This window comes from Hymenobacter perfusus (assembly GCF_003944765.1).
GTDB lineage: Bacteria > Bacteroidota > Bacteroidia > Cytophagales > Hymenobacteraceae > Hymenobacter > Hymenobacter perfusus.
This window is the reverse complement of record NZ_RWIU01000009.1, coordinates 114,741-169,713: the sequence shown is the minus strand read 5'-3', so window position 1 is coordinate 169,713 and position 54,973 is coordinate 114,741. Positions and strand designations below refer to the sequence as shown.

57 protein-coding genes and 1 tRNA gene (2 of these 58 only partly in view) are annotated in these 54,973 nt (G+C 61.0%); 22 read left to right on the top strand and 36 right to left on the bottom strand.

The features are described from left to right. Positions 1–525: the 5' portion of a tryptophan 2,3-dioxygenase family protein gene (locus EI293_RS20440; RefSeq protein ID WP_125440407.1), read on the bottom strand. 453 nt of this gene lie to the left of the window's left edge; 525 of the gene's 978 nt are visible here — the first part of the coding sequence; it begins with the start codon at positions 523–525; the stop codon falls past the left edge of the window. A 237-nt stretch (positions 526–762) separates the two neighbouring features. Between EI293_RS20440 and sdaAB the strand changes: the two genes are divergently transcribed. The 4 genes from sdaAB to EI293_RS20420 all read left to right on the top strand — a co-directional run bounded on the left by sdaAB (position 763) and on the right by EI293_RS20420 (position 5,703). Continuing rightward, positions 763–1,443, top strand: a complete 681-nt coding sequence (sdaAB, locus tag EI293_RS20435) for an L-serine ammonia-lyase, iron-sulfur-dependent subunit beta (RefSeq protein ID WP_125440406.1) — start codon at positions 763–765, stop codon at positions 1,441–1,443. Between the two features lie 143 nt (positions 1,444–1,586). Further along, positions 1,587–3,098, top strand: a complete 1,512-nt coding sequence (locus EI293_RS20430) for a TolC family protein (RefSeq protein ID WP_125440405.1) — start codon at positions 1,587–1,589, stop codon at positions 3,096–3,098. 65 nt (positions 3,099–3,163) lie between these two features. After that, positions 3,164–4,579 (top strand): efflux RND transporter periplasmic adaptor subunit, encoded by a 1,416-nt coding sequence (locus EI293_RS20425; RefSeq protein ID WP_125440404.1) that lies wholly within the window; start codon positions 3,164–3,166, stop codon positions 4,577–4,579. Between the two features lie 134 nt (positions 4,580–4,713). Further along, positions 4,714–5,703, top strand: coding sequence for an NAD(P)H-dependent glycerol-3-phosphate dehydrogenase (locus tag EI293_RS20420; RefSeq protein WP_125440403.1), 990 nt, complete (start codon positions 4,714–4,716; stop codon positions 5,701–5,703). Between the two features lie 21 nt (positions 5,704–5,724). Here the strand turns inward: EI293_RS20420 and EI293_RS20415 are convergent, their stop codons facing one another. Continuing rightward, the gene (locus tag EI293_RS20415; protein ID WP_125440402.1) at positions 5,725–6,090 is read right to left on the bottom strand and encodes a hypothetical protein; all 366 of its coding nucleotides are present in this window, start codon (positions 6,088–6,090) and stop codon (positions 5,725–5,727) included. Between the two features lie 113 nt (positions 6,091–6,203). Between EI293_RS20415 and EI293_RS20410 the strand changes: the two genes are divergently transcribed. Together EI293_RS20410 and EI293_RS20405 are read left to right on the top strand one after the other, a co-directional pair. Next, positions 6,204–6,599 carry a DUF4259 domain-containing protein gene (locus EI293_RS20410; RefSeq protein WP_125440401.1) on the top strand — a complete coding sequence of 132 codons (396 nt, stop codon included), beginning with the start codon at positions 6,204–6,206 and terminating at the stop codon, positions 6,597–6,599. A 3-nt stretch (positions 6,600–6,602) separates the two neighbouring features. After that, on the top strand, positions 6,603–7,031 hold the full coding sequence (locus EI293_RS20405; RefSeq protein WP_125440400.1) for an EamA family transporter: 429 nt from the start codon (positions 6,603–6,605) through the stop codon (positions 7,029–7,031). A 10-nt stretch (positions 7,032–7,041) separates the two neighbouring features. On the opposite strand, the gene EI293_RS20400 is transcribed toward EI293_RS20405, so the two are convergent. The 4 genes from EI293_RS20400 to EI293_RS20385 form a co-directional block, all read right to left on the bottom strand. Then, positions 7,042–7,455: an EamA family transporter gene (locus EI293_RS20400; protein WP_125440399.1), complete on the bottom strand. Its 414-nt coding sequence runs from the start codon at positions 7,453–7,455 to the stop codon at positions 7,042–7,044. A 36-nt stretch (positions 7,456–7,491) separates the two neighbouring features. After that, entirely contained in the window at positions 7,492–8,316 is an 825-nt protein-coding gene (locus EI293_RS20395) for a phosphatase PAP2 family protein (protein ID WP_170170464.1), read from the bottom strand. Positions 8,317–8,961: 645 nt separating this feature from the next. Then, on the bottom strand, positions 8,962–10,740 hold the full coding sequence (locus tag EI293_RS20390) for a sensor histidine kinase (RefSeq protein ID WP_125440397.1): 1,779 nt from the start codon (positions 10,738–10,740) through the stop codon (positions 8,962–8,964). A 247-nt stretch (positions 10,741–10,987) separates the two neighbouring features. After that, positions 10,988–12,346 (bottom strand): sigma-54-dependent transcriptional regulator, encoded by a 1,359-nt coding sequence (locus EI293_RS20385; protein ID WP_125440396.1) that lies wholly within the window; start codon positions 12,344–12,346, stop codon positions 10,988–10,990. 117 nt (positions 12,347–12,463) lie between these two features. Between EI293_RS20385 and EI293_RS20380 the strand changes: the two genes are divergently transcribed. After that, the gene (locus tag EI293_RS20380; RefSeq protein ID WP_125440395.1) at positions 12,464–13,246 is read left to right on the top strand and encodes a toll/interleukin-1 receptor domain-containing protein; all 783 of its coding nucleotides are present in this window, start codon (positions 12,464–12,466) and stop codon (positions 13,244–13,246) included. 144 nt (positions 13,247–13,390) lie between these two features. Further along, a complete protein-coding gene (locus EI293_RS20375; RefSeq protein ID WP_125440394.1) occupies positions 13,391–13,642 on the top strand; it encodes a hypothetical protein in 252 nt (83 codons plus the stop codon). A 10-nt stretch (positions 13,643–13,652) separates the two neighbouring features. On the opposite strand, the gene EI293_RS20370 is transcribed toward EI293_RS20375, so the two are convergent. The 5 genes from EI293_RS20370 to EI293_RS20350 form a co-directional block, all read right to left on the bottom strand. Continuing rightward, a complete protein-coding gene (locus EI293_RS20370) occupies positions 13,653–14,480 on the bottom strand; it encodes an ATP-binding cassette domain-containing protein (RefSeq protein ID WP_125440393.1) in 828 nt (275 codons plus the stop codon). Between the two features lie 199 nt (positions 14,481–14,679). Next, complete coding sequence (locus EI293_RS20365; RefSeq protein WP_125440392.1) at positions 14,680–15,456, bottom strand: ABC transporter permease; 777 nt, start codon at positions 15,454–15,456, stop codon at positions 14,680–14,682. A 164-nt stretch (positions 15,457–15,620) separates the two neighbouring features. After that, the gene (locus EI293_RS20360; RefSeq protein WP_125440391.1) at positions 15,621–17,399 is read right to left on the bottom strand and encodes an OmpA family protein; all 1,779 of its coding nucleotides are present in this window, start codon (positions 17,397–17,399) and stop codon (positions 15,621–15,623) included. A 282-nt stretch (positions 17,400–17,681) separates the two neighbouring features. Further along, positions 17,682–18,671, bottom strand: a complete 990-nt coding sequence (locus EI293_RS20355; protein ID WP_125440390.1) for a hypothetical protein — start codon at positions 18,669–18,671, stop codon at positions 17,682–17,684. 175 nt (positions 18,672–18,846) lie between these two features. Continuing rightward, entirely contained in the window at positions 18,847–19,533 is a 687-nt protein-coding gene (locus EI293_RS20350; protein ID WP_125440389.1) for a hypothetical protein, read from the bottom strand. A 238-nt stretch (positions 19,534–19,771) separates the two neighbouring features. Here EI293_RS20350 and EI293_RS20345 point away from each other — a divergent pair, with 238 nt between their 5' ends. Then, on the top strand, positions 19,772–20,185 hold the full coding sequence (locus tag EI293_RS20345) for an STAS/SEC14 domain-containing protein (RefSeq protein ID WP_125440388.1): 414 nt from the start codon (positions 19,772–19,774) through the stop codon (positions 20,183–20,185). A gap of 35 nt (positions 20,186–20,220) precedes the next feature. On the opposite strand, the gene EI293_RS20340 is transcribed toward EI293_RS20345, so the two are convergent. From EI293_RS20340 to EI293_RS20330, 3 genes are all read right to left on the bottom strand, one after another. Further along, on the bottom strand, positions 20,221–20,637 hold the full coding sequence (locus EI293_RS20340) for a response regulator (protein WP_125440387.1): 417 nt from the start codon (positions 20,635–20,637) through the stop codon (positions 20,221–20,223). A gap of 133 nt (positions 20,638–20,770) precedes the next feature. Further along, positions 20,771–24,025: a PAS domain-containing protein gene (locus EI293_RS20335; RefSeq protein ID WP_125440386.1), complete on the bottom strand. Its 3,255-nt coding sequence runs from the start codon at positions 24,023–24,025 to the stop codon at positions 20,771–20,773. Between the two features lie 300 nt (positions 24,026–24,325). Then, positions 24,326–26,383 carry an ATP-binding protein gene (locus EI293_RS20330; protein WP_125440385.1) on the bottom strand — a complete coding sequence of 686 codons (2,058 nt, stop codon included), beginning with the start codon at positions 26,381–26,383 and terminating at the stop codon, positions 24,326–24,328. 231 nt (positions 26,384–26,614) lie between these two features. Between EI293_RS20330 and EI293_RS20325 the strand changes: the two genes are divergently transcribed. Further along, positions 26,615–27,040: a hypothetical protein gene (locus EI293_RS20325; protein ID WP_125440384.1), complete on the top strand. Its 426-nt coding sequence runs from the start codon at positions 26,615–26,617 to the stop codon at positions 27,038–27,040. Positions 27,041–27,078: 38 nt separating this feature from the next. Next, on the top strand, positions 27,079–27,975 hold the full coding sequence (locus tag EI293_RS20320) for a DNA/RNA non-specific endonuclease (RefSeq protein ID WP_125440383.1): 897 nt from the start codon (positions 27,079–27,081) through the stop codon (positions 27,973–27,975). Positions 27,976–28,096: 121 nt separating this feature from the next. Here the strand turns inward: EI293_RS20320 and EI293_RS20315 are convergent, their stop codons facing one another. The 5 genes from EI293_RS20315 to EI293_RS20295 form a co-directional block, all read right to left on the bottom strand. Continuing rightward, the gene (locus EI293_RS20315; RefSeq protein ID WP_125440382.1) at positions 28,097–28,621 is read right to left on the bottom strand and encodes a hypothetical protein; all 525 of its coding nucleotides are present in this window, start codon (positions 28,619–28,621) and stop codon (positions 28,097–28,099) included. 121 nt (positions 28,622–28,742) lie between these two features. Continuing rightward, the gene (locus tag EI293_RS20310; protein WP_125440381.1) at positions 28,743–29,036 is read right to left on the bottom strand and encodes a hypothetical protein; all 294 of its coding nucleotides are present in this window, start codon (positions 29,034–29,036) and stop codon (positions 28,743–28,745) included. A 137-nt stretch (positions 29,037–29,173) separates the two neighbouring features. Continuing rightward, entirely contained in the window at positions 29,174–29,632 is a 459-nt protein-coding gene (locus tag EI293_RS20305) for a hypothetical protein (protein ID WP_125440380.1), read from the bottom strand. A 103-nt stretch (positions 29,633–29,735) separates the two neighbouring features. Beyond that, entirely contained in the window at positions 29,736–30,800 is a 1,065-nt protein-coding gene (locus EI293_RS20300) for a hypothetical protein (RefSeq protein ID WP_125440379.1), read from the bottom strand. Between the two features lie 5 nt (positions 30,801–30,805). Beyond that, positions 30,806–32,212, bottom strand: a complete 1,407-nt coding sequence (locus EI293_RS20295) for an MBOAT family O-acyltransferase (RefSeq protein ID WP_125440378.1) — start codon at positions 32,210–32,212, stop codon at positions 30,806–30,808. A 257-nt stretch (positions 32,213–32,469) separates the two neighbouring features. On the opposite strand from EI293_RS20295, the gene EI293_RS20290 reads away from it, so the two are divergent. From EI293_RS20290 to EI293_RS20280, 3 genes are all read left to right on the top strand, one after another. Continuing rightward, a complete protein-coding gene (locus EI293_RS20290; RefSeq protein WP_125440377.1) occupies positions 32,470–32,985 on the top strand; it encodes a hypothetical protein in 516 nt (171 codons plus the stop codon). Between the two features lie 228 nt (positions 32,986–33,213). Further along, positions 33,214–33,615 (top strand): hypothetical protein, encoded by a 402-nt coding sequence (locus EI293_RS22165; RefSeq protein ID WP_170170463.1) that lies wholly within the window; start codon positions 33,214–33,216, stop codon positions 33,613–33,615. A gap of 167 nt (positions 33,616–33,782) precedes the next feature. After that, positions 33,783–34,112, top strand: a complete 330-nt coding sequence (locus tag EI293_RS20280; protein WP_125440376.1) for a hypothetical protein — start codon at positions 33,783–33,785, stop codon at positions 34,110–34,112. 106 nt (positions 34,113–34,218) lie between these two features. Here EI293_RS20280 and EI293_RS20275 read toward each other — a convergent pair whose 3' ends face one another. From EI293_RS20275 to EI293_RS20265, 3 genes are read right to left on the bottom strand one after another with little or no spacing between them, the layout of a single operon-like run. Further along, positions 34,219–34,488 (bottom strand): hypothetical protein, encoded by a 270-nt coding sequence (locus EI293_RS20275; protein ID WP_125440375.1) that lies wholly within the window; start codon positions 34,486–34,488, stop codon positions 34,219–34,221. 54 nt (positions 34,489–34,542) lie between these two features. Then, the gene (locus EI293_RS20270; RefSeq protein ID WP_125440374.1) at positions 34,543–34,896 is read right to left on the bottom strand and encodes a hypothetical protein; all 354 of its coding nucleotides are present in this window, start codon (positions 34,894–34,896) and stop codon (positions 34,543–34,545) included. Between the two features lie 46 nt (positions 34,897–34,942). Next, on the bottom strand, positions 34,943–35,230 hold the full coding sequence (locus EI293_RS20265; protein ID WP_125440373.1) for a hypothetical protein: 288 nt from the start codon (positions 35,228–35,230) through the stop codon (positions 34,943–34,945). Positions 35,231–35,391: 161 nt separating this feature from the next. On the opposite strand from EI293_RS20265, the gene EI293_RS20260 reads away from it, so the two are divergent. Together EI293_RS20260 and EI293_RS20255 are read left to right on the top strand one after the other, a co-directional pair. Then, positions 35,392–36,021, top strand: coding sequence for a DUF6624 domain-containing protein (locus EI293_RS20260; protein WP_125440372.1), 630 nt, complete (start codon positions 35,392–35,394; stop codon positions 36,019–36,021). Between the two features lie 74 nt (positions 36,022–36,095). After that, positions 36,096–36,311, top strand: a complete 216-nt coding sequence (locus tag EI293_RS20255; protein WP_125440371.1) for a hypothetical protein — start codon at positions 36,096–36,098, stop codon at positions 36,309–36,311. A gap of 548 nt (positions 36,312–36,859) precedes the next feature. On the opposite strand, the gene EI293_RS20245 is transcribed toward EI293_RS20255, so the two are convergent. From EI293_RS20245 to EI293_RS20200, 10 genes are all read right to left on the bottom strand, one after another. Further along, positions 36,860–37,315, bottom strand: a complete 456-nt coding sequence (locus tag EI293_RS20245) for a cyclophilin-like fold protein (RefSeq protein ID WP_125440370.1) — start codon at positions 37,313–37,315, stop codon at positions 36,860–36,862. Positions 37,316–37,366: 51 nt separating this feature from the next. Continuing rightward, a complete protein-coding gene (locus EI293_RS20240; RefSeq protein ID WP_125440369.1) occupies positions 37,367–39,718 on the bottom strand; it encodes a xanthine dehydrogenase family protein molybdopterin-binding subunit in 2,352 nt (783 codons plus the stop codon). A gap of 135 nt (positions 39,719–39,853) precedes the next feature. Then, positions 39,854–40,837, bottom strand: coding sequence for an FAD binding domain-containing protein (locus EI293_RS20235; protein WP_125440368.1), 984 nt, complete (start codon positions 40,835–40,837; stop codon positions 39,854–39,856). 118 nt (positions 40,838–40,955) lie between these two features. After that, positions 40,956–41,606: a (2Fe-2S)-binding protein gene (locus EI293_RS20230; protein ID WP_125440367.1), complete on the bottom strand. Its 651-nt coding sequence runs from the start codon at positions 41,604–41,606 to the stop codon at positions 40,956–40,958. A 452-nt stretch (positions 41,607–42,058) separates the two neighbouring features. Next, positions 42,059–43,039 carry a helix-turn-helix domain-containing protein gene (locus tag EI293_RS20225; protein ID WP_125440366.1) on the bottom strand — a complete coding sequence of 327 codons (981 nt, stop codon included), beginning with the start codon at positions 43,037–43,039 and terminating at the stop codon, positions 42,059–42,061. 55 nt (positions 43,040–43,094) lie between these two features. Then, positions 43,095–43,574 carry a (R)-mandelonitrile lyase gene (locus EI293_RS20220; protein WP_125440365.1) on the bottom strand — a complete coding sequence of 160 codons (480 nt, stop codon included), beginning with the start codon at positions 43,572–43,574 and terminating at the stop codon, positions 43,095–43,097. 20 nt (positions 43,575–43,594) lie between these two features. Continuing rightward, positions 43,595–44,173, bottom strand: coding sequence for a sugar O-acetyltransferase (locus EI293_RS20215; protein WP_125440364.1), 579 nt, complete (start codon positions 44,171–44,173; stop codon positions 43,595–43,597). Positions 44,174–44,234: 61 nt separating this feature from the next. Next, the gene (locus EI293_RS20210; RefSeq protein ID WP_125440363.1) at positions 44,235–45,230 is read right to left on the bottom strand and encodes an aldo/keto reductase; all 996 of its coding nucleotides are present in this window, start codon (positions 45,228–45,230) and stop codon (positions 44,235–44,237) included. A 777-nt stretch (positions 45,231–46,007) separates the two neighbouring features. After that, a complete protein-coding gene (locus EI293_RS22525) occupies positions 46,008–46,376 on the bottom strand; it encodes a sensor histidine kinase (protein ID WP_125440362.1) in 369 nt (122 codons plus the stop codon). After that, positions 46,377–46,799: a sensor histidine kinase gene (locus EI293_RS20200; protein ID WP_125440361.1), complete on the bottom strand. Its 423-nt coding sequence runs from the start codon at positions 46,797–46,799 to the stop codon at positions 46,377–46,379. A 60-nt stretch (positions 46,800–46,859) separates the two neighbouring features. Between EI293_RS20200 and EI293_RS22680 the strand changes: the two genes are divergently transcribed. From EI293_RS22680 to EI293_RS20185, 3 genes are all read left to right on the top strand, one after another. Continuing rightward, the gene (locus EI293_RS22680; protein WP_125440360.1) at positions 46,860–47,177 is read left to right on the top strand and encodes a transposase; all 318 of its coding nucleotides are present in this window, start codon (positions 46,860–46,862) and stop codon (positions 47,175–47,177) included. Next, entirely contained in the window at positions 47,093–47,587 is a 495-nt protein-coding gene (locus tag EI293_RS22435; RefSeq protein ID WP_394343417.1) for an IS5 family transposase, read from the top strand. The genes EI293_RS22680 and EI293_RS22435 overlap by 85 nt, the downstream gene beginning before the upstream one ends. Before the next feature lie 64 nt (positions 47,588–47,651). Beyond that, entirely contained in the window at positions 47,652–47,945 is a 294-nt protein-coding gene (locus EI293_RS20185; RefSeq protein ID WP_125440358.1) for a hypothetical protein, read from the top strand. A 291-nt stretch (positions 47,946–48,236) separates the two neighbouring features. Here EI293_RS20185 and EI293_RS20180 read toward each other — a convergent pair. The 3 genes from EI293_RS20180 to EI293_RS20170 all read right to left on the bottom strand — a co-directional run bounded on the left by EI293_RS20180 (position 48,237) and on the right by EI293_RS20170 (position 51,375). Then, a tRNA-Thr gene (locus EI293_RS20180) sits at positions 48,237–48,309 on the bottom strand. A 154-nt stretch (positions 48,310–48,463) separates the two neighbouring features. Next, the gene (locus EI293_RS20175) at positions 48,464–50,761 is read right to left on the bottom strand and encodes a DUF349 domain-containing protein (RefSeq protein ID WP_125440357.1); all 2,298 of its coding nucleotides are present in this window, start codon (positions 50,759–50,761) and stop codon (positions 48,464–48,466) included. 47 nt (positions 50,762–50,808) lie between these two features. Beyond that, entirely contained in the window at positions 50,809–51,375 is a 567-nt protein-coding gene (locus EI293_RS20170) for a YqgE/AlgH family protein (protein ID WP_125440356.1), read from the bottom strand. Between the two features lie 246 nt (positions 51,376–51,621). On the opposite strand from EI293_RS20170, the gene pdxH reads away from it, so the two are divergent. The 3 genes from pdxH to EI293_RS20155 are packed head-to-tail and all read left to right on the top strand — an operon-like array spanning position 51,622 to position 54,261. Continuing rightward, positions 51,622–52,272 carry a pyridoxamine 5'-phosphate oxidase gene (pdxH, locus tag EI293_RS20165; protein ID WP_125440355.1) on the top strand — a complete coding sequence of 217 codons (651 nt, stop codon included), beginning with the start codon at positions 51,622–51,624 and terminating at the stop codon, positions 52,270–52,272. A gap of 59 nt (positions 52,273–52,331) precedes the next feature. After that, positions 52,332–53,654: a DUF1015 domain-containing protein gene (locus EI293_RS20160; RefSeq protein ID WP_125440354.1), complete on the top strand. Its 1,323-nt coding sequence runs from the start codon at positions 52,332–52,334 to the stop codon at positions 53,652–53,654. Further along, a complete protein-coding gene (locus tag EI293_RS20155; RefSeq protein WP_125440353.1) occupies positions 53,635–54,261 on the top strand; it encodes a Maf family nucleotide pyrophosphatase in 627 nt (208 codons plus the stop codon). Before EI293_RS20160 ends, EI293_RS20155 begins: the two co-directional genes overlap by 20 nt. A gap of 97 nt (positions 54,262–54,358) precedes the next feature. On the opposite strand, the gene EI293_RS20150 is transcribed toward EI293_RS20155, so the two are convergent. Beyond that, positions 54,359–54,973, bottom strand: the 3' portion of a protein-coding gene (locus tag EI293_RS20150) for a flavin reductase family protein (protein WP_125440352.1). 33 nt of this gene lie beyond the right edge of the window; the window shows 615 of its 648 coding nt (coding positions 34–648); its start codon lies off the right edge, out of view; the stop codon is at positions 54,359–54,361.

Below are 54,973 nucleotides of genomic sequence, written 5' to 3'. Positions count from 1 at the left end.
GGCCTCGCCCAATAGGCGGCGCCGCTCCTCGGGTACGAGGTTGGTGAGGGCCGTGCTGGCCAGCTCAATCATGCGGTATTGCACGCTCTGAAAACCCGAGGCCGGCATCAGCGCCATCCGGAACTCCAGAAACTGCTGCTTATCCATACCGTCCACCATCACGTCGAACGAATCGATCAGGTTCTCGAAGTAGCGGTTGATGCGGCCCACGCGCAGCACTACTTCCTTCAAGGTCGGCTCCGGCAGGTCGCCCAGCTGCTCGTACTCGCAGAGGCAGAGCTTGAAGTACAGCTCCGTAATCTGGTGGTAGATGATGAAGATCCGCTCGTCGGGAATAGTCGTGAGCGGGCGTTGCAGGCTCAGCAGCGTATCCAGCTGAATATAGTCCCAGTAGCCCAGGTAGCGGGTGTGGTAGAGGCCTTCGAGGTAGGCGGCCAGGTCCTGGTCGTCGGCGGCGTAGCGTTGCTGCAGGCGGCGCAGCTGCTCCAGCACGGCCGGCGTCAGCTCAGGTTGCGGGGCGGTCATAGGCGAGGTGGAAAGGGTGGTGGCTGCAAAGATGGGGGTTTAATGTGGGAAGGGAATGCGGATTGAATGCGCGGAATGGGGATGAATGGGCGGGAATGAGTGGAACGTGTTCTTGCGAGCGGAGCGAAGCAATGACACGTTTCCCACGGCATTCGGTACATTCCAAATCACATTTATCACATTCCGCTTCCATTGCGCACATGTTGAATCACATTAAAAATTACCTTTACCCCGCTTATGGCAGAGAAATCCAGCATTTTCGATATGATCGGGCCGGTGATGATCGGGCCCAGCTCCTCGCACACGGCCGGGGTGGTGCGCATTGCGCGGGCCGCTATCCGCATTCTGGGCAGCCAGCCCACGCACGCCGTCATCACGTTCTACAACTCCTTCGCCCGCACCTACGAGGGCCACGGCTCCGACCGCGCCATTGTGGCGGGCCTGCTGGGTATGCCCACCGACGACGTGCGCATCCGTGAGGCCTTCGACCACGCCAAGGAAGCCGGGTTGCAGTACACGTTTCAGGGCGTGGGCAATGCCTCCACCATGCACCCCAACACCATTAAGCTGCAGCTGCGCAACGAGCGTACGGGGCAGGCCGTGGAGGTTATTGGCCAGAGCCGGGGTGGGGGAGTTATCCGGATTGTGGAGGTGGATGGGTTTCCGTCGGATTTCTCCGCTTCTTTGCATACGCTCATCCTCGATGCCGACGACGTGCCCGGCTCCATCGCCTTCATTGCCAGCGTTATTGCCCACGATGAATGCAATATTGCCACCATGTTCGTGAGCCGGAAGGGCAAAAACGATGCGGCCCGGCAGTTCATTGAAGTCGATTCGAGCCTGCGCGATATTACCCTGGAGTACCTGCGCCAGTTGCGCTGGGTGCACCGCGTTACCTATATTCCCACCATCGACTAACGGCGGATGGCGGCCGGTTAACGGCGGTTTTCCAGCGGTTGGTTGATTTCTGTCCGGGCGGGTAACGCGGCCGGATACCTTTGGTGGCACCGGCCACCGGTCGGCCTGTCTTCCTTTCCTAATCAGCCCTCTACTTATTCACCATGAAGCGTTTTTACTGGCTGCTGCTAAGTTCGGGGCTGCTGGCGGTGCGGCCGGCCCAGGCCCAGACGCCCTCCTCCACGCCGGGGCAGCCCCCCGCCGGCTCGCTGCCGGCCGCCGCGCCCACCGGCCCCTGGACGCTCCAGCGCGCCGTGGATTATGCCCTGCAAAACAACCTGACGGTGCGCCAGCAACAGCTTACCGCTGAGCTGCAGAACGCTACGCTGCGCCAGAGCCGGGCTGCCCTGCTGCCCTCCGCCAACCTCTCGGGCACCCAGGCCTGGAACTACGGCACCGGCATCGACCCGCTCACCAACGACTTCGTGAGTCAGACTATCCGGTCCAACAACTTCTCGGCCAACTCGCAGGTGACGCTGTTTTCGGGCTTCCAGCTGCGCAATACCGTCAAGCGTAACGCGCTGGATTCCGAAGCCAGCGTGCTCGATATTGAGAAGGCCCGCAACGATTTGTCGCTGAACGTGGCTTCGGCGTTTCTGCAGCTGGTGCTGGCCGAGGAGCTGGTGCGCGCCAATGAGGTGCGCGTGAGTAGCACCCAGAGCCAGGTTGAGCGCACCCAGAAGCTGCTGAAGGCTGGCTCAGTAGCGGAAAGCAACCTGCTCGACAGCCAGGCCCAGTTGGCCTCCGACGAAGTAAACGTGGTAACGGCCCAGAACCAGCGTGATCTGGCCCGCCTCTCGCTCGTGCAGCTGCTGAACCTGCCCTCGCCCGCCGGTTTCGAGATTGAGGTACCCCCGCTGCCCGACCCCGACGACGAGCCTTTGCTGGCGGCCGACCCCGACGGCACTTACCAGACGGCCCAGAGCCTGCTGCCCGAAATCAAGGCCGCCGACCTGCGTGTGCGCTCCGCCCAGCGCAGCCTCGATATTGCCCGGGGCGGCTACTACCCGCGTCTGGCCTTCGGGGCGGGCGTGTTCACGGGTTTTTCCTCGTCGCGGCTGGCACGGGTGTTCAACGGCGACTCCACCGACGCGGTGCAGGTGCCCGTGTTCCAGACGATAGGCGGTCAGCCGGTGCCGTCGTCGTTCTTTCTGCTCCAGCCCAAGCAAGCCATTCCCGAGTTGCTGCCCTCCAGCTTCACCTCCCAGATCAAGGACAACATCGGTAAGAACATGCAGTTCTCGCTGCAAATCCCAATTCTGAACGGCCTACAGACCCGCACTTCGGTGCAGCGGGCCCAGATCAATATTCAGCAGCAGGAGCTGCGGGCCGAGCAAACCCGCCTGACGCTGCGTCAGACCATCCAGCAGAGCTACGCCGATGCCATTGCCGCCCAGCGCCGCTACCTTTCGTCGCGCCGCCAGGTGCAGGCCCTGACGACGGCCTACCGCAACGCCGAAATCCGCTTCAACAACGGCCTGCTCAACGGCACCGAGTTCAACATTGCCAAAAACAACCTCACGGCCGCCGAATCGACGATGATTCAGGCCAAGTACGAGTTTATCTTCCGCCGCAAAGTGCTCGACTTCTACCAGGGCCGGCCAATTAGTTTGTAGTGGTGGCCCGGCGTTCCGAAGCCACATCCTGACAGCCCTGACCTCAAGCTCCCAAGATTCCGCATATGAAAAACAACCGTACCCTGTTCATCCTGCTGGCCGTGCTGCTGGTCCTGATTGTGGGCTTTGTGGTGGCCAAAAAGCAAGGCCTGGTGGGGGCTCCGGCCGGCACTGAGGTGCTGGCCGCCCGCGCCGCGCCGGCTACCATCGTGGAGAAAGTAAGCGCCTCCGGCAAGGTGCAGCCCGAAACGGAAGTGAAGATTTCGCCCGACGTATCCGGCGAAATTACCGAGCTATACGTGCAGGAAGGCGACTCCGTGAAGAAGGGCCAGTTGCTGCTGCGCATCCGCCCCGATAACTACCAGGCCGTGGTGAGCCAGCAAAGCGCCGTGGTGGGCACCCAGCAGGCCAACGTGGCCCAGAGCCAGGCCCGCCTCCAGCAGCTCATTGCCACCGCCCGCCAGACTGAGCTGACCTACCGCCGTAACGCCTCCCTGTTTAAGCAGAAGGTGATTTCGCAGTCGGATTACGAGGCCAGCAAGGCTGCCTACGATGCCTCGCAGGAGGAAATCAACTCGGCCCGCCAGAACATCCGCGCCACCCAGAGCAGCGTCCGCTCGGCCCAGGCCGGGTTGGAGGAAGCCCGCCGCAACCTCGATAAAACCACCATTTACGCGCCCGTAAGCGGTACCGTCAGCAAGCTCAACGTGAAAAAAGGTGAGCGGGTAGTGGGTACCTCCCAGATGGCCGGTACCGAAATCATGCGCATTGCCAACCTCAACAACATGGAGGTGCGGGTGAGCGTGAACGAAAACGACATCATCAACGTGGACCTGGGCGACTCAGTGGACGTGGAAGTAGACAGCTACGCCAGCCAGGACCAGAAATTCCGGGGCCTAGTGACCAGCATTGCCAACACCGCCAAAGATGCCCTCACGGCCGAAGCCGTAACGGAGTTTGAGGTGAAAATCCGGCTGCTGCCCGAGTCGTACCGCACGCTCACGCGCACGGTGCAGGGCCGCACCATCGTGCCCTTCCGCCCGGGCATGACGGCCTCCGTAGACATCATCACCAACCGCAAAGCCAACGTGCTGAGCGTGCCCCTGGCCGCCGTAACCACCCGCTCCGACAGCGCCCAGACGGCGGATAAGAAAGGTGCGACGCCTGCCGTGCGCGTAAGCCGGGGTAGCAATGCCCAAGCTGATAAAACCGACCAGCCCGCTCCCAAAGGCGACGCGCAGGAAGTGGTATTCCTGATCCGGAACGGTAAAGCGGTAATGACGCCGGTGAAAACCGGTATCAGTGACTTCCAGAACATGGAAATCCTGAGCGGCATCCAGTCCGGCGACCAGGTGGTGAGCGGGCCGTTCCGGGCCGTGTCCAAAACCCTGAAAGACGGGGCCATGGTAGTGATAAAGGATGCCAAGAGCCTCAACAAAGCGGCCCTGAAGGAAGACGCGCCCGAGGAAGAGGAAAAATAATGCTCAGAAGTTAGCCGCTACAACTGAGCCGCTAACCCTTGCCGGAAGGCCGCCTTTGCCGTACGCAGGGGCGGCCTTCCGTTTTTTTTGGCTAAAATTACCTGTCTGAACCCTCCCCACCCATTCTCCCGACTTTGGAAAAAATAGCCATGCTCGGCGGCGGCTCCTGGGCCACCGCGCTGACCAAGATTCTCTCGGAAAACGGCAGCCGCGTCCACTGGTGGATGCGCAGCAAGGATGATGTGCAGCACCTGCTGCGCACCCGCCACAACCCCCGCTACCTGTCCTCTGTGGCCCACGACCTGGAGCGGGTGCGCCCCACTACCGATCTGGAAGAGGCCGTGCGGGAGGCCGACTGGCTGGTGCTGGCCGTGCCCGCCGCCTTCGTGCAGAGCACTCTCGATAAGCTGGGCCGCGACGACCTGAAGAACAAGCGCGTGATTTCGGCCATCAAGGGCATGATTCCGGGCAAAAACGTGCTGGTGACGGACTACGTGGCCGAGCGGTTCCGCTTGCCCCGCGCCCGCCTGGGCGTAGTGGCCGGCCCCTGTCACGCCGAGGAAGTGGCCCTGGAAAAGCAGAGCTACCTCACCATCGGCTCGCCCGATCTGGAGCTGGCGGAGGAGTTTGCGGTGCTGCTGCGCAACCGCTACGTGAAGGCCAACCCCGCCGAGGACCTCGACGGCATTGAGTACTGCGCCGTGATGAAGAACATCATTGCCCTCACCGGCGGCATTGCCCACGGCCTGGGCTACGGCGACAACTTTCAGGCGGTGCTGGTGAGCAACGCGGTGCAGGAAATGCGCCGCTTCGTGCACGCCCTCAACCCCCAGCCCCGCGACCTGTCGGCCTCGGCCTACCTGGGCGACTTGCTGGTGACGGCCTACTCGCAGTTTTCGCGCAACCGCACCTTCGGTAACATGGTGGGCCGCGGCTACTCCGTGAAATCGGCGCAGATGGAGATGAACATGGTGGCCGAGGGCTACTACGCCGTCAAGAGCATCTACGAGGTCAACCGCAAGCTGCAGGTGTCCATGCCCATTACCTCGGCCGCCTACCACATCCTCTACGAGAAGATTTCCCCGGCCATTGAAATTGAGCTACTGAAGGAGAAGTTTAAGTAGTACGCCTTTTGATAGTGATGTTCAGCTAGTAATCTTTTCGAGTAATACTTCGCCTGCTGATTTATGTGCTCGTTTTTCAACCAGTTCATACGCTTCTGCCAGGCTCTGAGGTACAATGCCAAGACCTTCACACCCGCAGGTAAAGAAATTGAATTGGTTGTTGAACAGGTATTCAATGGCAGCCCATTGTTCCGTCTGGAATTTTCGGGGAAGCTTCAGATCCTTGCCCAGGTTTACCGCCACTAAGCCACAATCAGGGCACTTTGCTTGTCTATCGGGGTGAATGTTTTCGGGCAGCAAGTCTCCCTCACGCACTCGTTTGAAGCCCTTACGGCAGCCGAAACATGCATAGATGTCCTTGTACGTGTGAAAAGCGTATCTGCACATGATGCAGTTGTTTCGTTGAGAACCGAAATTACGAAGACAAGGTAAAGTTGGGAGCGGTATCCATCCTGCCGATAGCACCTGTCCCCTTACCACTACATCTACCACACCAAACTATGGGAACCTGGGATTACCACACCTTCGATAACGACGACGCGGCGGATTTCGCCGAGAATTTCCGTCAGGACCCGAACGAGGCCATTTTGTACGAGGCCCTGGCCACGGCTGCCGAAACCGAAGACTACCTCGAACTACCAGAAGCCTCGGAAGCACTAGCTGCCGCCGAAATTGTAGCCGCCATTCTGGGCCATCCGGCCACCGATTTTCTGCCGGGCTTGTTGCTGGCCGTTAATGGCATGGAAATCGACGACGACTTGGCCGACCTGGCCGTGGAGGCGGTGGAAGCCGTGGTGCGCAAATCGGAGTTGCAGGAGGAGTGGGCCAACTCGCCCGACTACCCGCAGTGGCAGCAGCAGCAGCAGGATCTGCTGACGCGTTTAGCCGCCGAGTAGCCCATGCACTGGCTGTTGCTGGCCCTGCTCACGGCGTTGTGCCTGGCGGGCTATAACTTCTTTATCAAGCTGGCTTCGGCCCACATTTCGGCGGCGGCCGGCGCGGTTATTCTGCAGCTGGTGGCCGCCGGCCTGGGGGCAGCCTGGCTGCTGTGGCTGCGCCTGAAGGGTCAGCCGCTCGAGCTCAGCAGCAAGGGCGTGGGGCTGGCCGTACTGGCCGGCCTGGGCGTGGGGCTGGCTGAAATCCTGACGTTCGTGGTGTTCAGCCGGGGCGTGTCGTCGTCGGTAGGTACGCCGGTTATCGTGGGCGGCTCGGTGCTGCTGACGGCTGTGCTGGGCTTGGTAGTGCTGCGTGAATCCCTGAGCTGGTCGCAGGGGCTGGGGCTGTTGAGCATTGTGGTGGGTATTGCCCTGCTGGCCCGAGGGCACTAGGCTGGCGGCCTCACCGAATCAGTACCAGCGTGCCGGCCAGAATCAGGCCCGCGCCCAGGCCGGTTTGCCAAGTCAGCTTTTCGCCCAGAAACAGCACCGACAGCAGAATGGCCAGGGCCACGCTCAGCTTATCTACCGGCGCTACCTTCGATACCGGTCCCAGCTGCAGCGCCCGGAAATAAAACAGCCACGAAAGCCCGGTAGCCAGCCCCGACAGGCCCAGAAACACCCAGTTCTGCCGCGTGAGCTGAGCGAGGCCGCCCAGGCCGTGCTGGAAATACACCACGGCCCAGGCCAGCACCAGGATAACTACCGTGCGCACGGCCGTGGCCAGACTGGAGTCCACGCCCTTCATTCCGACTTTCGCCAGCACCGCCGTGAGGGCCGCAAATACGGCGGAAAGCAACGCGTACAGCCACCACATAGTCAGCAGATGATAAACGGTAGGAAGTAGGCCCAACTACTGAGCCCGCCAGGTAACTGTGAGGCCGGTAGCACCACCGGGCCAGGCCATGGGCGAAGCACTGACCCCTTTCAGGTAGGGCTTGCGGCCCCAGCGGTTACGGTGGGTAAGATAGCCCAGATGCGCCGACAGAATGCCGATACCGGCCCCGGCAAACACGTCGGACTGCCAGTGCCGGTCGTTGAGCATGCGCAGGGCCGCCACGCTGGTAGCAATGGTGTAAGCCCCCACACCATACCACTGGCTTTGGTCCCGGAACTCGGTGTGCACAATGCTGGCGGCCAGAAACGCCTGCGCCGTGTGGCCGGAAGGGAAGGAGTTGCGCGTACTGCCATCGGGCCGGAGCACCTTGGTTGTATTCTTAAGAGCGTAGGTGAGGGCTCCGAAAATCAGCTCCGACTTGCCGATGACCAGCAGCGTATTGATCCGGTCATTGCGCGACTTCACGCCGGCCAGCGCCACCGCGCCCAACTCCAGGTAAGGTGCAAGGATCAGAAAGTCGTCGGCCTTGGTATGAAAGCCGGGAAACTGCTTCTGAATGTCGCGGCGCGCGTCGTAGCTGCTGTAGAAACCGTTGCCATTGATGGTGGACGCGCCGTAGCCAATGAGCAGCGCCGGCACGATGCTGGCCTTCACCAGCTTGCCTTTGTACCAGGGCTGCTTCGCCACCGTGGGGATGCCCGCGGGGTTTTCGTATTTGCGAAGCGTATCGGCAGAAGCGGGTACGGGCTGAACCTGCGCCGTCAGGGGCAGGATGGAGGCCGCGCCGAGCAGCAGGCCAGCAGTAGCGCGGCGGAGAGCGTAAGGAGAAAAAGATGACACGGCAAACGAGTTGATAAGTGCGAAAGACCGTCACGCGGCCCGGCGGCTAACTTCAGTACGTAAGATTAAAACTTAATCCTGAGGTAATCCTGAAGAGGCTGTTCGTTGCGTGGCCGCGCGCTGTTCATTGTTGCCGGTGCCAGCACAAAGGAAGCCAGCCCGGCTAACCATCCTTTGGGCCGCCTAACAGGGTAGGCTAACCAGGACAGAAGGCGCTGCGGCGGCGTTTCTGGTGCGTTGTGCCCTGCTGGTTATATACTTTCGCAGCGTTCCGGTACCCCGGAAGAAGCGCAAGCCGAAGACAGAGCTTCGGCTTGCGCTTTTGGTTGTGGAAAAGGGGACGGAATAGGTGCTGCCCCCGAAGAGGCAGCACCAGAGGGATAGACAAATGTGCCGCTATTTCCCCCCGTTCTCAAGGCCACAGACTAGCTGTTTGTGACATTGCTTATAGTGCCAAAACGGCACCGTAAACCCGGTTTCTCCGACTAATACACCAATTTTGGGAGCTGAACGCAAGCCCAAAGCGCACAAAAAATGGCTGCTTGTGACAGTGGCTTTGTCTGGTTGCAGGGTAACAGCAGGTTCTACATAGCGGCCAGCAGCTCGATAAACCCGCTGTTGGTGAAGCGGCTTCGGAGCCGTCCCTCATCCCTCCAATGGCAGCGTAAAGAGAAACCGACTGCCCCGGTCCGGCTCACTTTCTACCCACAGCCGCCCGCCCTGGGCCTCAATAAACTCGCGGGAAATGCTCAGCCCGAGCCCCGAGCCCCCTTTGTGGCCGCTGGCATTGGGTACTTCTGAAAAGCGCTGGAAAATTCGCTCGTGGTATTCTGCCGGGATGCCCGGTCCGCAGTCCTCTACGCCAATTTGCAGCTGTCCTTCGTGCTGCAGGGCCCGCACGCACAGGTCGGCGCCGCGCGGGGAGTAGCGGATGGCGTTGGCCAGCAGATTGATGAGGACCCAGGTGGTCTTTTCCAGGTCGGCGCGGGCGGCGGGTAGGTCAGCAGGCAGCTCCAGGCGCAGCTGCAGCTCCCGGTCCTCCAACTGGGGGCGCACGGTTTCAATGGCGTACTGTACAATGTCGGCCAGCGGAATGGGCTGCACATCGAACTGGATTTCGGCCCCAGCATCCAGCCGGGATACGGCCAACAGCTGGCCCACCATGCCCAGCAGACGCTGCGTTTCGTCGCGGATACCATCGGCAATGCGCTGGCGCTCCTCCGGCTCCGTACGCTCATCCTGCAGCAGCATCAGGCTGAGCTTGATGCTGGCCAGCGGGGTTTTCAGCTCGTGCGAAATGGTGGCCAGGTAGTTGGATTTCACCTCGTCGAGCTTCTTGAAGTCGGATACGTTGCGCAGACTCAGAATGTGACCCACAAACTCGGTGCGGCCGGTTTCACGGTTGCGGCTCACGATGTGGTTGAGGGTGAGCTGGTAGTAGGCCGTTTCGCCGTCGGGGCGGGCGAAGGTGAGCGTGACGGGGGCGGGCGTGGTGCCGGCCTGGGGACCTTCCTGGGCCAGCAGGGGGCGGAACAGGGCGTTGAGCAGCTCGGTTTCCTGACTCAGGTCCTCGGCCCGGCGGCCTACCAGGGCGGCGGCCTCGCGGCCCAGCAGCTCCCGGGCCACGGGATTGGCCAGCAGCACGGTGCGGTCGGGGTCGAGCAGGAGCAGGCCCTCATCGAGGTGCTCAATCAGGCTTTCCAGACGGCTGCGCTCCGTAGCCAAAGCCGCCCGCGTGACGCTGCGCTGGTCCTGCATGTAGCCGAAGGCGCGGTTCAGGGCCAGGGCTACGGCCCCCACCTCGTCGTTTTTAGCAATGGATACCTGGGTGGCCGGGCCGGGACTGGCCACGTCCTCCACGTCGGCGCGCAGGCGGCGCAACGGGCGCAACACGATTCGGGGCAGGCGCACTATCAGGCTCAGGCCCACCACCGTGCTCAGCAGCAGCAGGGCCAGTACCGTGCGCCGGGCGTGGCGGGCGGTGGCGGCGGCCTGGTTGGTCTGACGGTTGAAGGAGCGGGCGTTAAGCAGCATCATGCGGTGGGTGGAGGCCCGCAGGCGGTGCAGCTGGGCCACCTGGGCGGCGGCCGGGGCGCGGTCATCCACCAGGCGCTGGTAGTCGGCCAGCTGCTGGGTGAGCGTGTCCACCAGCTCCAGCTCGCCGGGCTCAGTGATGTTGGCGGCCTCGCGGGTGAGGGCGCGGCGCAGTTGCTGCAGCGGCGGCTGGGCCGTGGGCTGGTCCTGCAGCGTTTCCAAGGCCCGCAGCATCTGCTCGCCGTACTCCACCGAGCGGAAGTTGGCCCGCTGCATCCCCCGGGCCCCGCCTTCCAGCCGCTGCAAACTGAAGAACGTGTACCCGCCCAGCCCCAGCAGCAGGACCAGCATCAGCGCAATGCTCAGGCGGATTTTGAGTTTGAGGGACATGAGGTATGGTCGTTCTGGTGGTTCGCCTCACCCCCGGCCCCCTCTCCGAAAAGGAGAGCGGGAGCCTGACGATTTGTTGTCAGGTAGGGTGAGTCTGGATTGTATCTGATGGGTATTAGTGCAGTGTAAGTCGAAGTGCGGGTTACGCGTCGGCTTCACTCCGATAAGCCCGGCAATATGCTTACGTCAGGCTCCCCCTCTCCTTGTCGGAGAGGGGGCCGGGGGGTGAGGCGAATCGTTGAACGCCCTACAGCTCATACTCCTGCACCTTCCGGTACAGCGTCGTCAGGCCGATGCCGAGGCGGCGGGCGGCTTCGGTTTTGTTGCCCTGGCACTGGTGCAGCACCTGGCGCATGTGGCGGGCTTCCACGGCGCGCAGACTCTGATCGGCGGGGTCGGCGTCGGGGCTGAGGGGGGCGGGCAGGGTGTGGAACTCGTCGGGGAGGTAGCCGGCGGCGAGGGGCTGGTCGGCGGGGGCCAGGATGGCGGCGCGCTCCAGCACGTTTTTCAGCTCGCGCACGTTGCCGGGCCACTCGTAGCGCTGCAGCAGCTCCACACACTCAGGCTCCAGGCCCGGCAGGCGCTTGCGCAGCTGGGCCGCGAAGTGCTGCAGAAAGTGGGCGGCCAGGGCGGGCACGTCGGCAGCCCGGTCGCGGAGGCTGGGCACGTTGAGGGTGAAGACGGAAAGGCGGTAGTAGAGGTCGGGGCGGAAGCGGCCCTCGGCGGCCTCCTGCTTGAGGTTGCGGTTGGTGGCGGCCACGATGCGCACGTTTACGCTGGTAGGCTTGGTGTCGCCGAGCTTGGTGAACTGCCGCGTTTCCAGCACCCGGAGGAACTTGGCCTGCACGTTCAACTCCAGCTCCCCGATTTCGTCCAGAAACAGCGTGCCGCCGCTGGCTTCTTCCAGCAGGCCCTTCTTATCGGCCAGCGCGCCCGTAAACGCGCCCTTCTTGTAGCCAAACAGCTCCGATTCCAGCAAATCCTTGGGGAAAGCCGAGCAGTTCACGGCCACAAACGACTTGGCTTTCCGCTCGCTGGCCTCGTGCAGAGCCTGGGCAAACAGCTCCTTGCCCGCGCCGGTGGGGCCTTCCAGCAGCACGGTGCTGTCGGTGGGGGCTACCTGGCGGGCCAGGTCCTGGGCGCGGCGCAGGGCCGGGGCCGTGCCAATCATACTCTCGAAGCTGAACCGCTGGCTCATGCGCCGCTCCAGCTCGGCCACCCGGTGGCGCAGACGGGCTTTTTCGGCGGCGCGCTCCACCACCACTACCAGTTGCTGCTCGTAGTCGCCCTTGGTGAGGTAGTCGAAGGCGCCCTGCTTCATTGCCCGCACGCCGTCGGGGATGGTGCCGAAGGCGGTGAGCAGCACGATTTCGCAGTCGGGGGCCTTGGCGCGGTAGCGCGGCATCAGGTCCACGCCGTGGCCGTCGGGCAGCTTCACGTCGGAAATGACCACCAGCACCTCGCGGGCGTGCTGCTGCAGCAGCTCCAGGCCGCGGCTGGCATCGGGGGCCTGCAGCACGGTGTAGCCTTCCAGCTCCAGCACCCGCGCCAAGAGCTGGCGCAGGCGGGCTTCATCGTCAATCAGGAGCAGGGTACCGGTGGGCATTGGGGGAATGGAGTAAAGTCTTATTTAATTCACAAAGCTGCCAAGAGTACCAATAAAGGCCTAGCTTTTTCCTGTTACTTTGTCGAGATATCCACACTTTAATTAGGTGCACCAAACATGGCTTCTTCTTCCGCCAAAAGTATATTCATCTGTTACAGTCACGTTGATGAAGAGGTCAAAAAGCAACTCATTGCTCATCTGTCGGCTTTGAAGAGAAAGGGGCTAGTAAGCTATTGGCATGACCGTGAAATTCTTCCTGGCCAAGACTGGGACAAGGAAATCAAAAGCAAGATAGGTTCAGCTGATATTATTATTCCGTTGATAAGCTCAGACTTCCTTGCTTCAGAATACTGTATTGGTACTGAACTTACAATTGCTATGCAGAGGCACGTTGAAGGGAAAGCTTTATTGGTACCTGTTATTGCTAGGCCTTGTGATTGGCACTCTATGGACTTCTCTGCTATTCAGGCATTGCCAAAGGATGGCAAACCAATTACTAAGTGGCCTGACAGGGATGAAGCAATTCTTGATGTCATTAATGGCCTGAAACTACTAATTCAAAAAACAGACAATGATGTTCCTGTAAAAGACAGTAAAGATTCTCTGAGTCAGATTAAATATGCGGAAGATACTGTAGTGTGCCTGCTTCCACGAGGATATGTTGAAATTCATAACCTAGCTTACCGCCCAGGTAACTGGGATTTATATGCTACTTATTATCATTACGATGGTCAAGAAATTCATAGTACTCACTATGCGACAGAGTACTATAAAAAATCATGGCAGGCTGACTACAAGATAAGAGAAGCTCAGTTAGCAAAATTGCAGATACCAAATGCTGATCATCGTCTGGCTCATCATATTACGTACTTGATGATAAGTCTGGGTTCAAGGAATTAAAATGTTGATATTGAGCATGTTGTACAAAAACACCTTCAGCAAGAAGGTGATGATGTCTATTTCTGTAAGAAAGGAGACGTTCGAGATAAGCCTTTGATGCCACTGAAGTATAAAAGATATGTTGAATTATCTGTATTAGTTGATGTGATTGATTTTCTTGATAATGCGTTGCGAGTACCTCACAATGGAATATCAGAGGAGTATGTGAGAAGTGTTATAGAATCCAAGGTAAGAGATGGATATCTGTTTCTTGAAAAGAAAATACCAGGACATTTATTTATAAATATTTTACAACAGTGGATTGAAAAATTTAACCCTTATGATGATTATGAAAAAATTTCTATTTGGATTAAAAGGGTAAAGAGTTTGTTGGAGGATGCTAGGGAATTAATTTAACTTATAGTTGCTAACTAGCCCTTATCTCCTCCTTCAGATGCTCCACAAACCGGACGAATTCCGGTTCGGCTTCCACGTTTTCGTGCCAGGCAAGGCCCATTTCGGCGAGGTTGTACTGGTGCTGGGGGCTGATGGTGGCGCCGGGCAGCAACTGGCCCGCGGCGTCGCGCTCCTGGCCCAGCAGCCAGAGCCGGTCAGAGAGGGCGGTGGTGGTGGCCAGGTCGTGGGAAACGATGACCACGGTGTTAAGCTCGTCGAGGGTGGTGACTTCGAGGATGATTTTGCGCACCTCGTCCAGCATGGCCACGTCGAGGCCGGAGAAGGGCTCATCGAGCAGGATGAGGTGGTCGGAGCAGAGCAGCTGCTGGGCAATGGCGGCGCGCTGGCGCTGGCCGCCCGAGAGGTGGGCCGGGTACTTGGCGCGGTGGGGCGTGAGCTGGAACCGCTCCAGGTACTCTGCGGCTTGGCGGCGGGCCTCGGCGGGCTCGGGGTAGCGGCGGGCGGCGGCCACCAGCAGGTTGTCGAGCAGGGTGCGGTGGTTGAACAGCGGGTAGTGCTGCTGCACGAAGCCCACCGCGCCGGGCGTGGCCGGCTGCTGCGCCTCGCCCACCAGCACGGTGCCGCTGCTCGGGGCCAGCAGCCCAGCCATCAGCCGGCACAGCACCGACTTGCCCATGCCCGAGCGGCCGTAGAAGCCCACCACCTGGCCCTGGCTCAGGCCCGGCCGGCACACATCCAGTACCTGCGCCGAAATATCGCGCAGGATGGTTTCCCCGTGCAGGGTCAGCGACACGTTGTCGAGGGTGAGGACGGGGGATTTGTAGGAGTAGGGAGTCATGGGTGAATGAGTGGATGAGTGAGTTGGCGTTCTGGCGGTTGCCTCACCCCCCCGGCCCCCTCTCCAGGGGGAGAGGGGGAGCCACGGCGGCTCGGCGGATGCGCGTTTTGTAAAGAAGCGGAGGAAGCCGCCAAAACAGGCTCAGTGCATCGTCAGGCTCCCCCTCTCCCCCTGGAGAGGGGGCCGGGGGGTGAGGCACCTACCGTGCCGATGCCAGGCTGGCGTAGGGGAAAAACACGCGGCGGAGCAGGCCGAAAACATAGTCCTGGGCGGCGCCGGCGGCCAGGATGACGAGCTGGATGGCTACTACTCCGTCGAGGTGGAGGTAGCGGTTTTGCTTGTAGAGCAGCAGGCCGATGCCGCCTTCCGACTGGTAGAGGGTTTCCACCAGCGTTATCATCGTCCAGATGATGGCGAAGTTCTGGCGCACCACTTCTAGCATATCGGCCAGCTTGCCCAGCACCACCACTTCCCAGAAGCTGCGCCACTCGCCCAAACCCAGAGTGCGGGCGTGGTCCAGCTCCTGCTGAGTGGTGCCGAGCATCACGGCCGTCATGCCCGTGACCAGGTACACGGTGGTGGCGAAGGTGAGCACCGAGAGCTTCACCTCGTGGCCCGAGCTCACTAGCAGGGCCACGAAAAACGTGAGGCCGGTGAGGGTGAGGTAGCGCATCTTGGAAGCCGCGTAGGCCAGGGGCCGGAAGAAGGGCAGGGCCGTGAGATAGGAAATCAAGAGCGCCAGCACCGTGGCCATGCCCAGGGCCTGCAACGCGGTGGTCATGCTGGCCCACAGCTCCGGCACCAGGCCCTGGGTGGTGGTCAGGTCGGCCAGGGCGCGCAGCACGTCACCGAGGGAGGGGAACAGCTGCAACGGGTAAAACAGCCACAGCAGCAGCAGCAGCCCCGCCTGCCCGGCCGCCATTAGGGCAAACGTGGTGCGCGGCGGCCGGGCGTTGGGGAGGAAGAGGGATTTCATGGGGGCAATGAGTGAGAGGAAAAAGAACGTCATGCTGAGCTTGCCGAAGCATCTCTACCGCTTCGTTGCACTAGTAATAATTAGCCAGAGGTAGAGATGCTTCGACTTCGCCTCCGGCTACGCTCAGCATGACGGACGACCTGCACCATCTCACCACCTCACCGCTAATTCCCCAGCACGATTTCCACGCGGCGGTTGCGGGCTTTGCCTTCGGGAGTGGTGTTGGGGGCCACGGGATCCTGGGCGCCGTGGGCGTAGGTCTGGACGCGGCCGGCGGGGAAGGCGCTGGCGCTGCGCTGCTCCAGCCACTGGCGCACGGCCTCGGCGCGGTCCTGGCTGAGCTGCTGGTTGCGCTGGGCGTCGCCCACGTTGTCGGTGTGGCCGTGCACGGCTACTTTCAGGCGGCCGGCTACTACTAGGTCGTTGAAGAGCTGGTCGAGCTGCTGCTCGGCGGCGGGGGTGAAGGTGCGCTGGCCGGTGTTGAACTCGATGTTCCAGGCCCGGCGGCTCACGCTCTGGCGGATTTCGTCATCGGCGGCAAACTGCGGCTGCTCGGCCGGGGCCAGGTTTTTGCCGAGGTACTTGTCCTGCAGCTTGCGCAGCGGGCTCAGGTCCAGCATCTGGTCGAGGGGTACGTAACTGGGCAGTTCCTTGGGATAAAGCTGGTGCTGCACGTCGCCGAAGGTTTTGTACACCGCCGCGTAAATGTTGGTGCCGCCTTCGTTGAGGCCGAACAGGGCCAGGTTATCGGCGAAGTTGAAGGCCTTGGAGCCGCCCAGCTCCACCACCTCGCCGTTGCGGTCGGCCTCGCTCACGCCCTTGTAGTAGCGCAGCCAGTAGGCGCCGGGCTTGTCCTTGTCGCCGTACACTACGCTGGAAATATCGGCGGCGCGGCTCAGGGCTTCGGGGTGAGATTTCACCTGGTCGCCGGCCACGGCCAGGGCCGTAATCAGGGCTTCCACTTCCTTGGGGTGAGCGTCATACCAGCGCTTGGTGGTCACCATGATGTTGGGCATCTGGTTGCTGTAATCCTTGGTGCTGACGATGTTCACCAGACCGCCTTTTTGCTTGGCGATGTTCACGTCGCCGGGCGTCCAGGTGGCTACGGCGTCGGCCAACACGTCTACTTTTACGCCGGTGTTTTTGCCTTTTACCACTTTCACGCGCTGCTCGGGCTTGCCGATGATGTATTTCTCGGCGGCCACCAGGAAGTCGGAGGCGGCCATGAAGTTCACGGCCTCGGGGTCGTAGGTGGTTTCGTCGGGGTTGACTTTCAGGCCGTTGTCGGCGCACCATTTCAGGGCAATGTTCTGGTCGCCGTCGCGCAGGTAACAGGCCACGGTTTTGCCCAGGGCGGCTTTGGGGTTATCCAGCCACTCCTTGGGGCCCATCAGCTTGTCTTCGCCGAAGCTCTTGCCCACCGAGTAGGGAATGATCTGGAGGCCGGTGCCGGCTTTTTCCAGTTGGGGCTGCACCGCCGAGAAGGCCGGCAGGCCGTCGCCCATGATGCTCACCAGCAGGCCCGGGGTTTCGGGGTTGCTTTGCAGGTCGAGGGCGTTTTTCACCAGGTCGGCCTGCATTTTGGCCACGTCGTCCTGGCGCACAATCTGCATATCCAGGCCGGCGGCAGCCATGCTAGAGCCCTGGGTGGTGCGGGGGCCGCCGTTGGCCAGCATGCCAGCCATCTGCGAGTTCCAGGCCATTACCTCCCACACCAGCGGGCTGCCTTTGCCAGAAGGCGTTTCAGAAGGCAGCGGGGCCAGCGGCACCGCCATGTTGGTGCGCGAGCCCCCGGCGCTGCTCGGCAGCTCAATGGAGCTCAGCAGCACCGACTCGGTAGCGGCTTTCTTGAACAGCACCCCGCTCTGCACGAGCTTGTTGATGCCGAAGTACAGCAGCGCTGCAAGCAGAACGCCTAGTACCAGTTTACCACGGGTTGTCATTGTCGTTGTTCGTTTTGGGTTGTTTGTTTTTTGATTGGATAGGCCGGTTGACTGGCCGTCATGCTGAGCGCAGCGGAGCGAAGTCGAAGCATCTCTACCGCTTCGTAGGCTGGCTCTAGTCGCCTCACCCCAACCCCTCTCCGAAAAAGGAGAGGGGCTTTAGCTTTTAATTTCCTAGTGTTCGTTCTGGTGGGTTTACCACCCCGCCCTTCGGGCACCCCTCCTGGAAAAAAGGAGGGGAGTTTGTAGCTATAGCTCTCGTTTTCCCCTAATCCCTAATCCCTAATCCAGCAGACTGCGGTAGGCGTCGTTGGTGGCGGTGCGCTGCTGGGCCGGGCTGGTGGGGGCGGGCTTCTCGTCGAGCAGGGCGTTGAAGTCGCCTTTCTGGTATTTCTCCAGCAGGCGCTGGCCCTTCTCGCTCATCACGCCGTTCTGGATGTCCATTCCCTTCACGAACTCCTGGCTGTAGCGCATGGCCTGCTTGATCTGGCCGAGCTGCTGGGCCATGTCCTGGGCCACGCGGTCGGTGGCCAGGTCGAAGAAGTACTTCTTGTCCGGGTCGCCGCGCAGGATGTTCATGGCGGCCCGCATGCCCGAGCTGGTGCGTTTCACCAGCTGGTACTCGTCCTTCAGCAGGTTCACCTTGAACTTGCTGCCGTCGATCTGACGCAGGGCGGCTTTCAGAATCTGGCGCATCACCAGGCTCACGTTTTGGGTGGTGGTGGCCATGGGCTGCAGGCGCTGATTGTAGTCCTGGAGCTGAGCGGCGCGGCTGGCGTACTGCTCGGCGGCGTCGGGCTCGCGCTGGTGGGTGGCGGCGTCGGCCAGGGCCAAGTACTCGCGCATCTGCAGGGTGTTGGCTTCCAGCTTGCGCTTCACCAGCTCGTGGGCGCCTTCCACGTGGCCTACTTCCTCCTCCATCTTGCGCGCCTCCTGGGAGGTGCTGCGGATGTAGTCCTCCATGATGCCGATGGGGTCGGTGTTGACGAAGATGCCGGCGGCCGTGCGGAAGATGCGCTGCCCGGCGTACCACAGCCCCGCCTTCACCCGCGGGCTCGTCAGCACCAGCCAGGCCGCCAGCAGCACGCCCAGCCCGATGCCCAGCTTCACGGTGTCGAACACCATTTCGACCAGGAAGGGCACAATGGTACCCCAGCAGTAGATGCCGGCCCCGGCCAGCCCGGCCAGAAACACCCAGCCGGCCACTTTTTCGGGCTGCTGCCACTTGGGCAGGTCGCCGGTTTTGAAATCGGAAGTGGAAAGAGGATTCATCAGTGAAATGGTGAAGTGGTGAAATGGTGAGTGAGGGGCCGGCCGCGCTCCGGTCCGGCGGCTGCCAGCCGTCGGGCCGGTTGCCGTAAGCTGACGGTGCAGCCCCGTGGTACTGATGGCGTCGTTCGGGCATAGTCGTTCGGGCGGCAACCGGCCCGGCGGCTTTCGGGCCGCTTCACTTCAGCAGAAAGGCCTGCACGGCCTGCTGGTGGGCTTTGAGCTCGGCGGCGGCGGCGGCGTGAGCCAGCTCGTAGGAGGCCAAAGCGGCCGTGGCTTTCTGCTGTTGCTGCTGCAGTTCCTGGCGCACGGCCAGTAGGCGCTGCTGGGCTTCTTCCAGCTGCCGGGCCAGGTCGGCGAGGCCGGTTTGCAGCTGCTGTTCCTGCTGCTGCAGCTGCACCAGCGGGCTGGGCGGCACGTTCGGAATCCGGATTTCGCCCACCTTCTCGCGGTGCCGCTCCAGAATGCTGTTGCGGTCCGAGGTCAGCTTCAGCTCAAACTGCTCGGCCGATTTCAGCAACGCCGGCAGCTCCAGGCTGGTCACGGCGGCAAAGGCGTTGAAGGCCGTCTGGTACAGGATGGGGCCGGAAAGGCCGCTGGCCTGCAGACTGGTCACCATTTTGGTGAAGGCCATGAAGTCCTTACCGTCGCCCGAGAGCAGCTGCCGGATGTGGTCGAGGTGGCGCTGCTCGGGTTGCGTCAGGAGCGGGGCGGCCTGGAAAGCGGCTGATGTGCTACCGCCCGAAAATGTAGGGGTCGGCTGGCCAGGCAGGCTGCGCGGGGCCGCTACGGAGGGGCCATCGGGCGAGGTTTCTTCCACGAAGAAGTCCTTGGCCGCTTTGGCGATGTTGTCGAAGAGAAGCATACTGGTCGGCGGTAATTGGGAGATGGAAGGGTATTGCCAACTCCGGTGCCGACTTTCCACAAAACTGTATTTTGTGTGATATGCTATTGATTATGAATTGTATGTAAATAATTAATGGGGTGAAATAGCCGGTGCAAAACGAAAAACCCTTCCGTTTTGGAAGGGTTGGTTATCGGAATGATGTGGGTGGGCTGAACAATGGCCGGGCATTGGTGGTACTTGCACGGTGCCCTGTCCTATGCGAATACCCCTGCCAACGCTGTATTTTGAAAACAAAGCCGGCCGCCTGCTCGAAGACCCGGCTGGCTTCCTGCGTGCCCACTGGAGCGCGCAGGAACGGGATGAACTTACGTTTCGCGCGCTGTTTAACCATATGGTGCAGGCGCTTCGCCGCCACGGCTGGCACCGCATCCTCATTGATCAACGGCAGATGCGGGCTTTTTCCACGGCGGAGCAGCAGTGGATTGTGCAGCAGTGGCTACCCCGGGCCGCAACCGAAGGTGGTTACCGTTTTGGGGCAATCGTAGTGTCGGAGGATGTATTTACGCGTCTGGCCACGGCCTACGTGACTACCTCGGTGCAAGGGCTGCCGCTGGTGTACCGCACTTTTACTGAGGAGGCGGCCGCCGTGGCCTGGCTGTGGCAGCAATAAAGGCCGCCGGCAGCTCCGTCCGAAAAGATGGCCGCCTACAACGGAGGGGTAAAGTGCTCGTGGAGGATATGCTCAATTTTGTCCCGGGTAAGTGGTTTGGTCAGGAAACCGGCAATGGGCAAATCCTGCATTCGGGCCACATCCTGGGCATTGAGAGAGGTAGTGAGCATAATAATAACCACGGCCGGGTTCTGCAGAGGCGGGCGCCGGGCATACGCCCGCAGAAACTCAAAGCCATTCATGCGCGGCATCTTCATATCCAGCAGAATAAGGGTCGGGCAGGTGGGGGATGCCGCCTGCTCGCAGTGCGTGTGCAGCAGGTCCAGGGCTTCCTGGCCATTGCCGGCTACCAATACCGTATCAGTAACGGCCATGCGCTGCAGCAGCCGCTGGTTGAGGTAGTTGGTGGTGTCGTCATCATCGACGAGCAGGGTGCAGGAAATCGGGGGCATGGGCAAGAAGGCTGCTGGGGAAGGAGCTAAGCGGCGGGTATTTCGGCGGCCTGGGGCAGCTATACGAAAAAAGTAGTGCCGGGGCCGGTGGGTTCCGGCTCCGGCATACGCATAGGAACGGGCAACCGGCTGCTCAGGCTGCCCCGAAGCGGATCCGGAACGTGGCTCCCTCGCCCGACTGACTGTCTACTTCAACGGTGCCGCCGTTGGCCTGCACAATGCGGTGTACCAGGTACAGCCCCACGCCGGTGCCGGCCGTGTGCGTGTGCAGGCGCTGAAACAGGTGAAACAGCCCGGCTCCGTGCCGGGCCGCGTCGAAGCCCAGGCCGTTATCTTCCACCATCAGCACCGGCTGGTTCTGCTCCACCCACACGGATACGTGAATACGGGCGGGGCGCGCGGGGTCGGCGTATTTGAGCGAGTTGCCCACCAGGTTGAGCAGGATGGTACGCAGGTTGGCGCGGGCAAAGGACAAGGCCGGCCGGGCCGCGAAATCAGTGGTGATGCGGGCGCGGGCGGCGCGCACCTGTGGCTCCAGCGTATTGAGGACTTCCTCCGTGAGGTCGGCCAGCGAAACCAACTCCGTGGGCATGACGCGGGTCTGCTGGGCCTGGCCCAGGGCCGCCAGATCGTCGATGGTGCTGCTCAGCTGCTGCAGGGCTTCGTGGATCAGGGGTACGAGCAGCTGCTCCTCCGCCGGATCGGGAAAGGTGCTGCTGCGGTGCATCTCCTCAAACAGGCCGGCCAGGTTGTTGACGGGCTGCTTGAGGTCGTGGCTGGCCGCGTACACGAAGTTGTCGAGGTCCTGATTGGTGCGGGTGAGCTGCTGGTTGGTCTGCTTGAGCTCGGTGATGTCGATGGCGGAACCTACGTAGCCGTACAGCTCGCCGTTGGGGTAGAAACTGGGCGCACCCTGCGCCAGCAGCCAGCGGTACTGGCCGTCGTGGCGGCGCATGCGGTGCTCCAGCATGTATAAGGAGCGGGTCCGGATGGCTGTTTCCAGCGTGAGCTGGGCCTGTTCGAGCTCCTCGGGCGGAATAAAGGCGGCCCATCCGGTAGCCGTGTACTGCTCCAGACTCACGCCTACAAAGTCCAGAAATGCCTGGTTCGCGTAGTGCAGGGTCGAGTCCGGCCGCACGGCCCATACCTGGTTGGGCGCCGCGTCGGCCATGATGCGAAACCGGGTCTCACTTTCCCGCAGGGCCTCGGTAACCTGAATCTGGGCCGTGACTTCGAAGACGAATCCCAGCAGGCCGTCTATTTGCTCCTGCTCATTGCGACGGGCCTGGTATACGAAGGTAAAATAGCGGTTTTCCAGCACGCCGTCTCCGGGTCGTTTCAGGGGAATCAGCAGGGCCTGCTCTTCGTGGGCCTGGCCCGAGGTGTACACATGGCGCATGATGGCCTCAGCAGTGGTGCCCTGGATTTCGGGTACCGCCGCAAAAATAGAGCGGCCCGGCAGCTCCCGCCCCGGCAGCAGCAGCTGATAGGCCGGGTTAACAAATTCATACACCAGCTCGGGCCCGGCCAGAATGCAGATGCCGGCCGGGGCCTGCGCAAACAAACCCAGCAGACGCAGATGCTCCGCCTCGCGCTGCCGGCGGGCCTGCACCTGTCCGGTCACCTCAAAGGCGAAAATGGAAACGCCGGCCAGTACTCCCTTCTCCCGGTACGCCTGGTAGGTGAAGGTGAAGTACATATCCTGGGGGGGCTGGCCGGCGGGCTGCTCCAGGCGCAGCAGCAGCTCGTTGCCGTAGTAGGTTTCCCCCGTCTGGTACACCTTGTCCATGAGGGCCTGAAAGCCCTGTTCCACCGTTTCGGGCAGGGCCTCGGCCAGGGTCAGGCCCACCAGCCGGCGCCCGGGAAAGAGGCCCTGGTAGGCTTGGTTCACATACTCGAACCGGTGCTCCGCGCCCCGCAGCAGGGCAATCAGGGCCGGCGTCTGCTCGAATATCTGGTAAAAGGTTTCGCGCTCCTCAGCGCGGCGTTGCGCCGCTTCCAGCAGCGCCTGCTGCGTGTGCGCCAGCTCGGCGTGCTGAAGACGCAGCTCCTCATTCGAAGCGGCTAGCTCTTCGTTAAGGGTCTGTACCTGCTCGTGGGCCAGCACCTCCGGCGTCACGTCGGACACCAGCGTGTAAAAGCCAGCAACTTCCTGGCCCTGGATATCGGGCACGTAGCTGGTGCGGATATGTTTGATGAAGCCTTCGCGGTAGGGCATGCGGGCGGTGAAGCTCAGCTGTTCACCGGCCAGGGCGCGTCTGATGTAGTGCTGCACCCCGGCGTAGGCCTGCTCCCCGATAACCTCGCGCACGGGCCGGCCCAGCAGCTTCTCCGGCTCCTGGTTAAACCACGCCTGATAGGCGTGGTTGGCAAACTGGTACCGTTCCTGCTGGTCCAGGTAGCCAATGAGCACGGGCAGCGCGTCGGTCAGCAGGCGCAGCTGATGGGCGGCAGCGGCGCTGGACCGCTGGACCCGTACCTGCTGGGTAATGTCGAAAGCAAAGACCACCACGCCGTCGACGTGGCCGTTTTCATCGGTGCGACTCTGGAAGAGGTAGTTGAAATAGAAATCCTGCAGCGCACTGCCTTCGTGCGGGGCCACCTGCACGAGCACTTCGCTTTCCGTGTGGGCCTGGCCCGTGTGGTACACCTGCTGCAGCGTGTGCCAGATGGGCTGGTTCCGTAGCTCGGGCAGCGCTTCCAGTACCGGATAGCCCAGCAGCCGCCGGCCGGGAAACAGCTGCTGGTACACGGGGTTCACCAGCTCATACACCAGCTCCGGGCCGTTGAGGATGCAAATGGCGGCCGGGGCCTGCAGGAGCAGGTTTTCCAGGCGCTGCCGCTGCCGGCCGGCCTCCTGCCGGGTCTGTTCCAGTGCGTGGGTGCGCTCCTGCACACGGCTTTCCAGCTCCCGGTTGAGTTGCCGCAGCTGCTGCCGGGTAGCCAGCAGCTCGTCATATGTCGCCCGCTGCCAGGCCTCGCTCTCTGCGCCGGGAGTGACGTCGGTTATCGTGTGCAGAAGGTGGCTCACGCGGCCCTGCCCGTCGAGCACCGGCGTGTTGCGCGGCAGCCAGTAACGCTCCACAAACTGTCCCGGGCGGGCGGGGTCGGGCACGTCGTAGCGCTGCCGGGCCATGGTATGCGCCTGACCGGTGGCCAGCACCTGCTTCAGGGAGGCCCGCAGATTATGCACGGCCCGGGTTTCGGGCGTGGCCGGGTTATCAGGAAAAGCCTCGAAGATGAGCCGGCCAACAATGACCTCGCGCCGGGCCAGCGTGGCGGCCAGATACGCGTCGCTGGCCGCCTCAATGCGCAGCTCCGCCGTCAGCAGCAGAGTCGCGTCGGGCAGCGCATTGAAGACGGAAAGCAGGGAAGCAGTAGAGGACACGCGAGAAGAAGCCGGTAAGCCAAAGCAGGCCGCCAATAAACGATACCTGCGCGGAAAAGAGGGAATTGGCCGGGGAAAACCGAAAGCCGGGAGCGGCGCTGAGCGCAAACTCAACCAGCCGGCCCGGCCGGGGGCCGGGAGTACTTCCAGTACGGCGGCCTGCTGAGTAACTCGACAACCGTGGAAGCGGGTAGATCAGGCATCGGGGTATAGAATAGAGAAGGCCGCAGACAGGAGCGTAAGATAGGCCTTTTCCGTAGTGCCGGGCGCATGCCGCGCCGTTTCCTGGCCGCCGGTCAGTTACTGGGCCGTTACCGGCAGCGTAATGGTATATTGCGTGCCCCGACCGGGCTGGCTGGTAGCAGTGAGCAGGCCGCCGTGGCCCTTCGTGATGAGGTCGTGGCTGAGGGCTAGGCCTAGGCCCACTAGGCTGGCATCCGGACCCGCCGGGAAGCGCTGGAACAGGGTGGCAAGTGCCTCAGGGGTAAGGCCCGGGCCATTGTCCTGCACCCGGATTTCCAGCTGCGCCGCCGTATACTGCGTGCTAAGCTCAACCTGTGGCACGTAGTCTTCATCGGCTTCTGCCTGACGGTGCTGCACGGCCTGCAGGGCCGCGCTGAATATGCCTACCAGTGCCCGCCCGATATCCTGGCGCACCACATTAACGCGCTCCATTGTCGGGTCGAGGCGCAGGAGCAGGGCGGCATTGAAGTAGCGGTTTTTGGCGCGCAGGTCGTGGTACGTCAGCCGCAGGTACTCCTCGGCCAGCACGTTCAGGTCGGTTACCTGCCGGGGGCCGCTGCCTTCCTGCGAGTATTCCAGCATGCCGCGCACAATGGACTCGGCCCGGTACCCGTGGTGCATGATTTTCGTCTGGTTCTGGCCCAGGTTCTGCAGCATCTCATCCACTATTTCCTGCTCGTGCGGCGGCAAGGTGAGCCGGCTGAGCTCCTGGCGCACGTCCTCGCACAGCTCCACGCTGATGGCCGCAAACTTGCGCACGCAGTTCACCGGGTTCTGAATTTCGTGCGCCACGCCGGCCATTAGCTCACCCAGGCTGGCCATTTTCTCGCGGAGCACCAGCTGGCTCTGGGCAATTTTAAGCTCCTGCAGCGTCCGGGCCAGGCTGTCGCGCTGGGCGGTCAGCTCCCGGGCCTGCTGGCTGACCTGCTCGTGCAGCTCCCGCAGCTCCCGGTTGGCCCGCTGCTGCTGCCGGTTGTTGCGCCACAGCAGCAACGACACCAGCAGCAGCCCGCCCAGCCCAGTCAGCAACGCCGCCGTGCGCAGCCGCTCCGTGAGGTGGGCCCGCTCCGTTTCCAGCTCCTGCAGGCGCTGCTGTTCCGCAAACCCAATGGCATCCAGCTGCTTGATGCGGCGGGGGTTATGGAGGCTGTCCTGGGCCGTGAGCATCACGCGCATGTACCGGAGCGTACTATCAGGCTGGCGGCGGGCCTCGAAGGCCTGGGTGAGCAACGTGCTGTTGCGCATTACCCCCACCACAAAGGGAAGGGGCCGGGCCAGGGCCAGCGCCTTGCGCGCGTAGTAGATGCTGGAATCAGTCTGGTGGCGGGCCTGGTAGAGCTCCGCTATGTACTGGTAGGCCCGGCTGGCACTGCGCTGATCATTTTCGGGCAGGGAGGCCCGCGCACTGCGCCGGTAAAACGAGAGGGCCGCTTCCCGGTGGCCCTGAGCCAGCTGCAGCAGCCCGATTTCGCGCAGCACGTAGGGGGCCGGGTTGCCCCAGCAGCTCTGGTGTACCGAGCGGGAGCGGGCCGTAAACGCCCAGGCCTGGTTCAGGAAAAAAGCCGCCGAATCATACCGGTGCAGGCCCTCGTAGCTGGCGCCCAGGTTGGTGATTACGCTGATGAGCTGGGACGTGTCGCGGGTGCGGGCCTGCTCATAGAGGTGCAGGGCCTGAAAGAAGTACTGCAGGGCCGGCCGGTAGTCATCCAGGGCAAAGTACAGCAGGCCGGTCTGGTTGAGGGTGCGGGCTGTGCCTTCCGTATCGTGGCTGGCCTGGTTGAGCCGCAGGGCCTGCAGATCCACGCGCAAAGCCTGCGGCAGATTGCCCCGCTCGCCCAGCAGAATGGCCATGCGCGAGAGGCAGCGGCCCTCACCTTTGGGATATCCGATCCGCCGGGCCAGCACCAGCCCCCGCTGGGCGTACCACTGCACCGAATCGAAGCGGGAGTACCGATAGGTAGCGGCCAGATCAGCCAGCAGCAGCACCCGGCTGGTATCGATAGTGGCCTGGGCCAGGGCGCGTTGCAGCGGGCGGGTTTGCGGGCTTTGGGCTCCGGCGGGTAAGGCCCGAAGCAGCAACAGGGCTAGTATACCTGCCCAAAAGCGGTAAATCATGAGGAAATGTACGCAAGGGAATCGTTTTCTGCCTACAATGGCCAGGGTGGCTGCCTCCGCCACCAGCCGCCACCCCGGTGCCGGGGTGGATAAATAGATGGTATTATACAGGAATTAAACTGGTCTTATGCCTGATGGTGCGTTATATTTGCGGGCTAAGAACGCCCGCTTTTCCTCTTCCTGTTCCGGAGCAGAACTCTTTCCCGCAGCTGGCGGCTCCGTCCTGCCTCTATGCCTTTTGCTTCTTCGCCTCCCTCTCTTTATTTCGAAAACCCGGCTGGCCGGCTGCTGGCCGATGCCCAGGGCTTTGTGCGGCTGGAGTGGCTGCCCGGCTCCGTCGACGGTGCTGCCGTGCGCGCCGTGTTTGAGCAGGCCCTGGTGCTGCTGACCAGCACGGGCTGGTCGCGCATGCTCATCAACCAGCAGCACCTGACGCCTTTCACCCCGGAAACCGTGCAGTGGCTGCTCACCGACTGGTTTCCCCGGGCGACGGGGCCGGGGCATTACCGCTGGGGGGCCATTCTATCGGCCGATAACGTCTTTGCCCGACTGGCTACCACCGATATGGTGGGGCAGGCCCGCGCCCAGCATCAGATGCTCTACCAGTATTTTGAAGAAGAGCCGACGGCTATCAGCTGGCTTCTGAGTCAGTACTAATGTAGGGTCGGGCGGTCCGGGGGTGCTACCTTTGCCGCATGTTGTTCCTGCTTCCTGCCCTTCGGCGGAGCGGGAGTGGTGCCTTGCTGTTGGCTGTGGCCGCCTGGGTATCCTCCTGTTCTTCCTCGCCCGACCCCACACCGGTTGCGCCCGTTCCTCCTGTTTCGCCACCCGTGGTGCTCCCCGAGCACCTCACGCTGGGTAACCCCAGCGGCGCCGTGGCCGATGTTCAACAACCCACCAACTACCTGCTGCTGAAGCCGCAGTACGCGCTGAGCTACCACCGCGACCGGGGCACGCCCAACTGGGTAAGCTGGCACCTGACCCTGGATAACCGGGGGAGTGCCGACCGGCAGGATGATTTCCGGGCCGATAACACGCTGCCCACCGGCTGGTACCAGGTGCAGGCTACCAGCTACAGCGGCTCCGGCTTCGATAGGGGCCACAACTGCCCCTCGGCCGACCGCACCAACACCGTGGCCGACAACTCGGCTACGTTCCTGATGACCAACATGATTCCGCAGGCCCCGCGCAACAACCAGCAAACCTGGGCCAATCTGGAGAACTTCACCCGGGCCCAGCTCGCCAACGGTGCCAACGAGGTGTACGTCATCATGGGCAGCTACGGTACGGGCGGCACCGGCTCCAGCGGCTACAAAACCACCCTCGACCAGGGCCGCGTTACGGTACCCATGCGCGTGTGGAAAGTGGTGGTGATTCTGCCCACCGGCGACACTGATGCCTCCCGCGTGAATACGGCCACCCGCGTTATTGCCGTGGATACCCCCAACGATCAGTCCATTAGCACCAACTGGGGGCAGTACCGCACCACCGTGGATGCCATTGAGGCCGCCACCGGCTACGACCTGCTGTCGGCGGTGGCGCCGGCGGTGCAGCAGGCTGTGGAGAGCCGCATTGACGATGGTCCGATGTAGAGTTGAAACTAACTATTGAACACAAAAAAAGCCTTTCCAGCACTGGAAAGGCTTTTTTTGTGCTCAATAGATCCGGCCGTCACGCTGGACGCCCGCTGATGTTCTGACTGCTCCCGACTGGCTATTGGCCGGGGCTCAGCTTTTTGGCGGCATCATACTCGGCTTTCAGCTGCTGGGCGCGGAGCTTCTTGCTGCTGATGAAGATGGTAGCGTCGTTGCTGGCCGCGTTTTCATCGTAGCTCATGGTTACGGCTTTGCCGTTCCAGGCGTAGCGTTGCCGGAACGGACTGCTGCGGGTACCAGCGCCGTATTGCTGCTGTATGGCGGCCAGTATGGCCCGGCTGTTGGTGATGCCCCGGGTTTCCAGAATGACTAGGGCCAGTTTGCCCTTATAAAAGCCGTAGCGAATAGACGATACTTCGCCTTCCCCCAGTTGCTTTACCTCGCCGGTGCGTCGGTAAAAGCGGGTGGTGCCGCCCACTTCCGCCAGTGTCCGGTCCGGCAGGGCACTGGTGTCCGATTCGAACCGCACGCCCCGGAAGCCATACCGCTCATCGAGAACTTTGGTGCTGGCTGGAGGAGTCTGCGCTACGGCTGCCGTGGCCGCTAAAGCCCACAGGCACCCTAGTATGGAAATATGCTTCATGCTGGAAAGAGCCCCCGTTGCCCTGTACAGTTGCGTGCGCCGCCGGAGAATACCGTCGTTTACTGGCGTGGTGCAATTTGGGCGCTGCCTGCCCCAAGCCTGCGCCGGGGCGGCAGTACAATCAGGCAAGTACAGTTTCTTCCAGTAGTTCCGCCAGACTTACTTCCTCTACCGGCGGTACGGCGGCAAACCGGTCCTCGTGAAAGTTGGCCTCCGGAAAGCCGGGGGCTACCTCCGCGTTGTTGATTTCCGCCAGTGTCACGCCATAGCCCCGGTGGGTGGCGTACAGCCCCCGCACCGTGTAAATAGGGCCGCGCTTGGGCGTCTGGATAACCGGATTCTGCACCAGCAGCAGCGTAAAGTCGTCGTTGGTGCAAACCACGGGCTGGCCAGGGTGAAACAAAGGAGGATTCATGCTGCAAAGGTAACCTGCCAAAGCGGAAGATAGATGCAGGCTGGCATAGTAGTACTTACTAAGCTAGGTGGTATCCACTATAAAAGCGCCCCGACATAGCCGGGGCGCTTTTGGGTAATCTGGAAGGCTTTCAAAACTTACTTCTTGCTCTTTCCTTTGCCCTGACCCTTGATGTTGTCCAACGTGCCCGTATAGGTGATAGAACCAGTGGGCTCGGTTACTGCTACGGTTTGGTACGTGCGTCCCTTGGTTGGACCGTCCGCCACTTCCGTGTAGGTTGAGTTGTACACTACTCGTTGGGTGGGAGCAGCCACACCAGACGGTAGCTTACCTACCAGAACGGAAGTTGATTTGCCCGACGGAGTAATAATGAATTTGGTCTGCGTCATCTCAATCTGAGCATCGGGAGCTAAGCCGGGAATGCCCAGGGAGGCGTTAGGGATGTTATACACCTGATCCGTTTTATGCACAAAGGCACCAGATTGCCCTTGCTGAACTGCCGTGCGCACAGCATTCTGGGCAGACGCTGCTGAGGAAACACTTAAAAGCCCGGCTACAAGGGCAATGCCTAAAATCTGCTGTTGGAAAGAACGCATGGTGTGTGGATAAAGAGGACAAAAAATTGACCGATGAGAACGTATTGCCAACAAACGTGCCATTCGTAGGAAGGGCTACGCAGATGGGGTAAGAGTTTGGGTCCTACTTCCTCGCACGAAATGGTATATGTGTAGCTAAAACGGAATCAATTAAAGCTAAGCTCGCCAGAAAACCTGTCCTGGTCCAGTGGGTATCCGAGCGGGCATAAATAGGCTGCTCCTTCAGCCGTTGAAATTTGGTATAGACATCAATCACCGGCATTTGTAAGGCTGGGTTTTGCTGAATGCGTGGAATCAAATCATTATACTTCCCTAGCTCTGGCTCCAGAACAGTGACAGGATTTGGCATAATGGCTAAGTACACCTCATCAAATCCGGCCCGTTTGTAGTGGTGGTATACCTGATTGAAATTTTTCACCAACATGGCTTCTTCCTCGCTAGGAAGCGGATTGAAAGAGCTTGAATTCAACGTTGTATCAATTGTTTTCTGATAGTAGAGCCGGTCACGCGTCGGCGAGATAAATACGTCTGGACTAATGCGGTTGAACACCATCTGGTTAAGCTTCGCCTTTGCTTCTTTCAGGGGAGTGAAAAGTGGATAGTCGAACAAATTGAATTCCAGATTCGACTCAATATCCTTGTTGAATAGATGGCTATTTACCCAGGAAGTTGGTTTCATGTCTTGGGTAGATTCCTCTGCATGGGAAGCCACTACTTCAAGCTGCTGATACAATACCGTTGTATCGGGTAAGGTGTAGCGCACGCGGCGTTCTACCATTTCCAGCACCAGAATATTTTTCTTGGTAGAATCTAAGTGAAAACGCTTGCCTTCATAGTCCAGGCGCGAAAAACGGTACGCATCGGCGTGAGCCAGAAGCGAATCAGTCTGCAAGAAGGCCCAGATATAACTGTCGCAGATGGTGTACAGATGCACATTGCTGACGGCCTTGGACTTGACGTAATCCGGTTTCAGATCAGCCAGTTTAAAGACAGGCGTTTTGTAATGTGGTAAATAGGAAAGTCCATACAAATCACCATACCGGTACTTGTCGGTAGGCCACGCATCAGCACGGTATTGCCCCAGTGCCTTCATCCACTCAGTATTGCTACTTACCACCCCAATTCCCAGGAACAGGGCGGCAATCAAAAACAAGAATATCCGCTTCATGACGCTTAGAATTGGAAGTAGATAAACTGACTGTGGTCAAATACTCCTAGCAGATAGCAGCTAAAAAGCAGCACGCTGAACAGCGTGGCAAACTTCCATGTCTGAGCAGTCGGCAGCGTCATATAGTACCGTTCCTTCCAGAGTAATAGCCCAATAAGTACCACGCACAGCAGCGTCTCGCCCACATTCAGGGCTAAATCCGGGGCTTGGTAAGCGGTTTGGATAAACAGCTTTTTGATGACTAGGACTGCATCGTGCGCGCCGTGGGCCCGGAAGAATATCCAGGCAAACGTTACCAAGGCAAAGGTGGAAAGCACGTCCCACGTCTTCTTGATCCAGGTTTTCTCCCAGGCTTCTCGTGGAGGGAAGGTGCGGTTCCACAGTTGCGCCACAATTTGGTATAAGCCATGTAAACCGCCCCAGATGATGAACGCCCAACTGGCGCCATGCCACAGGCCACTGATTAGAAACACCAGCAGCACGTTGAACAGGCGGCGCGAGTACTTAACCCGATTGCCTCCTAATGGGATGTAGAGGTAATCCCGAAACCAGGTAGACAGGGAGATGTGCCACCGCCGCCAGAACTCCCCAATAGAACGGGCAGTATAAGGCTGATCGAAATTCTTCATTAAATCGAAGCCCATTACCCGCGCAGCTCCTATCCCAATATCGGAGTAGCCGGAGAAGTCACAGTAAATCTGGAAGGCATAGAAGATGGTAGCAATTAGGAGGGTCGTGCTATTTTGGGTACCAACATCATTGTAAGCCCCATCCACCACCCGGGCCAGCCGGTCAGCAATGACCACCTTCTTGAACAACCCAAAGGCCATTTGCAGCAAGCCACTTTTGCACAATTCCCAATCAAATTTATACTGCTCGTGAAATTGCGGTAAGACGTTTTGTGGGCGCTCAATTGGGCCGGCTACCAGCTGTGGGTAAAACATGACATACAGGGAATATATCCCAAAATGCCGTTCGGCCGGGTAGCTCCCCCTGTACACTTCAATAGTATAGCTCATGGCCTGAAAGGTGTGAAAAGACAGGCCAATGGGTAAGAGCATGTTCAGGAAGGGCAGCGACGTAGGCATACCCGCAAAGGCCAGCGCCGCATTAGCATTGGAAACGAAGAAGTTGAAATACTTGAAGACGGCCAGAATACTAATGTTGGCAGCTAGGCTACTGATAAGCCACAGCTTCCGGTGGAAGCCTCTGGCCCGTTCAATTTGCAGCCCGGCGAAGTAGTCGATAACAATCGTGAAGCCTAAGATGAGAATATACTCCGGCACGAAGGCCATGTAAAAGAAGCAGCTAGCCCCGAGTAATAACATCCAACGGCCTCGCCACGGCAACTGGAAATACAGAATAGTTACAACAATGAAAAAGACTAGGAACTGTAGAGAATTGTAAAGCATCAGACCAGATTAAGTACTGCAAGATTACAAACTCTTTAAGAATCTACTGGCTACTCGTAGTGCCGGTTGGTTTCAGAATAGAAGCCTGGGGCTACCTGCTTAGGAGCGAGTTTGGTGAAATTACATGAATAGTTATAGCTAAGCAGAAGGCCCGGGATATACCTGCGTCTGCCCGATCATGTAAGCCTTTTGTGTTGGTTTAGGCAGCACGATTGAATGCGCACCGGCTGAGCCGGTCGGCGTAACTTCGCGGCTGTATGCGCCTTATCTCCTTTAATCCCGCCATGCTGGCGGCTGTCCGGGCGGGGCACAAAACGGTAACCCGTCGTCGGTTGCCCGTGGCTCTGCCGGTGCAGCAGAAGCCCGGCCGCTACCGTTACAGTGAGCTGGCGGTAGCCGGGGCTATATTCGAAGATCTGCACCGCAACCGGGCTTTGCTGCCGCCGGTTTCGTGTCCTTTTGGTCAACCAGGTGAACTGTTGCGCGTTCAGGAAGATCCGGCTAGCTGCCTGATAATAAAGCGCATCTGGGTCGAACAGGTGCGCTGCCTGACGGATGCCGATGCGCTGGCAGAAGGCATCCGCCCTCGGGAAAAAGCCGGGCGGGTACAATGGGGCGGGGTAGAGCCGGACCCGGACCGCCCGGTCGGTTTTTGCTGGTACGATAGTCCCACAGCGGCTTTTCAGGCGTTGCTTACTTCTATTTATCCCTCGGCCTGGGCCCGTAATGAGTGGGTGTGGGTGATAGAGTTTGAGCGGGTGCCGGATGCGTGAGTTCTGGTCACGCAGTTGAATATGGCTCCTGGCTTCTCAGGCCGGAAGAATGGCCCAGCCCGCTGATGGGGCGCGCGGTGAATTTCAACGCGGCCGGGTAGGTCCGGAAGTATCGGCGCGCAAACCCGGTGGCCCGGCCAGATGTCACAACAACGTCCGCTATGGCCTTTACATGCCGCCCGGAAGAAGCTAATCTTGATAACTCAACCACCTTCTTTCACTCATTCCATGAACCAGCTACGTTCTTTTTCTCTGCTGTTGCTGCTGTCCCTCGGGTCCGCCGCCACCGCTTTCACTCCTCCCCGGGCCAGCACCGCGCAGGCCGGGTCCTCTACCGATTACCAGAATGGCTACACGGCGGGCAAGCGCGAAACCGAGCAGAACAAGTGCATCGAAGGCAATAATTTCCCGCAGAACTATGAATGGTACCGGCAGCGCATTACCTACTGGCGCGACACGGCGCCCTCGCAAGATGAATATGATTACTACCAGGGGTATCTGGATGGTATGGAGGAGGGATACAACACGCCCGTTATCTGCGGTAGCCCCGGCGGCACCGGACCAGGTACGGGTACGGGTACGGGTCCTGGCGGTGGTGGCGGCGGCCCCATTGAGCCGATATTTGACTAACTGCAAAAGCCCCGGCGCATTGCCGGGGCTTTCTCTGGCCCGTGCTGAAGAACGGCCTACTGAGTACTAATAAAGTAGGATGTCACAATTTGCTGAAGCATAGCCTGTACAACAAGCCGTCTGGTGCCGACTTTGCTGCATCTACTCACTTTACTATTCCTTCCAGTATGAAACCAGTATGGCGTTCGATTGCCCTGGGGCTACTCCTCAGCTGCCTGCAGGCAGGCGTTGGGCACGCCGCTCCCGCTACGCTTAGCAACGAGCAGATTTCTCCTTCGGATTACTACAGCGGCCTGGCAACCGGGCAGGGCTATCGTAGCCACTGGGCCAGCCAGTACGGGGCGGGCACGCCGCAATACACGGCCGCCATCGACGCCGAATATCTGCGGGCCAGCCGGGCCATACAGGCTGCTCGTCAGAATGGCGACACGCACGAGGAGGATTTCTGGCTCGGGTTCATTGATGGCTTGGAACGCGCTGCGGAAGAGGAGGTATAACCGAGCTGCTTGCTTTTCCATTTCTGCAACCAGCTATACAACAGAGAAGCCCCTCCAATGCGAAGGGGCTTTTCTGTTGTGTAGCTACGTGGCCAGCGCCAGGGTGCTAATTCCGCAGGCCCGAGGAGTAGCCCAGCCAGTACTGGCGGTCTTCCAGGGTGGTGGAGCTGGCGCGCATCTCATCGGCGTAGGCAATTTCGGCTGTTAGCTGCTCGGGCGTCAGGTAGGGCTTGATGGCCTGGCCATCGGCCACCCCGATGTGGTAAGGAGAAGGCCCCAGCCAGATAGTGCGGGCGTGAGAGGCAGCGGCAGGAGCAGCCAGGCAGGTACTACCGGCAGACCCCAGCAGCAGCAGCGCCAGAAAAAGATGTTTCATGTGAGTGAGGAAAGGAAGGTAGAAGTATGTCGGACTGGCACGCCAAGCGGCGTATTAGTTACACAGATCGACGAAGTCCTGGTACGTGAGGGTTTCCGTGGTGGAAGAGCAGGAACCGTTGACGGTGAGCTGCAGCTGAAAGTTGGCGTTGGAACGAATCCGGATGTAGGCATCCTGACTGGTATTGCCTAACACGTTGGCGCCGGTACCAACGATTCGCCAGTAATACGTGGCGTTCGGGTCGCTGGAATTGCCGTGAATGGGAACCAGACCTTCCTCGCACCAGTCGGTGCCGTAAATCTCAATGTAGGCATCACACAGGGGCCGGGCCGGCAGGGTGGGCGAGGTGGCGGAGGTCAGCATGCCGGTGGAGGCCAGCAGCAAAGCAGACAGGAGGAGCTTTTTCATGTAAGTAGTGGAATGGGGTGGAGCAAGTGGTTCAATAGCAGGGGACTTAGTTAGAGAGGCCCTGCACGTAGCCCCGCCAGTACGTGGGGCATTCTGCGTTGCGGGCGTTGTAGCGGGCATTGGCAATGGCCGTGTTGAGCGCCTGCTCGTATTCCGGTGTGCCGGCTCCGTAGGTCGCGGCGAGGTTGGCCTTGTGGTCCTGCCCGTCTACGAGGCCGTCTTCGTACGTGGGGCACTGCTGCGCCTGGGCCGGCGGGGTGGCAACGGGGGTAGCAGTAGCTGCGCCCAGGCTCAGCAGGGCCGCGACGGGCAGTAGGCGAAAGAAGTTGTACATGGAGTGGAAGAAGTGGAGGATGAATGGATGCCCCAATTTCCCTGCCTTCCAGCCTGGGTCCAAGGCAAACCCTTGCGCAATTGTGACATGTTAATGGTGATATGTTGATTACCGAGGCTGGCCCTACGGAGCCCAGCCGTTTATTGACTAGCTTGGCGCCGATGAAATTAGTTGCTGCTACCTGTGCTCTCTGGTGCCTGGGCACCTGCCTCGCTGCCGCGCAAATCAAGCCGGTGCTGTATCCAAAGCTGAGTAAGACCCTGGATAGTCTGGCCTACGTCGATCAGTGGCCTATGCAGCAGCTATTCAAGCAGCTGCCCGATAGTGCTGACCGGAACTTGGTGCAAGTCGAGCAGGATAACTTTGCCCGCCACCAGCCTCTACTGGAAAAGATTGTGCGTCAGGTAGGATACCCCGGGTTCCGGCAGGTTGGGGAGAAAAGCGCGAACAATTTCTGGCTGCTCGTGCAGCATGCCGATGCGTACCCGGCCTTCCAGCGCCAAGTGTTGGAGTTGATGCTCTCCGAAGTGAAAAGCAGGAATGCCAGCCCCATCAACTACGCGTACCTGACGGACCGTGTCGCCATCAACGCGGGCAAGCCGGAGGAGTACGGCACTCAGGTAGAATACAAAGGGCCTGGTTTGGGCAAAGCGGTACCCAGATCGTTGCGGGACCCGAAAAACGTGGACAAGCGCCGCGCCGCTATTGGCATGGAGCCGCTGCAGCAGTATCTCAACATGATGAGTGGCCTGCATGAGCAGATGAATGCGCCGAAGCCCACGGTGCAATAGGGGGGCAAAAACTGCCTCGGGTGGGGCGGGCGCTTCATTGAACCCTTTTGGTGCAGCTGCTCGTTATCCGGAATATGTCAACTGCAAGTAAATCAACGAAACGCCCCCGCAAAGCCAGCGAAGAAGCCGGGCCCGTATTATCCCACGCCGAGCAGCTCCTGTCCATGCAGCAGCGGGAAGCCGGCAAAACGGTCATGTACCGGCATGATGCCTGGGGGCATATGGAAACGCGCTTCGTGCGCACACAGAACGTAGCGGCCTGGGAAGCCAAAGGTTTTATCCGGCGCTAGCTAGGTTCTGGTCTTCTATTTCAAAGAAAAAAGCCCCGGCATCAGTCGGGGCTTTTCTTGTACTGTTTACCCCAAGAGGACTTTTCGCTGTCGAGAAGCCTCCTATCAGGGAGGCTTTAGTCTATCCTGAAACGCTTACTGGATGACGGCTGCTGGGGCTCCTTCCGCAAGACTAGCCCGACCACCACTGCTGCCAGTCGCGTAGTTGCGCTACTGCCGATTTTCTGTCAGCCCTCGGGTATGCGCCCGCTGAAGCGGTCCATCATGGGTGTGTCGATGAAGCCGGGACACACAGCGTTGATACGGATGTTTTTTGGGGTCGTAGTCCAGCGCCGCTGACCTGGTCAGGCCGAATAGTTTAAGGAAACGGCCTGGCGTTAAGCGGCTGTTCGCTGTCTGGGCTGATGCACGGGTGAAGCTGGTTACGGACCCATCGGTTTCGCGTGCCGTGTTGGCGGCCGTTCGGGAAGAGGCGATTCGGGAAACGATGGTTTACCAAGCTATGCCCTTCAGGGCAAAACGACTAGGGGCTGACAGTCCCTAGTCGTTTAATTCAGCTCAAACGTAACCGTGGCGCTGCCCCGGCCCAGCGCCGCTGCCAGCCCGGCCGGGTTATCGACGCGGCCCAGGCGGGTGTAGCGGTAGGCCGTGGCCAGCGGCTGGTAAAACAACACCAGCGTGTTAGCCCCATAAAGCAGCAAATCACCCGCCTGAATGGTGCCGGGGCTGATGATGTTAGTAGGCAAGCTGGCCGGCAGGTCGTGGTATTTTTCGTTGCTGTTCAACTCACTCATTGAGATGGTGAGGGGCAGCCGGGCCACGAAGGCGGTGCTCGTCGGGTTGTGTGGCAGTGTGGCCGTGAACGTGTCGGGGCCGATGCGCAGGCGGATTTTAGTGCTCATAGGGGGCAGGGTGGCAGGGTCGGGACCGGGCGTAGCGCTTTTACACGTCCCGGCCCCAACCAGCAGCAATAGTAGTAGCAACAGCAGACGTGGCCGTTTCATGGTTTCCGGGTTATTGTGAACTCAGCCTAACGCCCAGCTGTGACAACCTGCTTACACCGGCTGGCGCATGGCCTCCAGCACCTTGTCGGGCGTCATGGGCAGGGAGCGGAGGCGGCGGCCGGTGGCGTGGAAAATGGCGTTGCCCACGGCCGCAGCGGTGCCTACAATGGCAATTTCCCCGATACCCTTCACGCCCAGGGCGTTGATGTAAGGGTCGTGCTCGTCGATAAACTCCACGGTCATGTCCGGAATGTCGGCATTCACGGGCACGTGGTAGTCGGCCAGGGAGGCGTTGGTGTAGCGGGCCAGGTTGGGGTCGCGCACGGTCTGCTCCATCAGGGCCGCCCCGATGCCCATGGTAGCCCCGCCCAGCACCTGCGAGCGGGCCGTTTTGGGGTTCAGGATGCGGCCGCCGGCCACCACGCTCACCCATTTGGTGATGCGCACGGTGCCCAGCTCGGGGTCGACGCGCACCTCGCAGAAGTGCGCCCCAAATGAGTACATGGCGTGGCCGCTTTCCTTACCGGCGTCGTCTGGTTTGGCCGGGGCGGGCGCGCCGCTCTGAGCCGCCTCGTAGCCCGCGCCGTACTTGCCCTGGCCGAAGCCTTCGAGGTCGGTCAGGCTGCCGCGCTTCATCAGGGCCGCGAAGTCCTCGCCTTTGGCCGGATTAGCTTTCAGCTGCAGGCGGCCTTTCACCACTTCCACCTCCGCCGGTTTGGCGCGGAACAGCGGCGACTTGGCATCCGTTACGGCCATTTTGGTGAGCTTCTGCCACAAATCCTGCGCGGCCGTGTACACCGACGAAGCGAAGGTGCCGGCCCCCATCGAGCCCCCCGAAATATTGGTGGTCGGCAGCGCCGAGTCGCCCAGCTCGAAGCGCACCTTGTCGGGCGCGATGCCCAGGCAGTCGGCCGCCACCTGCGTGATGACGGTGTAGGTGCCCGTGCCTAGGTCGGTGGCCGCTACCTGCACCACGGCGTGGCCATCGGCGAAGAGGCGCACGCGGGCGTTGCCCTGCGAGTCGTTCACCGGATAGGTGGCCGTGGCCATGCCCCAGCCCACGAGGTACTTGCCGTCGCGGGTAAGGCCGTTTTTGGGGTTGCGCTTGCTCCAGCCAAACAGCTCGGCGCCGCGCTGGTAGCACTGCTTCAGGCTCTTGCTGCTCCAGGGCTGGCCGGTGGCGGGGTCCTTATCAGCGTGGTTGACCAACCGAATCTGCACGGGGTCGAGGCCGAGCTGGTAGGCCAAGTCGTCCATCGAGCTTTCCAGGGCAAATGAACCGGGCGCTTCGCCGGGCGCGCGCATCCAGGTGGGCGTCATCACGTTGCCCTTCACCAGCTTGGTGGTGGCTTCGAAATTGGGGCACTGGTAGAGCATGCCCATGAATTTGCTGTTGGTTTCGGCGTAGTCGTCCCAGGGCGAGGTGGTCGAGGTCTTCTCGTGCAGCAGGGCCAGCAGCTTGCCTTGCTTGGTGGCACCCAGGCGCAGGGTCTGCTCCTGGTCTTCGCGGTGGCCGACGCTGGTAAACATCTGCGGCCGCGTCAGCACCAGCTTCACCGGCCGGCCCACGGCCTTGGCCGTGAGGGCCGTGAGTACGCTGTGGGGCCAGATGGGACCTTTGCAGCCGAAGCCGCCGCCGAGGTACTTGGTGATGACCCGCACCTGGTCCTGGGGCAAGCCCAGAATAGCGCTCAGGGCGCGCTGCTGCCACGAAACGCCCTGCGTTGCGTCGTACACGGTGAGGCGGTCGGCGGCTTCCCAGTGGGCGATGGTGGCACTGGGTTCCATCGGGCTGTGGTGGTTGGTGGCGTGGGAGTAGGTGGCCGTCACCTGGGCCGGCGCGGCGGCGAAGGCCTCGGCGGCCTTGCCGCGGCGCTTGGTGCCCTCGGCGTCGGCATCGGGCTTGCCGCCGGGGTTGTAGCGCGGCGCTTTCGTATCCTGATACGAGGCGATAGGAGCCTCGGCGGCGATGCTCACGCGCAGTTTGGCGGCGGCCTGCTGGGCGTGCTCCAGCGTATCGGCCACCACAATGGCTACCGGCTGCCCGGCGTAGAATATCTGGTCCGACTGCAAAGGCATGAAGGTCATCTGCACCGAATAGCCAATGGCCTCCTTGCCTTCCTTGGTTTCCGCCGTCAGGGCGGGCTTGGGCAGGTTCTGGTGGGTAAGGATGGCCAGCACACCCGGCTCGCGCTGGGCGGCGCTGAGGTCGAAACCCGTCACGCGGCCCTTGGCCACGTCGCTGGTTTTGATGACGGCGTGCACCATGCCCGGCAGGTGGTTGTACTCGGCCGAGTACTTGGCCGCGCCCGTCACCTTGGCCCGGCCATCCACGCGGCTCAGCGGCTGGCCGACGGCGACCGTTTGGGGAGGATTTTCAAAGAAGGTGGATTCGGTATCCATGGGAATGAGGTCCGTGAGGGAGAGGTAGAGACGCGACACTTCGTGTCTCAATCGTTGCTGACGCTGTTTGTTGCGGCTTTTCAGGAGCAAGTCGTTCAACGGGAAGACGCGAAGTGTCGCGTCTCTACATTGTTCTTAACCGGCTACTTTCATCAACGCCTGCACCAGCGTGTTCTGGGCCAGCTCCACTTTGAAGGCGTTTTCCTTGCGGGGCTGGGCGCCGCGCAAAGCAGCGGCGGCGGCGGCCCGGAACGTGGCTTCCGTAGCCGGCTGGCCCACCAGGGCCTTTTCGGCTTCGGGGCTGCGCCAGGGCTTGGTGCCCACGCCGCCCAGCGCCACGCGGGCCGAGCGGATGGTGCCGCCATGCACGTCGAGGCCCACGGCGGCCGAGGCCAGGGCGTAGGCGTAGCTGCTCCGCTCGCGCACCTTCAGGTAGGTGGAGCGCTGGGCGTGGGCGGCGGCCGGAATGGTGATGGCTACAATCAGCTCGCCGGCTTCCAGCACGGTTTCCTTTTGGGGCGTGTTGCCGGGCAGCAGGTAGAAGTCCTTCACCGGCACCTGCCGCTGCTTGCCTTTCTGGTTTTCCAGGGTCAGCACGGCGTCGAAGGCGGCCAGGGCCACGCTCAGGTCGCCGGGGTAAGCGGTGGCAATGCAGCTGTCGGAGGTGCCCAGCACGGCTAGGTTGTGGTTGTCGCCTTCCAGAGCGGGGCAGCCCGAACCGGGCACGCGCTTGTTGCACGGAAACGCCGCGTCGCGGAAGTAGCCGCAGCGGGTGCGCTGCAAGATGTTGCCCCCGATGCTGGCCATGTTGCGCAGCTGGGGCGAGGCCGCCAGCAGCAGCGACTCGGAAATAGCCGGAAACTGCTCCAGTACCAGCTTGTTTTCGCCCACGTCGCTCATGCGCTCCATGGCTCCGATGCGCAGCCCGTCTTTGGTCTGCTCGATTCCTTTGAAGGGTATCGTGTTGATGTCCACCAGCTGCGGGTGCTCCTGCAGGTTGGCTTTCATCAAGTCGAGCAGCGTGGTGCCGCCGGCAATGTAGGCCGCCTGGGGCTGGTCTTTGGTGCGGCCGGTGGCTTCTTTGGCCGTGGTGGCCTGAGTGTAGCTGAAGTCGTTCATTTTCTGATGAGTTATACGACGGTCATGCTGAGCTTGTCGAAGCATCTCTACTGCAGCAGTAATCAACTTGCGCAACGAAGCGGTAGAGATGCTTCGACAAGCTCAGCATGACGGTCTGTTAGCCTTTGAAGCCACTCTGCTCGACCTCCCGCACGGCGGCCAGAATGTTGGGGTAGGCGCCGCAGCGGCAGATGTTGCCGCTCATCCACTCGCGGGCCTGGCCGTCGGTGGTGGCGTGGCCTTCCTTCACGCAGGCCACGCCCGACATAATCTGGCCCGGCGTGCAGTAGCCGCACTGGAAGCCGTCGTGCTTAATAAAGGCCTCCTGCATGGGGTGCAGCGCGTCGCCCTTGGCCAGGCCTTCGATGGTGGTGATTTCCTTGCCCTGGTTCATCACGGCCAGGGTCAGGCAGGAGTTGATGCGCCGGCCATCGACGTGCACCGTGCAAGCCCCGCACTGGCCATGGTCGCAGCCCTTCTTGGTGCCGGTCAGGTCGAGGTGCTCGCGCAAAGCATCCAGCAGCGTCACGCGGGGTTCGGCCTGAATGGTGCGCATGGTGCCGTTGATTTTCAGCTGCATAGGGCTGGCCCCCGATATGACGGGGTTGACCGGGGCGAGCTTCTGGGCCAGGGTTTCGGCCTGGCTGGCGATGGGCGAAGCCAGGGCAAAGCCCAGGATGCCCCCGGCCTGCTGCATGAACGTGCGGCGCGAGCCGTCGGACGGCTGCGACGCCTCGGGCTGGGCGTCCGGGAATAAATCAGAATGCATAGGATGAAGTAAAGGTGGGAAAATGAGCCCGCTCCGCCGTGCACCGCGCCGAGGCCGCCAGGACCTAGCCGTCGGGTGCTAACCACCTATATCCCAATGTGGTTTTAACGGTTGCGCAGCAGGTTGTACGAAGCGCTGTTGTAAAGGTATTAGTCCAGCCAAGGCTAATTAGTACAGCTTTCAAATGGATGTGTACACTTTTCAAAGAGTGCGCGCTTAGCCGTTCAACCAGTCAGCCAATTTCCCTGGATTTCGCAGGTCGGGCGGGCGCAAAAGCATACCCCAAAAAGTAGCCACCGCAACGGGTTTCGTGCTGGCGCACGGAGGTAGAGACGCATAATTGCGTCTCGTCGTTGAACGGCCTGCAGGCGAGTTGTGCAACGGTTCCGTTCAACGACGAGACTCCAACTGTTGCGTCTCTACATCGTTCCAACTGCCGTAATAGCAACTTATCAAGCTGGCAAAGCCGGCACCTGCGCGCGGCGGAAGGTGAGCGGGGTGGTGTCGGTGTGCTTCTTGAAGAAGTTGTTGAAGTACGTGGGGTACTCAAAGCCCAGGCTGTAGGCAATTTCGCTCACGCTCCAGTCGGTGTGGGCCAGCAGCAGCCGGGCTTCCATCAGCAGCCGCTCATTGATGTGCGTGCTGGTGGATTTGCCCGTCACTTCCTTCACCATGGCGTTCAGGTGGTTCACGTGGATGGCCATGCGCTCGGCGTAGTCGCTGGCCGATTTGAGCACCGGCTCGCGCAGCTGCGCTGTGATGGGAAACTGCACCTCCAGCAGGTTCAGAAACAGCGAGGTGATGCGCTCGGCCGCGTTGACGGGCGCGTGCTGGGCCGTGGCTGGCTCCAGGCGGGCTGCCTCGTGAATTACGATGGAAAGCTGGTTGCGCAGCAGGTCTTCTTTGTGGACGTAGTCCGACTCTAGGTCGCGCCGCATGCGGGTGAAGGCGTCGGTGAAGTAGCGGGCCTGCTCCTCGGAGAGGAAGTACACCGGGTTGCCCTCCACCTTGTAGAGCACCGTGTCTTTCAGGCTCACGCCGCGCATGGCCGAGTGCAGAAACGACTCGGAAAAACAGCACAGGTAGCCCTGCTGCTCATGGAAGCCCGCGGGCACCTCCCAGGCGTAGGGAATCAGGCGGTTGGTGAACACCAGCGCAGGTTGGTTGATGCCAAAGCTGCGGGTGGTGTAGTGAAGCTCGTTGGCCCCCTCCAGCACCAGCACCACCTTGAACTTGTCGCGGCGGTTGAAGTTGCCCAGGCCGCAGCGGGCCTCGTGCATAGTCAGGACTTCCACGTCCTCCCCGATATGGTAGGGCGACGGCGGGGTGAAGGGGCGGGCCTCGGTCATGGGGTTGCTCAGCGCTTTGGCCAGCAGGCGGCGCTGGTGGGTATCCTTAACGGAGCCCGGCAGCCGGGGGTTGGTATCAGCCATGGGGTGAACGGCGTTGAAGTTGGGTCACAGCAGATTGTCGGCGGCCCCGGCCGGGTTAGCGGTTGTATTCCTGGTCGGTCACAGGCCGGCCCCAGTCCACAATGCCCTTCTCGGTGTTGACGTTGAGCGAGATGTGCGTCATGCCCTGCTGGGGGGAGGCCCCGTGCCAGTGCTCCACGCCCGGCTGGGCCTGCACCACGTCGCCCTGGCGCAGTTGCCGGATGGGCTGGCCCTTTTCCTGGTAGTAGCCCACGCCTTCGGTTACCAGCAGAATCTGGCCGGCTGCGTGCGTGTGCCAGTTAGAGCGGGCCCCGGGCGCGAACGTCACGTTGGCACTCAAGCAGTTGAACGTGGGGTCTTCCTTCACCAGCATGGCTACGTACACCACGCCGGTGAAATTCGCTGCCGGCGCCCGCTCGCCTTTGGCAAAGGGGCCGCTCAAGGGGGTGGCGGGCGCTTTCGGGGTCGTCGTCTGGGCCAAGCAGGTCAGGCTGAGGGTCAGGGCTAACGGGAGGGCAATGCGTTTGATAGTCATGGGCTTCAAGAAAGGGTGATTTATGAAAGGGCTTTGACGACGCGCGCCGGCACCCCGGCCACGATGCAGTTAGCGGGCACGTCCTTGGTCACCACGGCCCCGGCCCCCACAATAGCGTTTTCGCCGATGGTCACGCCGGGCATTACCGTCACGTTGGCCCCGAGCCAGGCGCCCTGCTTGAGCACGATGGGCAGGGAAACAGTGTCGCGCCGCTGCCCGGGTTCGGTCAGGTGGTTGGTGGTGATGAGGTTCACCTTCGGGCCAACTAGCACGTTGTCTTCCAGCGTGATGCCACCCCGGTCCATGAAGGTGCAGGCGTGGTTCACGAAGACGTTCTTGCCAATCCGGATGTTGTGCCCGAAGTCGGTGTAGAAGGGCGGAATCAGGAAAAATGTGGGGTCTACCGGCTGGTTAATCAGCTCGCTGAACACATGGTTCACCTGCTCATTATCGTCCACCCGCATGGCGTTGAGCTCTGAGGTAATGCGGATGGCTTTACGGATGATGGCGTAAATCTGCGGGTAGTCCGGGTCGTTCAACCGAATGACCTCGCCGGCCAGCTCACGCGCAAAAATGGTTAGGGTTTGGGGCTGCATCATGGCAGTGGTTAGCGGGTGTATCCTCCCGACGCGGGTCCTCGGATAAAGGTCCCGCGTCGGGCTAGCGGTTTATTATCTTTTGCTGGGCTTCGGCGTACCGGTCGCCGGTAAAGGCCATGTGCGCCGCGGCCAGCTCGATTTCCCGCAGGTCGTCGGCCGACAACGGCAGGGCCGCCGCGCCGAGGTTTTCTGCCAGCCGGTGCAGCTTGGTGGTGCCGGGAATGGGGGCAATCCAGGGCTTCTGGGCCAGCAGCCAGGCCAGGGCAATCTGGGCGGGCGTGGCCTGCTTGTCGTGGGCAATGCGGCTGAGCAGATCCACCAGGGCCTGGTTGGCCTTGCGGACTGCGGGCGAGAAGCGCGGCGTCGTGTTGCGGAAGTCCGACTTGTCGAACTCGGTGTGCTCGTCGATTTTACCGGTCAAAAAGCCTTTGCCCAGCGGGCTGAACGGCACAAAGCCAATGCCCAGCTCTTCCAGGACGGGCATAATGGCTTGTTCCGGCTCGCGCCACCACAGCGAGTACTCGCTCTGCAGGGCGGCCACGGGCTGCACGGCGTGGGCCCGCCGGATGGCCTCCACGCCGGCCTCACTCAGGCCGAAGTGCTTCACTTTGCCCGCCGCAACCAGGTCCTTCACAGTCCCGGCCACATCCTCTATAGGCACGTTGGGGTCCACGCGGTGCTGGTAGAGCAAGTCGATGCGGTCGGTGCGCAGGCGCCGGAGCGAGGCGTCCACCATCTGCCGGATTTGCGCGGGCTGGCTGTTCAGGCCGCCGCGGTTCAGGCCGGTAACTTGGTCGATGTCGAACCCAAACTTGGTGGCGATAACCACCTGGTCGCGGACGGGTGCCAGCGCTTCGCCCAGTAGCTGCTCGTTGGTCCAGGGGCCGTACACCTCGGCCGTGTCGAAGAAGGTTACGCCCTGCTCCACGGCGGCGCGAATCAGTTGAATCATTTCCTGCGTATCGGCGGCCGGGCCCAGGCCGAAGCTCATGCCCATGCAGCCCAGGCCGAGAGCCGATACCTGAAGGCCGTTGGTGCCTAATGTGCGCTGTTGCATCTGATTAAGGTTAAGGGGTTCTGTAGTTGAAATGACGGCCCCGAAGACCCGTCGCGGCTACGGTCTGGCAGCGGCCAGCACCTAAGTTAGTATTAGTATAACGCAGGAAGCCTCGGCCTGTGACTGGTCTACCGTTGCCTCGCATGGCCCGCTGTGCTTTTCCAGATTTTGCCTGTCATGCTCATCCTTCAGCCTCAAGGCATTGGTAACGGGCAGCCGTTGACTGGTCCATCATATCCTGCGTGTACTGGGCTTTGCCTTACTATCGACCAAGTACTACAAAGGTCTGGTGGTAGGAACCCGCAAGAACGAAGCAATTCAAACAGATTAGTATAAAAAACAAAGAGTTGGCATGGACCGGCTGGAAAACTGCCTCTGGGGCAATGGTAGTGGGGCGCTTCAGTCAGTGACCAACAGGGGGGCACGTTGCCTGCCAACCAAGGCAATGCGAGTATATACACGCCGCCGATGTTGACAGCAGCGACGCGCCCGCCACGCGCCCGTCGTGGGCTAGCAGGGTTTCGGTGCTGATTACTCCCTGCTGCTGCCGCGTCTGGGCCGGCTGACCGGCTGGTACTGCGTCAATTTTATGGTCAACCTTAACGGCACGAGCTACCCCGAAGCCAATAACTGGGTCTTGCTGCTGATTCCGGGTTTGCTGCTGCTGCGTGTGTGGCAGCGTCGTCGGCTGCGGCAGTTGGGGCGCTGGGTTCATTTGACTGCATCTGCCGTCCACTGCATCAACTCTGCCGATATCCACTTACATAAAGCGCCTGTTTACCCGGTGTACCGGGCTATCAGAGACGAATTCCCTTGTGGACTTTTCGCCATCTGGGGCGTGTAGGGAATCGTAACTCTAAATTGCAGCTCACAGCCTTCCCGATGCGCGGTAATGGTGCTGTGGTGCAATTCCAGAATGCGGCGGGTGATGGCCAGGCCCAGGCCGCTGCCTTCGCTGCGCCGGGCGGCCTCGCCCCGGTAAAACCGGTCGAAGAGGCGCTCGGCATCCGCTTCACTTACCTGCTCGGTTTGGTTGGCCAGCACCAGCTGCACCTTATCCGGCAGCTGCGTCAGGCACACAGAAAATACGGAGTCGGGGGCGGCGTAGCGCACGGCATTGTCGAATAGGTTTTCCAGCGCCCGCACTCAGTAATGGTGGTCGATGGGCAACAGTACGGTGGCAGGTGTACAGGTCAATTCGACCGTAATACCCCGGCGCTCGAACAGCGGTACAAAGTCGCCAGCCAGCTGCCGTAGCAGCGTGGGCACCATCTGCAGCAGCCCCCGCTCCGAAAGCGTGCTGAGCTGGCTGTACTCGAACAGGCGGTTGATGCGGGAATTGAGCAGCAGGGCTTTGCGGTGCGCGGTGGCCACGTAGTGCTGCGGGGTATCACCGGTCAGGCCGCTCGGCGTTTGCAGTAGGTCCAGGTATCCCAGAATGGACGTAAGGGGGCTTTTGAGGTCGTGCGAGAGGCTGGTGATAAGCTCGTAGCGGGCCTGCTCGTTCTGGCGTTCCTCGGCCATGCGCCGGGCCAGCTGCCGGGCCATTTCGTTTATGCTGCGGGCCACGCCCCCTAGAGTGTGTGGACAGTAAGAGGTATTTTTGACCCATGCGCCGCCACGAATTAAGTGAACACGAATGGAAAGCCGTCGCCCCCCCTTACGCTTGGCCGCCTAAGTCGAGGGCGCGACAACCGGCTGTTTGTCAACGCCGTGCTTTACCGTGTGCGAACGGGTATTTCTTGGCGCGACTTACCCGAGCGATTCGGCCCCTGGAACACGGTGGCGCGGCGCTTTCGGCGCTGGGCCCAAGCCGGGGTGTGGGAAGCCCTGTTCCAAGCAGTGCAAGAACCCGACTACGCCTGGGTGCTGGTCGATTCGACCACCCTCAAGGCCCACAAAGCCGCAGCCGGGCAAAAAAAAGTACGCCCGCAGCCGAAAGCTTAGGCCGCAGCCGGGGCAGCTTTTCCACCAAACTGCACGCCGCGGTTGACGCGTTGGGCAACTGCTTACACTTGGTGCTCACGCCCGGCCATTGGGTCAATTGCACACAGTTGCCGGTCTTGTTAGCGGGGCTGCGCCACGCGCCCGGGGCCGTTGTGGCCGACAACGCCTATGATACCAACGCCGTGCTCGCCGCCATTGCCTGCCGCCACGCCGAGCCCGTCATTCCACCCAAATCCAGCCGCAACGAGCGTCGGGCTTACGACCAGAACCTCTACGCCGAGCGCAATAAGGCCGAACGGTTCTTCGGTCGACTCAAGGAAGCCAGAGGTTTCGCGACCTGCTACGATAAAACCGCCGTTTCCTTTTTGGCCACTGCCCACCTACTCGCCGCACTCGATTGGTTGCGCTAACTGTCCACACTCTCTAGGTAGACATACTATTGTATATCCTTCCACTCAATAGATTCTGTTTGTTATGAAAAAAGCAGTGTACATCTTACTTGCTGCCGTAGGGTTGACAAGTGTTGCTCCTGGCCTCAGTGCTAATGCAGCGACTAGCCGTGTAGCCTACTCAAGAGCAGACTATTGGCAAGGTGGGTATGATCTGTCGCGTGAAGTAAACATTGACCCAAGTGACGAAAACAAGTACAACTTGTATCTGACAGGTAAATCTAATCATGACTACGCTGTTTATGTAGGAGACCAAAGTCAAATGGATTATTGGCAAGGTTGGCTTGATGCACTTGGACCTGTAGTCATCCCCTATTAAAACAGGTGTAATGCCTGCAGCAAACGCCCCGGTATCTACCTGGGGCGTTTCTGTTTCTTCAAAATGTGTTTGACGACTGGAGCTGAGGATGGCATGACCGTTTACAGGTATGTGACCCGGCGGCAAGAGCCAGCCTATTGCAAAAAAAAGCCCTCATCGACGGATGGGGGCTTTTTTTGCTACGAGACAGGTAAGAAGAGCCGGTATTCAGGCCAAAGGGGCACACTAGCGGGCACACCAATAAAAAAGCCCGTGCAAATCATTGATTTACACGGGCTTAATTTAGCTAAGAGCCTCCTGTCGGGATCGAACCAACGACCTACTGATTACAAGTCAGTTGCTCTACCAGCTGAGCTAAGGAGGCATTCAGGTGGCACAAAAGTAGGCGTTGCCGGCGAACAGGGCAAGTACTTTCCTGAAATTTCCTGTTGAAAAAAACTAACTAACTGACCTGTCGAAAAATAAAAACACCGCGCCTGTTAACCGGGCGCGGTGTTTTGCTGAAATATCGGGTGAAGCTAGCTTCTTACGGCCCGCAGTTGGCGCTTCAGCCCGTCAATCCGCGTCTGGGCTTCATTGATGCGGCCCTGATATTCCTCCCGAAGCTGGCCGGCATTTTTGGAGCGGGCAAAAAACTCCAGGTTGGTTTTAAGAGTTGAAATGTCATTTTCCAACTCGTTGATTTCCCGGCGCAACGTCTGCTCCTTCTTGTAGAGCTGCTGCTGGGCGTCGGGCGACGACTTGAGGCGCTCAATCTGCAGCGCAAACAGCAGGTCTGTGCGGTCGGCGTAGGAGAGGCCCGGTACCTGGTCGAGGTACTTGCCCATCAGCGTCTGGAACCTGTCCTCCGCCTGCCCGGAGTGGCGGGCTCCGCTGTCGAAGGCCCGCCATTCGCTTACGTGCTGGCGGAAGCCCTCCAGCGTGCCGGGCTGGTCAGCAGAAAGACCGGTTACTGCTTCGGTTACCTGCGCGAGGTGCTGAGTCTGTTCCTGGCCGAGCTGCTGCACCTGATGGTCACGCTGGCGGGTTTCTTCTTTTTTGCGGTCAAAGAAGGCGTCGCAGGCGGTCCGGAAACGGTTCCAGACCTTGTCCGACTGCTTCTCGGGTACCCGGCCAACCAGCTTCCATTCTTTCTGGAGGCGGATAACGGTTTCGCGAGCCTCTTCCCAGTTTGCGCTCTGCAAAGCGGCTTCGGCCTGCTCACACAGGTCGAGCTTGCGCTTGAGGTTGGTATTTTTTTCCTCGTCGAGGGCCTTGAAGAACTGATTTTTCTTCTGGAAAAAGGCCTTGTACGCACCCCAGAACTGCCGGTTCAGCTGCTCGGCCTTGTCGCGGGGGACGAGGCCGGCGGCGTCCCAGGCTTCCTTCAGCTTCTGCAGTTCGTCGGTTTTGGCGCGCCACTCATTCACGCGCTCCGTCTGGAATTCGCCGAAGGGCCGTAGCTGCTCCATGAGGGCGGTTTTACGCTCTAGATTAGCCGTTTCCTGGGTCTGGCGGGTTGTCAGGAATTCCTGCTTGCGGTTGTGCACCTGCTCCGAAGCCTGGAGGAAGCGCTGCCAGAGCGTTTCGCGTTGCTCGTTAGGCACGGGGCCGATGTGTTTCCACTCATCGTGCAGCTGCCGCAGCTCCTGCAGGGCCTTGTTGATGCTGGGCTGCTGCTGCAGGGCCTCGGCGCGGGTGATGAGGACTTCCTTGGCCTCCAGGTTGCGGCGACGGTCCAGCTCCTTCATTTCGAAGAACAGGCCGCGGTTGTTATAGTAAATGTCGAGCAGCGCGTGGTAGCTGTTCCACAGCTCCTGGGCCTCCTTCTGGGGCACCGGGCCGGTGGCTTTCCAATCGTTTTGCAGCGCCTTGATGCGGGCCGAACTATCCTTGGTTTCAGCCGATTCTACCAAGGTGCGCAGCTGGGAGAGCAGGTACTGCTTATGGGTCAGGTTCTTGGTGCGCTGCTCATCTTCGGCCTTGGCATCGCGGGCCCGGCTGTCACGGAACTCCTGGAAGGCTTTGGTTAGGTCCTGATGACCCTCGGGGCCGGCGTAAGCAAATTCCTCGGCCTGGTTGCCCTGATCCACGAAGTGCTGGCGGGCAGTAGCACGCTCGGTTTGCAACTGGGTGTCGTAGAGGCGATAAAGGTCAGAAATCTGCTTGCGGTTCTGGCGGGCGTCGGGGCGGCGCAGCAGCTGCAGCAGGTGAGCCGTCCGGGCGGGCAGATCCAGGGTGGAGAAGTCTACGGCCGGCGCTTCCGGTACGTATTCTTCCTCTCCCTCAACGGCGGCCGCGTCGGAGGAGGTGTGCAGGGAGCCAACGGTAGGGGCGCTTTCGAGGGACGCTTCCACATTGCCTGGGGTTACCTCCACCACTGGGGTAACGTGCGGGGCTTCTGGTTCGGGCCGGGCGGTATCCTGCGGTGTTTCTTCTGAAGTAGTGGCTGGTTCCTCCGCTGGCTCAGTGGGCGCAGCAGGCTGCTCGGCGGCCGGAGAAGTGGTACCGTAGTGCGCCATGGCGCGGGCCTCGCCGGCGGAATGCACCTCCGCCGTAGCCGCTTCGGCGGGTACGTGGGTGATAGACTCCGTTGCGGCCGTTGCTTCGGGGCTATCCGGCTCGGGGGCAGCGGTAGCCGCTGCCGACTCGGCCGTACCGGCCCCAACAGGCTCGGCGGGCAGGGGCGGGGTACCCTGGGCGGGGCGCTCCGTAATATCCTCAGGCGCGGCCGGGCGGTTTTGGATTTCGGCCAGGCGACGTTCCAGTATCTGCTGGGGCGACTCCGCGCTGTCGTCGGAGTGAGTGGGGGCGGGGGAATTCTGATCAGGTAGCATACAAGTCGGAAGGAAGACCCGGCCGGTGGCCGGGAGGTGGTAAAGCGTTAATTCAGGCGGGGGTCGGTGGGGTAGTTGGACAGCATACGGTAGCGCCCGCCCTTTTCCCGCAGAATGGACTGCCAGAAGGCATCAGTGGTCAAAGTAAATACTTTCGCGGCAGCATTGGGATGCACAATCCAGACATTTTCCCGCACCTCTTCCGCCAGCTGCCCGGCCGTCCAGCCCGAATAGCCTACGTAGAGGCGTACGTCATCGGGGGCCGCCTGGCCACTGATGAGCTGCTCAAGCAGTTGCGAAAAGCTGCCCCCCCAGTACACCTGGTCGCCCAGGTGGCTGGCCTGGGGCAGGTCGGGCTGTTGGTGCAGGTAGTGCAGCGTATCGGGTTGCACCGGCCCGCCAATGCCAAGTGGAATGTGCGTGGCCGGCAGTGTTTCACCGCCGGGCAGCTCCAGCACGTCGCCGAGGCGCAGCGTGGCCGGCCGGTTCAGGACCAGGCCAAAAGAGCCTTCCTCCTCCGAGTGACTGCACAACAGCACCACGGTACGCTCGAAGTTGGGGTCGCCCAGGAAAGGCTGGGAAATCAGCAGACTGCCAGGACGAAGACGCGGCATCGGAAGTCGGGTTTTGGTGAAGGAGGGAGCCGGTAACGGCGGGCAGGGCAGAGGTAAGTACGGAAAAGATTCGGACTGACCGTAGTGGCTCCTACTTACAGAGCGTACGACGAGCAGGGGGGCGTGGGTTCCGTCAGCCGTCGGCAATGTGCTACCTTGCAGCCGGATTATCGGCCCGCAAATGCGTTAGCGCAGCTCCTCCCAGGCCAAACATTCCTTTCTTCGCTCTTGTTTTCAGCCTTTCTCATGACTGATCAGCAACTGGCCGATTTGCGTCAGACGTATTCCCAGCGTACTCTCACCGAAGCCGACGTGCAGCCCGATGCCGTGCGCCAGTTCCGGTCCTGGCTGGATGAAGCCCTGGCTACCCGCCTGGATGAGCCCACCGCCATGATGCTGTCGACTGTGAACGAGGCCGGCCAGCCGGCCGCGCGCATTGTGCTGCTCAAGGGCCTGCCCGATGATGAAGGCTTCCTGTTCTTTACCAACTACGACTCGCGCAAGGGCCAGGAGCTGGCCACCAGCCCCCTGGCGGCCCTCACGTTTTTCTGGCCCGGACTGGAGCGGCAGGTTCGGGTGGAGGGCCGGGTAGAAAAAGCGTCGGAAGAGGTATCCACGGCGTATTTCCAGAGCCGGCCGCGCAGCAGTCAGCTTGGAGCCTGGGCCTCGCCCCAGAGCCAGCCCATTCGGAGCCGTGAGGAGCTGGAGCAGCGGGAGCAGGAAGTGGAAGCCCGCTTTGCCGGGCAGGAGCCGTTGCCGCGCCCCGGGCACTGGGGTGGCTATATGCTGCGCCCGCACCGGGTGGAATTCTGGCAGGGCCGTCCTTCCCGCCTGCACGACCGGCTGGTGTACGAGCTGCATGGCAGCAGCTGGAAAATCAGCCGCCTGGCCCCTTGAAGTAAGTGCTTGCCAATTACTTCATAAGTCAACTCTCATACTTCATAATTTTTCTGTTCTTGGCTGAAATTCAACCCCTGCGCGGCTGGCGCTACAACTCGGAGCTGAGCCAGCAGATTGACGCGTACGTGTCGCCGCTGTTCGATGTGGTGTCGGTGAAGCAGCGGGAGGCACTGTACCGCAACCCGCTCAATAGTATTCACCTCTCGGTGCCCCGGGGCGAGGACGCGGCCGGTGCGGCGGCGCAACGCCTGCGGGAATGGCAGGAGCAGGGCGTGCTGCTGCAGGATGAGCTGCCGGGAATCTACGTGTACTATCAGTATTTCCGGTTGGCGGGTAGCTCCCGCGAGTATTGCCGCAAAGGTTTCATGTGCCACATCCGGGCTACCGATTGGGCCGAAAACGTAGTGCTGCGCCACGAGAATACGCTGCCCGCCGCCGTCAACGACCGGGCCGAGTTGCTGGCGCGCACCGGGTTCCAGACCAGTGCCACCCACGGCCTCTACCGCGACGATGCATTTGAGCTGGAGCACTACATGGATGAGGCCATGCGCAGCCCGCTCTACCAGACGGAGGAGGATTACCAGGGCGCGCGCGACGTGCTGGCCGTGATTCAGGATGCGCGCGTTATCCGGCAGTTTCAGCAGGTGCTGGCGCAGCGGGAGGTCATTCTGGCCGACGGACACCACCGCTACGAAGGCTCCCTGGCGTATCGGCAGGCGCGGCGGGCGGCGGCCGGGGCCGCGTATACCGGGCACGAAGCCTGGAATTTCCACCTCATGTACCTCACCAACGCGGCGGCCGACGACCTGCGGATTCTGCCCACGCACCGGCTCGTGCTGGAGTTGCCCGGCGGCCTGACCTCGGCCGAGCTGCTGGCCCGGCTGGCGCCGTACTTTACGGTGCTACCCCTGGAGGATGCCTATGATCTGCCCGAGCGCATTGCCGGCAAGCCCTGGGCCTTCGGGCTGTATCTGGGCGAGGGGCAGGCGTACAAAATCCGGTTGCGGCCGGAGGTGCACGAGCTGCTGGCCTGGGATACTACGCCCGAGGTAAAGGCCCTGGACCTGACGGTGCTGCATTACTTCGTGCTGGAAAAGGTGCTGGGCGTAACCGGCCCCGAAGCGCAGCGCCAGTGGTCGGGCACTGCCTACGTGCGCAACTTTCCCGAGTGCTTGGCCCGCGTAGACCGGGGCGAGGCCCGGGCCGCCTTCATTACCAATGAGGTAACTATGGCGGAGGTGGAAGCCGTGTGCCACTCCGGCTCGGTGATGCCCCCCAAATCCACCTTCTTCTACCCCAAAACCATTGGTGGCTTCCTGTTTAGCAGTATTCAGGATTCCGAAACTTTCGCGCCGTTTTATGCCGCTTTCCGCTCCTGATACCGCTTCGCTCAGCAGTCCTGCCCGGCCTCGGCTGGTGCTGGCCTCCAACTCGCCCCGCCGCCGCCAGCTGCTCACGGAGCTGGGGCTGACCTATGAAATCCGGCTGCGGGAGGTAGATGAAAGCTTCCCGCCCCACTTGGTGCGCGCGGAAGTGGCCGAGTATCTGGCGGCCCACAAGGCCAGTGCCTACGCCCCTGATCTGGCCCCCGATGAGCTGGTCATTACGGCTGATACCATCGTGTGCCTCGACGATGACGTGCTCAACAAGCCCGCCAACGAGGCCGAGGCCGTGCAGATGCTCCAGCGCCTGCAGGGCCGCGCCCACGACGTGTACACCGGCGTCTGCCTGCTCCACGGCGACGGTCGCCGGGTGGTCTTCTCCGACCAGACCCGCGTGTATTTCCGCGCCCTTAGCCTCGCGGAAATCGATCATTACGTGCGCCAGTATCAGCCCCTCGACAAAGCCGGGGCCTACGGGGCCCAGGACTGGATTGGTATGGTAGCGGTGACCCGGCTCGAAGGCTCGTATTTCAACGTAATGGGCCTGCCCTTGCACCGCGTATGGGAGGAATTGGAGAAACTGGGAGCCGTGGGGGTGGAGTAGCGTACGGTTTTGGATATGCACAAAAACAGGCTTTTCAGGACGGATGCAAACTTGCATCCGTCCTGAAAAGCCTGTTTCAATTTGCCAAGATGCTCGCCTATCCCTGTAACGGCAACTCCGGCAGGGGCTGGTTGGGTCGGGCGTAGCCGTAGCGGGCCACCGGCGTAGCCTCATAGTACGTATCGAGGCCGCTGAGGGCCACGGTACCAGCCGCCGTCAGGTCCAGGGAGCCGTCGGGGCGCAAGACGCCCTGTTCCGGCAAGTACACATGCTGTACACTGCCGATGAGGAGAACCGTGCCATTAACTTCAATGGGTAGCTCCTGCACCAGTTCCAGCCCAATGCGCAGCCGGCTTTCCTGTACGTACGGGGCGGTAAAGCCATCCAGGTATTCCGGGGTCAGGCCACAGGCCGCAAACTCGGACACTTCCCGGGGAAAATTGGCGGAGGTATAATGCGCCGCCTCGGCCATGCCGGTATGCACATGGTTGAGCGTATAGCGGCCCGTTGCCCGGATGTTGTCGTAGGAATGGCGCTCCACGGTGGGCGGCCGCATAACAAGGCCCAGCAGCGCCGGATTAGAGCCCAGGTGGACTACGGAGCTGATAATCGCCAGATTGGTGCGGCCCGCCGGGTCGGCAGTACCCAGCAGGTTGGCTGGTTTGAACCCGGTAATGGCGTTAACCAGGTTCAGCCGGTAGATTTTCTCAAG

Bases quoted from the DNA above. Each gene is read 5' to 3' on its own strand.
- sdaAB (WP_125440406.1), top strand. From the start codon at position 763: ATGGCAGAGAAATCCAGCATTTTCGATATGATCGGGCCGGTGATGATC.
- EI293_RS20430 (WP_125440405.1), top strand. From the start codon at position 1,587: ATGAAGCGTTTTTACTGGCTGCTGCTAAGTTCGGGGCTGCTGGCGGTG.
- EI293_RS20425 (WP_125440404.1), top strand. From the start codon at position 3,164: ATGAAAAACAACCGTACCCTGTTCATCCTGCTGGCCGTGCTGCTGGTC.
- EI293_RS20415 (WP_125440402.1), bottom strand. From the start codon at position 6,090: ATGTGCAGATACGCTTTTCACACGTACAAGGACATCTATGCATGTTTC.
- EI293_RS20410 (WP_125440401.1), top strand. From the start codon at position 6,204: ATGGGAACCTGGGATTACCACACCTTCGATAACGACGACGCGGCGGAT.
- EI293_RS20405 (WP_125440400.1), top strand. From the start codon at position 6,603: ATGCACTGGCTGTTGCTGGCCCTGCTCACGGCGTTGTGCCTGGCGGGC.
- EI293_RS20400 (WP_125440399.1), bottom strand. From the start codon at position 7,455: ATGTGGTGGCTGTACGCGTTGCTTTCCGCCGTATTTGCGGCCCTCACG.
- EI293_RS20390 (WP_125440397.1), bottom strand. From the start codon at position 10,740: ATGTCCCTCAAACTCAAAATCCGCCTGAGCATTGCGCTGATGCTGGTC.
- EI293_RS20385 (WP_125440396.1), bottom strand. From the start codon at position 12,346: ATGCCCACCGGTACCCTGCTCCTGATTGACGATGAAGCCCGCCTGCGC.
- EI293_RS20380 (WP_125440395.1), top strand. From the start codon at position 12,464: ATGGCTTCTTCTTCCGCCAAAAGTATATTCATCTGTTACAGTCACGTT.
- EI293_RS20370 (WP_125440393.1), bottom strand. From the start codon at position 14,480: ATGACTCCCTACTCCTACAAATCCCCCGTCCTCACCCTCGACAACGTG.
- EI293_RS20365 (WP_125440392.1), bottom strand. From the start codon at position 15,456: ATGAAATCCCTCTTCCTCCCCAACGCCCGGCCGCCGCGCACCACGTTT.
- EI293_RS20360 (WP_125440391.1), bottom strand. From the start codon at position 17,399: ATGACAACCCGTGGTAAACTGGTACTAGGCGTTCTGCTTGCAGCGCTG.
- EI293_RS20355 (WP_125440390.1), bottom strand. From the start codon at position 18,671: ATGAATCCTCTTTCCACTTCCGATTTCAAAACCGGCGACCTGCCCAAG.
- EI293_RS20350 (WP_125440389.1), bottom strand. From the start codon at position 19,533: ATGCTTCTCTTCGACAACATCGCCAAAGCGGCCAAGGACTTCTTCGTG.
- EI293_RS20345 (WP_125440388.1), top strand. From the start codon at position 19,772: ATGCGAATACCCCTGCCAACGCTGTATTTTGAAAACAAAGCCGGCCGC.
- EI293_RS20340 (WP_125440387.1), bottom strand. From the start codon at position 20,637: ATGCCCCCGATTTCCTGCACCCTGCTCGTCGATGATGACGACACCACC.
- EI293_RS20330 (WP_125440385.1), bottom strand. From the start codon at position 26,383: ATGATTTACCGCTTTTGGGCAGGTATACTAGCCCTGTTGCTGCTTCGG.
- EI293_RS20325 (WP_125440384.1), top strand. From the start codon at position 26,615: ATGCCTTTTGCTTCTTCGCCTCCCTCTCTTTATTTCGAAAACCCGGCT.
- EI293_RS20320 (WP_125440383.1), top strand. From the start codon at position 27,079: ATGTTGTTCCTGCTTCCTGCCCTTCGGCGGAGCGGGAGTGGTGCCTTG.
- EI293_RS20315 (WP_125440382.1), bottom strand. From the start codon at position 28,621: ATGAAGCATATTTCCATACTAGGGTGCCTGTGGGCTTTAGCGGCCACG.
- EI293_RS20310 (WP_125440381.1), bottom strand. From the start codon at position 29,036: ATGAATCCTCCTTTGTTTCACCCTGGCCAGCCCGTGGTTTGCACCAAC.
- EI293_RS20305 (WP_125440380.1), bottom strand. From the start codon at position 29,632: ATGCGTTCTTTCCAACAGCAGATTTTAGGCATTGCCCTTGTAGCCGGG.
- EI293_RS20300 (WP_125440379.1), bottom strand. From the start codon at position 30,800: ATGAAGCGGATATTCTTGTTTTTGATTGCCGCCCTGTTCCTGGGAATT.
- EI293_RS20295 (WP_125440378.1), bottom strand. From the start codon at position 32,212: ATGCTTTACAATTCTCTACAGTTCCTAGTCTTTTTCATTGTTGTAACT.
- EI293_RS20290 (WP_125440377.1), top strand. From the start codon at position 32,470: ATGCGCCTTATCTCCTTTAATCCCGCCATGCTGGCGGCTGTCCGGGCG.
- EI293_RS22165 (WP_170170463.1), top strand. From the start codon at position 33,214: ATGAACCAGCTACGTTCTTTTTCTCTGCTGTTGCTGCTGTCCCTCGGG.
- EI293_RS20280 (WP_125440376.1), top strand. From the start codon at position 33,783: ATGAAACCAGTATGGCGTTCGATTGCCCTGGGGCTACTCCTCAGCTGC.
- EI293_RS20275 (WP_125440375.1), bottom strand. From the start codon at position 34,488: ATGAAACATCTTTTTCTGGCGCTGCTGCTGCTGGGGTCTGCCGGTAGT.
- EI293_RS20270 (WP_125440374.1), bottom strand. From the start codon at position 34,896: ATGAAAAAGCTCCTCCTGTCTGCTTTGCTGCTGGCCTCCACCGGCATG.
- EI293_RS20265 (WP_125440373.1), bottom strand. From the start codon at position 35,230: ATGTACAACTTCTTTCGCCTACTGCCCGTCGCGGCCCTGCTGAGCCTG.
- EI293_RS20260 (WP_125440372.1), top strand. From the start codon at position 35,392: ATGAAATTAGTTGCTGCTACCTGTGCTCTCTGGTGCCTGGGCACCTGC.
- EI293_RS20255 (WP_125440371.1), top strand. From the start codon at position 36,096: ATGTCAACTGCAAGTAAATCAACGAAACGCCCCCGCAAAGCCAGCGAA.
- EI293_RS20245 (WP_125440370.1), bottom strand. From the start codon at position 37,315: ATGAAACGGCCACGTCTGCTGTTGCTACTACTATTGCTGCTGGTTGGG.
- EI293_RS20240 (WP_125440369.1), bottom strand. From the start codon at position 39,718: ATGGATACCGAATCCACCTTCTTTGAAAATCCTCCCCAAACGGTCGCC.
- EI293_RS20235 (WP_125440368.1), bottom strand. From the start codon at position 40,837: ATGAACGACTTCAGCTACACTCAGGCCACCACGGCCAAAGAAGCCACC.
- EI293_RS20230 (WP_125440367.1), bottom strand. From the start codon at position 41,606: ATGCATTCTGATTTATTCCCGGACGCCCAGCCCGAGGCGTCGCAGCCG.
- EI293_RS20225 (WP_125440366.1), bottom strand. From the start codon at position 43,039: ATGGCTGATACCAACCCCCGGCTGCCGGGCTCCGTTAAGGATACCCAC.
- EI293_RS20220 (WP_125440365.1), bottom strand. From the start codon at position 43,574: ATGACTATCAAACGCATTGCCCTCCCGTTAGCCCTGACCCTCAGCCTG.
- EI293_RS20215 (WP_125440364.1), bottom strand. From the start codon at position 44,173: ATGATGCAGCCCCAAACCCTAACCATTTTTGCGCGTGAGCTGGCCGGC.
- EI293_RS20210 (WP_125440363.1), bottom strand. From the start codon at position 45,230: ATGCAACAGCGCACATTAGGCACCAACGGCCTTCAGGTATCGGCTCTC.
- EI293_RS20185 (WP_125440358.1), top strand. From the start codon at position 47,652: ATGAAAAAAGCAGTGTACATCTTACTTGCTGCCGTAGGGTTGACAAGT.
- EI293_RS20175 (WP_125440357.1), bottom strand. From the start codon at position 50,761: ATGCTACCTGATCAGAATTCCCCCGCCCCCACTCACTCCGACGACAGC.
- EI293_RS20170 (WP_125440356.1), bottom strand. From the start codon at position 51,375: ATGCCGCGTCTTCGTCCTGGCAGTCTGCTGATTTCCCAGCCTTTCCTG.
- pdxH (WP_125440355.1), top strand. From the start codon at position 51,622: ATGACTGATCAGCAACTGGCCGATTTGCGTCAGACGTATTCCCAGCGT.
- EI293_RS20155 (WP_125440353.1), top strand. From the start codon at position 53,635: ATGCCGCTTTCCGCTCCTGATACCGCTTCGCTCAGCAGTCCTGCCCGG.